A 57,671-nucleotide genomic window follows, 5' to 3' on the forward strand; every position below is an offset into this window, starting at 1 on the left:
AAAACAATAAGTTTTAAATGGAGAGTCTTCCTTAGGTAAATTATTCTTATCTACTCGAATAACTCTCAAATTCATGTTTGCTTTTTGAAATTCTTTTGTCTTATCTAAATCCCCTGTTAAGCCTAAAATTTTTCTAATCAGAGTACTATTCTTACCTTTTGCTTTGGAATTCACTTCAAATCTATCATATAACTCTTGTTCAGAAAAACCTTTGTAGGAAAGAATCTTCTCTGCAATAACCTCAGTAAATGATTTTTTCTCACCCCTAAAATTAGCCAGAACACTTTCTTGATCTGATTGATTAAAGATTTTATGATTTATCAGATAGGTCATATAACTTGATTTTAATTCCCAAGCTCTTTGTTTTGCTAATTCATGACTAAAAGGTTGTTGTCTTAAATCCTTTCCTTTACCTGCCCCTTTTGTACAAGTTGATAAATAGTTTCCATCTGATTCTGATAATTCATGTGCCTTTCCATTTTTGATTTTATCTGTAATCTTCTGATAGTCTTCAAGGATGACTGCCATATCTTCCTCAAACCATTCATATAAAAATATTTTTTCAATGACATAGTCCTTCATTGTTTGATTAGGAATTAAGCCATTGTAAAACAATAACAAAATCTTTGCACATTTTTTCCATAAATGAGTGGAGTAAAAATCCTCTAAATTTTCCTCCATATAGTTTAGTATTGTTAATACAAGTCGTTCTTTTGCACTAAGTGTCCCATTTTTGTTTATCTTAAAAGGAGTAACTTTTAATTCTACACCTATTTTTTCAAAGTCAGCTTCCGAGTCACTATTTAGCTGATAACCATAGAAATATTTTTCAATATAATTTCCATACTGCCCTTTTGACTTCATACTAATTACTTTATCTTGTACCTCAGAGACTACTCTATCATTATAATCGTCATATGATTTATAAAGCGAACGATTATACTCCTCCATAACATCGGAAAATTTTCTATTTAATAGTTTATGAGAATATTCAATAACACTATCGATATCTTCATCGTTATAGTTAAATAAGTTTTGATCCATTTTCTTCTCCTATCTTTTATATTATATCAAATTAAACTAAAGCAAACATTAATACTTGATCAATCATTGAAAATAGTATATAATGGATTAAACTGTAAAAAAATGAAGGAGAAAAGATGAAAGTTCTCGAACTATTTGCTGGAGTTGGCGGTTTTCGGATAGGATTAGAAAATGCCGATAAGCAACTCTTTAAAACAAAATGGGCAAACCAATGGGAACCATCTCGTAAATCTCAAGACGCATTTGAGGTCTATGATTATCACTTCCCCAATAGCAAAAACATCAATATTAGTATCTCTGATATAACAGACGAACAATTTTCCAAAATGGATGCCGATATGATTGTCGGTGGTTTTCCTTGCCAAGATTACTCTGTTGCTCGTAGTAAAAAAAATGAGAAAGGTATTGAAGGAAAAAAAGGAGTTTTATTTTGGGAAATCATTAGAGCAACGGAAATCATTAAACCCAAATACTTAATTCTAGAAAATGTAGATAGGCTTTTAAAAGCGCCCTCAAAACAAAGAGGACGTGATTTTGCAATCATGCTCACAGCTTTTAATAATCTCGGATATTCTGTTGAGTGGAGAGTTATTAATGCTGCTGAGTATGGAAGAAGCCAACGAAGACGTCGTGTATTCTTTTTCGTATATCGAAATGATACAGTCTTTGCCCAAAAAATTGACAATCTTTACGAAAAAAATGAAGAAATCTTTGAAGATAATAGGTATGATGACTATATTTTCAATCAAGGTCTATTTGCAAAACAATTTCCTATTAAACCTATAGCAGTTAAAAATCGTCATGTGTTTTATGAGTTACCAAATGATATAGTTGAAGTTTCAGATACTTTTACTGGTACTGTTTGGAATACAGGAATTATGAGACGTGGAAAGTACTATTCTATTGATACAGAACCTAATTACAATGGTAATCCCATCACTCTAGGAGAAATTCTTCAAGATGAGTCTGAAGTACCTGAAAAATATTTTTTAACTGATCAGTCAAAATTGGAAAAATTTCAATATCTTAGAGGACCTAAAAAAATTGAACGAACATCCTCTGACGGACATCAATACATCTATTCAGAAGGGGGAATGTCACCTTATGATGATTTAAACCTTCCTGGACGAACAATGCTTACATCCGAAGGAACGGTTAATCGTTCTACACATTTATTATTTGTAAATAATAAATATAGATTAATTACCCCCATTGAAGCTGAACGACTTCAGGATTTCCCAGATGATTGGACAGCTAAAAAGAAATTATCTGATGGTTCTATTGTAGAGGTATCTGATAAAATGAGAATGTTTTTTATGGGAAATGCTTTGGTTACTGAGATTGTAAAGGAAATTGCTAAGTTTATTAAAGAAATTGATTGATTTATCTGAAACTAAAAAAGAGGTGTAAGCCTCTTTTTTGTTTATCTATATACTTACCCGTCTTTCCTCAGACCTTTGGCCTGTGACAAACATAGTAAAGGTTGCCTTACAGACATTTCTGCCCTCTTGATTGGTGATATCCACATCCATCACACAGGTTGTACGACCTTGATGGACACATTCTCCTTTAATGGTCAATACATCGTCGAGTTTTCCTGCCTTAAGGTAGTTGATAGAGGATTGGAGTGTCACCCCATCAAGTCCCAGAGATATGACCACCAAACCACTGATCTGGTCGCAAAGGGTAAAGAGATAGCCACCATGAGCATTGCCATAGTAGTTGAGCGACGAGTCCACTACTTTGGTCGTCACCACAACGTGACCATCTCTCATTTGTTCAATTTCGTAATTTTCAAAGGCAGATATAGCGTCAAAATGAAAGTCTTTCATCGTTTCCTCCTGATATTTCAAACGACACTATGATACTACTTTTTATAGGACTGTGCAAGGAGAAAGCTCCTAGTCTGACAAAATTCCGACCTGCTCCACAAAGCGCATAAAGGCTGCCTGTCCTTGTTCTGTCTGCTTGTAGACTCCTGCGTCCTCAAGCACACGTGCAAAGATAGCACCAACAGAGTCCTTGACGATTTCAAGGGCTTTTTCTTTATCTGTTATGTCTGGATATTGGGCTCTAAGTTGGTCTGCCCATTCCTGATGATAATCGGCAACTGTAACAGTTTCTCCTACAAGATAGCTAGCGACTTGCTCCACTTCTTCTTTCAGACGTGGTGGCAAGATTGCCAAGCCCATGACCTCAATCAAGCCGATATTTTCCTTCTTGATATGTTGGACATCCTTGTGAGGATGATAGATGCCATCAGGATGTTCTGCAGAAGTCTGATTGTCCCGCAAGACCAAGTCCAACTCAAACTGTCCATCGCGTTTGCGGGCAATGGGTGTAATTGTATGGTGTGGTGTTCCATTACTTTCTGCCAAGACTTGCACCCTTGGATCTGAATACTGGCGCCATTCCTGCAAAATCTTGTCAGCTAAGTTGATCAAATCTTCTTTGGAAGCCGAAGTCAAACGCAACACTGACATTGGCCACTTGACAATCCCAGCCTTGACCTGCTCAAAACCAGTAAAAGAGAAAGTCTTTTGCAAGGGAGCCAATTCCATCGGAAATACGTGACGGCCTCCCTGATAATGATCATGAGTCAGAATAGAGCCACCCACAATCGGCAGGTCGGCATTAGAGCCTGCAAAATAACCTGGGAACTGCTCTACGATAGCTAGCAAACGTTCAAAACTCTGACGGCTAATCGCCATGGGACGATGCCGGCCATCTAAGAAAATACAGTGCTCATTAAAATAAGCATAGGGAGAATACTGGAAGCCCCACTCCTGACCAGCCATTTCAAAACGGATAATCCGGTGATTGCTGCGAGCTGGGTGGTTGATTCGACCATGGTAGCCCTCATTCTCTAGACAAAGCTGACACTGAGGATAATTACTAGCTTGCACCAACTTGGCTTCCGCAATCTCTTTGGGATCCTTTTCAGGCTTAGAGAGATTGATGGTAATTTCAAGTTCTCCGTAGTCAGATGGAACACGATAAGCAATATTTTTAGCAATGGCCTTGAGTTTGATGTAGTCATTTTTCTGACTGAGTTGGTAGAAGTCCGCTATCGCCTGCTCAGGAGATTGGGCGTAGGTTGCCCAAAAGTCACGATTGACCTGACTCGGACAAGGAGTTACCAAGTCCATCAATTCAGCACCGAGGATTTCACGCGCAGTCTGACTATCCTCAATCGTCTCTAATCGAACGGCTTCCTCAACCAGCTGGTCCTTGAGGTCAATCAATTTATCCAGATTGGTCTCAACTTCCAAAACACCGTCTCCCACTCGTGCCAAGACACGATTGGTCAGGTAGATTCGATCCACTTCCTCAAATGAACTTTCAGAAATGACATGTGTTACAAATTTATCTACTAAGGTCACTATAGAGTCTCCTTTTGACTAGTCAAGGACGCGAGTGCCACCTGCAACTTCAGCGATATAGAAGCTTGGAGCGTAGCCAACTACTTCCTCGTAGTGTTTGCCTACAGCTTCCTTAAAGTCATCAACAGCATCTTTTTGCACCAAGGCAATGGCACATCCGCCAAAACCTGCCCCTGTCATACGAGCACCGAGAACTCCTTCTTGATCCCAAGACGTATGAACTAGGGTATCTAATTCCAAGCCAGTTACTTCATAATCATGTTCCAGAGAAACGTGTGATGCATTCATCAAACGACCAAATGTTTCCAAATCACCTGCTTGAAGGGCTGCTTGCGCTTTAAGGGTACGTTGGTTTTCAAGCACAGCATGGCGAGCACGTTTCAAACGATTTTCATCTTTAATTAGATAGCTGTATTGGTCAAAGGCCCACTCATCCAATTCACCCAAGGTCTGAATATCTAAGGCAACTTGCAATTCTTCCACTGCTTTTTCACACTCAGCACGACGTTCATTGTATTTAGAGTCGGCCAATTCACGGCGTTTGTTAGTGTTCATGATAACAACGACATTGTCCTTCAAATCAAGTGGCACCAAGTCATACTCTAAAGTGTTAGTATCTAAGTAAATAGCACGTTGGTAAGCCCCCATACCAATAGCAAACTGGTCCATAATGCCAGAATTTACTCCGATAAAGTTATTTTCTGTTTGTTTGCCGATTTTAACCAAATCGAGACGCTCTAGTTTTAAATCAAAGAGATGCTCTGCCACGACTCCTGTCAAGAGTTCCAAGGATGCTGAAGAAGACAAGCCAGCACCATTTGGGATATTCCCATAAACATAAAAATCAAAACCTTTGTCAATCACATGTCCAGCTTCTTGCAAGAAATGAAGAACTCCTTTTGGATAATTGGTCCAGTTGTGCTCTTTTTCAAACTTGAGGTCAGCGAGAGGCACTTCGATAATGCCCTTGTCCTCAAAGTTAGCTGAGTAGAAACGCAAGACTTGATCATCACGCTTACGAGCTGCACCGTAAGTTCCCAAGGAAATAGCAGCTGGAAAAACGTGCCCACCGTTGTAGTCCGTATGTTCACCAATCAGATTGATACGGCCTGGTGAAAAGAATGTTTGATCTGCTTCTTGACCAAAAACAGCAAGAAAGTCTTTTCGAAGGGCTTCAGCAGTAAGATCTTGTGTCATATGAATTCTCCTTTGACTGTCCGTTAAGTCACCTTAACGTGTAATCGTTTTCTTCTATTGTATCCAAGGGATTTCCCAAGGTCAATCCTTTTTACTAAAATTTTACTAAAATATCAGTAAAAGGCAGAAAAATATGATATACTAACCTTAAAAAGGAGGATTTATGGCTACCTTAAAAGACATTGCACAGCTAGCCTCTGTCTCTATCGCGACCGTATCCCGCGTCCTCAATCGCGACCAGAGCCTATCTGTTACAGAAGAAACCAGACACCGTATTTTAACCGTTGCTGAAGAGCTGGGCTACACCAAGCACCTCAAGACAGGCGAGTCCCACAAACCCAAGCAAAAGATTGCCATTATCCAATGGGTCAGCGAACAAGGGGAGCTGGACGACCTCTACTACTACCAGATTCGCTTGGGTATTGAAAAAAGAGCCCAAGAGTTGGACTACGATATCTTGCGCTATTTTAATGACCATCCTTTTACCCTAAGCGAGGAAGTGATTGGGATTCTCTGCATCGGAAAGTTTAGCCGAACTCAGATTTCTGCCTTTGAAGAATACCAAAAGCCTCTTGTATTTCTAGACAGCGATACACTTTCCCTGGGACATACCTGCATTATCACGGACTTTTATACTGCCATGAAACAGGTTGTCGATTATTTCCTCAGTCAAGGGATGGACCGTATCGGGATTCTAACAGGCCTTGAAGAAACAACTGACCAAGAAGAAATCATTGAGGATAAGCGACTGGAAAATTTTAAGAACTACAGTCGAAAAAAGGGAATCTATCATGATGAACTGGTCTTTCAAGGAAGCTTTACTGCCCAGTCTGGCTATGACTTGATGAAGGAGGCCATTCAGAGCTTAGGAGACCAACTTCCGCCAGCATTTTTCGCAGCCAGCGATAGTTTAGCTATCGGTGCCCTCCGTGCCCTCCAAGAAGCTGGAATCAGCCTGCCAGACCGCGTCAGCCTCATTTCATTCAACGACACCAGTCTGACCAAGCAGGTCTATCCTCCCCTCTCTAGCATCACCGTCTATACCGAAGAAATGGGCCGAGCAGGTATGGATATTCTTAACAAGGAAGTACTCCACGGTCGCAAAATCCCCAGCCTGACCATGCTGGGAACTAGATTGACCTTGAGAGAAAGTACTCTGCCATAACTCAACTAATATAATAAAACCAAAAATCCTAATAGAGAGTCTCAAATCTCCATTAGGATTTTCTTTTTTATTCGATTACAATCATAGACTTAATGGTCTTGCGTTCATCCATATCTTTATAAGCTTGATCAATATCTTCCAATTTATAACTTGAAGTAAAGACGCGACCTGGATTGATGTCACCATCAAGGACGGCTTTTAGTAAAAATTGCTTATCGTATGTTGTAGCAGAAGCTGCCCCTCCTGCTACAGAGATATTTTGCATAAATGTCGAACCAAGAGCACGATTATTATAGTGTGGGACTCCTACAAATCCCATACGACCTCCATTATGGAGAACACCAAGAGCTTGATCAACCGCTACTTCTGTTCCAACACATTCCAGAGCTGCATCTGCACCACCACCTAGAATCTCACGCACCTTGGCAATTCCTTCTTGACCACGTTCAGCTACAACAGCTGTCGCACCTGACTCCAGAGCCATCTTTTGACGGTCTTCATGACGGCTCATAAGAATAATTTGTGAAGCACCACGCATCTTAGCCGCGATGACAGCACATTGACCAACAGCCCCATCACCAATGACCACAACCTTATCCCCTTTTTGAACATTAGCAACACGCGCCGCATGATAGCCTGTTGGCATGACATCTGCAAGAGTCAAGAGGGACTTGAGCATACCTTCTGTGTAGTCAGAAGGTTGTCCAGGGATTTTAACCAGCGCCCAGTTTGCATAGTGGAAACGGATATATTCCGCCTGAAAATCGCCCCCCAAGTTATTACCAATATGATTGTCGCAAGAACCGTCAAAGCCAGCAAGACAGGCATCACACTCACCACATCCATGGGTAAAAGGGACGATGACAAAGTCACCTGGTTTCACCGTCGTAATGGCTTCCCCAACTTCTTCAACAATCCCAATCGCTTCGTGTCCACTATTTTTGTGTCCAGCTTTCGTTTCTGGATTACGGTACCTCCACAGATCCGATCCGCAAACGCACGCGCGAACTACACGAATAATCACATCATCTGCTTCTATAATTTGCGGACGTTCAATTGTAGCAAGTCCAACCTGGCCTGCCTTCGTATATACTGCTGATTTCATTTAAAATTTTCCTTCCTTGTAAAGTTTAATTTTGAGATTTAAGCGATTTAAAGCCACCTGTAACTGAGACAAGCGTTCCTCTAATTTTTTCTGTTCCTCTTCTAAAATACCAAGCCTCTCTTCTCTCGTTTCATCCCCCTTTTGGTATAGCGACATATAGTCAACTAAACTGTCCACAGAGACACCTGCCGAACGAAAACACTTAATAAATTCCAGTGCTTCTATATCCTGATCTTGAAAGTCACGAATCCCTGTCGCGGTACGAGTAATCGGTGGCACAAGACCAACCCGTTCATAATACCGAATCGTATCCGCTGAAATTCCCAACAAGTCACTAGCAGATTTAATATTCATAGGCTAACCTCCTCTCATTTCATTCACTGAGTTGAAATTATTCTAACTCACTTATCTTATTATATAACTTTGAGTTGACTCCAAGTCAAGCATTTTGCATCTAATCGAAAAATTTTACCATCAGCATTCATACATCTGGAATTTATACAATGCTCTTTTCTTACCAATCTTTTAACATATTTAATACTCTTCGAAAATCAAATTCAAACCACGTCAGCTTCGCCTTGCCGTACTCAAGTACAGCCTGCGGCTAGCTTCCTAGTTTGCTCTTTGATTTTCATTGAGTATAAATAATAAAGAAATTACTCTATTCCAAATAAGATAGTATCCAAGTATTTTTCATTTTTTTCTAATGATGATGCTCATGATTCCGCTCCAAGTCACACACCTTTCGCTTATGGGCTCGGTGGGTTGCTAGGTCTTCATCAACCTCAATGGTGACGTTTTGAAAACCACAATCTTTGAGGAAAATTCGAATAGATTCTTTACAAGCTTCCATATTCCCCATTTCTTTCATACAAATATGGACAATGGCATTTTTTTCCAAACCATCCATAGCCCAGAGATTAAGCTGATTAAGGCTGGCCACATTGTCCAATCTCTCCAGGCCATTCTTTACTTGCTTGATATCAAGACCTTCTGGCACAGCATCCAAGAAAATCTTGAGCGTAGACCAAAAACGTGGAAGGGCTTTTGAAAGAATAAAGAAAGAAATGACAAGGGACAAAAGAGGATCTAGGATATACCAGTCCGTAAATCGAAGAACAATCGCCATCAGGATAACAGCTACCCACCCTAGCGTATCTTCCAGAAAATGAAGACTCAGAATAGACTCATTCTTTGTCTTTCCCTTACCAACCACCAGACTCGCTAACAGATTGATAGTAATCGCAATAATTCCTAACCAGAGAATCCCCTCATCATTGACTGGTTGCGGATGCAAAATCTTCGTGACATTTTCCAAAATGACTAGAACAGATCCTGTCATGAGTATTATCGCTGTTACCAAGGCTCCTAGCAGGCTAAACCGCTTATAGCCCAAGGTGTACTGATTGTCTTCTTCACGATTAGAGATTGTTTCTAGAAAAGCTGATATTCCAATTGCAATCGCATCTCCCAAGTCATGCACAGAGTCAGCAAGAACAGCGCTAGAACCAAATACTCCACCTGCAATAAACTCAACAATGGCATAAGTCAAATTTAAGAAAAAAGCCACCCAAACAGCATATTTTGCCTTCATATTTCTCATTCCTTTGTTATAATAGATTTATGAACACCTTGTTCATTATCATTATCCACTAAAACTCAAAGAAAGGATAGAAGCAAAACGTCAGCTTTATTCAGTTCTGAACAATTTGCCTCAAGTGTCCATATGACTAACATTGACCGCCGTATCAGCAAAACCAAAAAAGCCATCTATCAAGCTTTTATACAACTTTTGAATGCTAAGGGCTACGAGGCCACTACTGTTCAGGATATCATTGATCTCGCAGATGTGGGACGATCCACCTTTTACTGTCACTATGAGAGTAAGGAGCTTCTTCTGGACGAGCTTTGCCGCCACCTCTTCCATCACCTCTTTGAAAGAGAGCAATCCGTTTCTACCGTGGACTATCTCGCCCACCTCTTTCTGCATTTTCAGAAAAACCAAGACCATATCACCAGTCTGCTATTTTCCAAAAATGACTACTTCCTCCGTCAACTCCATAAAGAGCTAGAACACCATGTCTATTCCGTGATGGCTGATGATTTAAAAGAATCTCACCCGAGTCTGCCTACTTCTTACCTCCAACACTTAATCGTATCCAACTTTATCGAGACATTGACCTGGTGGCTCAAAAAAGGGCAAGATTTCACAGAACAGGAAGTTGTCCAATTTTATCTAGACCTTCTCATTCCTAAAAATTGAATACAGATTAAAGCTCGGTTGCCTTATTTCTAGGCTACTGAGTTTCTTATCTTTTCAATAATCAAAAAGCCCAGACGAAATTGTCTGAGCATTCTTTTATCTAGTCGTTTAAGGAAGTTTAGTTCAGTATGCTTAAAGTCTCTGCCCCATCATTTCTTCAACAAACCTTGTTCTTGTAGAAATTCCTTGGCTACTTGTTCTGCTGACTTGCCTTCAACACCGACTTGGTAGTTGAGCTGGCTCATCTGGCTTTCAGTAATTTTACCAGCCAATTTATTGAGAACCGTTTCCAACTCTGGATGTTTCTTGAGAAGAGCTTCTTTCATTAGTGGAGCCCCTTGATAAGGTGGGAAGAGTTGTTTGTCATCTTCCAATACCTGTAAATCATAACGTGCCAATTCCGCATCAGTCGAATAGGCATCCGTGATTTGAATATCACCTGACTGAATTGCCTGATAGCGAAGGGCTGGCTCCATGGTCGCTACATTAAGCTTGAGACCATACATTGATTGCAAGCCCTTATTTCCATCTTCACGGTCATTAAACTCAAGTGTAAAGCCTGCCTTCAACTGCCCTTCCACTTTTTTCAAGTCCGAAATGGTCTTCAAGCCATATTCTTGAGCAATCTTTTTCGGAACAGCTACAGCATAGGTATTTTGATAAGACATGGGTTTGAGATAGGCTAGATGATCCTGTTTGGCAATGCCATCACGCGCCACATTATAAACCTGCTCTGGCTCATGACTTACTTTCGGTGATGGTTGAAGTAAACTTTCAGTCACCGTACCAGTAAATTCAGGATAGATGTCAATATCACCTTTTTTCAGAGCTTCATAAAGGAAACTTGTCTTCCCAAAATTCGGTTTAACAGTCGCGGTCATACTGGTATTTTCTTCAATCAGCAACTTATACATATTGGCCAAAATTTCTGGTTCCGGTCCCAATTTCCCAGCAATGATCAAGTTCTCTTTCTCTTTTTGAACTAAGAGGGCTGGACTATAAGATAGACCGAGCAATATTGCCACCAAGGCAAAACCAGAAAAAATCATCCGCAATTTTGCTTTTTCCATCACTTTTAGTAGGAAGTTAAAGGCAATGGCCAGCACTGCAGAAGAAAGTGCCCCAATCAAAATTAGACTGGCATTATTACGGTCAATTCCCAAAAGGATAAAGGAACCCAGCCCCCCTGCACCAATCAAGGCCGCCAAGGTTGCTGTACCGATAACCAATACTGCTGCTGTCCGAATCCCAGACATGATAACAGGCATGGCAAGTGGAATTTCAAACTTCTTGAGACGTTCCCATCTAGTCATCCCAAAGGCAATCCCAGCCTCTTGCAGACTCGGATCAATTCCCTTGAGTCCAGTGATGGTATTTTGCAAAATCGGGAAAATCGCATAGATCACCAGAGCTGTCAAAGCCGGCAAGGTTCCAATTCCCATCAAGGGGATAAAGAGCCCCAACAAGGCCAGTGACGGGATAGTCTGGAAAATCCCTGCAAGCTGCAAGACCCAATCCGCCAATTTCTCATGATAACGAAGATAAACAGCCAAGGGAATCGCTATAAAGATAGCCAGCAACAAGGTCAAAAGTGACAACTGCAAATGTTGAGATAGAGCTGTCAACCAATCACTAAAACGATCCTGAAAAGTTGCAATTAAATTAGTCATGAACACTACCTCCAAACAAGTCTGCTACAAATTCTGTGGCAGGAGCTTTTAAAATCGTCTCGGGATTCGCCACCTGACGAATCTCTCCATCCTGCAAGACAGCAATACGGTCCGCCAATTTCAGAGCTTCATCCGTATCATGGGTTACAAAAATAGTTGTCATTCCAAACTCTTTATGCAATTCTTTTGTCAGAATCTGCAACTGTTTTCTCGAAATAGCATCCAAGGCTGAAAAAGGTTCATCCATGAGGAGAATCTTAGGCTGACCAATCATGGCACGAACAATACCGACCCGTTGCTGTTCTCCACCAGATAATTCACTAGGCAAACGATGCCCATACTCAGCTACTGGTAAACCAACCTTTGCCAAAAGCTCTTCTGTTTTCTGAGCAATTTCTTCCTTAGTCCAGCCCTTCATCTCAGGAATCAGGGCAATATTTTCCGCGACCGTTAGATTGGGAAAGAGAGCAATAGCCTGTAAAACATAACCAGTAGAAAGACGAAGTTCACGCTCATCATAGTCTTTGATGCGCTTGCCATCCATATAAATATTTCCATCAGTCGGTTCCAAGAGACGGTTAATCATCTTAATCATGGTCGTCTTACCTGAGCCAGATGGACCAACTAAAACCATAAATTCCCCATTCTCAATCCGTAAATTGACATCTCTCAAGACATCTTTTTCTGTGTAACGTAAAGCTACATTTTTGTATTCAATCATTCTTTGTCCTCATTTAAAACTTCCCTCGATTGGTCAAGTCTTCTACCTTAGGCATGACTTCCTTATTGTCCCAATGCTCCACAATTTTCCCGTTCTCTAAACGGAAGATATCGTACTGGGCATAGGCAACTCCGTCAATCTGAGTCTGACCATAGCTAACCACATAGTTTCCTTGTCCTAAGAGTTGGAAAATAAAGTCAAGAGTGGCCTTTACTTATAAACAGCTAATTTGATCTATTTTAATCCTCATTTGCCTTCTCTTTCAGATTCGCCAAAATCCTTTCTTGAAAGGCTTCAAACTGACGAATTTCTTCCTCTGAAAATCCTTTGTAAAAAATCGTATCCAATTTCTGACTGACACGATGCCCCACTTCTTTCTGGGACTTGCCCAACTCTGTTAAAACCAAATACTTCTTACGCTTATCTTTTCCACATGGACTAACAGTTACAAGATTTTGTTCCTCTAGCTTTTTTATCATAGTCGTCAGCGTATTATTCGCAAGCCCAGTCGCAAGCACAATATCTGTCGCAGTTGCGCAGCCAGTTTCACTATTCCATAAAACCGCTAAAATCTTCCCCTGCTCACTCCGATAAAGAGCTTCAGGGTCTTGGCTCAGTAACTTTTGAAAAATCCGCCCATTCAACAAACGAATATGATGGGCTAGCAAATAACTATCTTTCATAACACCTCCAATTTATTTCGATATCGAAACGAATGAAATAATTGTAACACTTGTCCTTTCAACTGTCAACTATTTCGATGTAGAAATAATTTTTGTTAATGATTCACACCACCATACTCCGGCTCAACTAACTTTTAACGAGAGTTTCTAAACTCCTTCGTCCTCCAGTCTACAAAAGCCTTCCATCCGTACTATCCTATATTTTATGAGGGGATACGTTTTTCCTATCAGACCATTTATTTTAAAGATAGAAGTAAATCTTAATTGCTTCCATCTGTTCTTTTATAGTATATTGAAGTTGGACTAGGGCACTGTATCTTCTAAAACATTGATAGAAAGCGATTTGAATTTCCCAATCAATTTGTTCGTATTTAATTTCACCTTACCCTATCTTTCCCATAGCACCCTTCAAACAGCCTATCCCCTACCGTTTGACGATTCCCCCCTTCTCTCCACTTCCATTACAGAAGTTTCATCACTACTATGGTCTCGGCTAACTTCTCATGATTCCTTGTTACTACTATTTGAACGCTCACGAGATAGGTCTTACAAAAAAATGCTTTGATCCACAATGGAATCAAAGCATTTTAAAAATATTCCCATACATAAGCGCAGAAGCTGCAGTTCCTCTGTACTTGGCCTCTTCTCTTTTGATAAAACGAGCCAAGTTGAGCAACTCAGGTGCCGGATGTCTGGGATTCTTGAGCAATTCACGATTGACGAGTCCTGAGAGACGGACGGCCAGCAATTGCTCATTTGTAGTAGGCAGTTTTTTAGCAGTCTCTAGGAGAGCATCAACTAAATCCTCACTCAAATCATGTCGGGCATGATTGTAAAGATCTTTTACAAGACTTTCTAGGTTTGGTTCTACCATCCCTACCACCTCCCTTATGGTTTAATAATTTTTAATCAAATCAACTGTTGAACGATCCAATTTCTTCACCAAGGCTTGCAAGAAAGCTTGAGCTTCTAGGAAGTCATCCATAGCGTAGAGGGTTTGATGAGAGTGGATATAACGAGCGCAAACACCGATTGTTGTAGATGGGACACCACCATTTTTCAGATGGGCTGCGCCAGCGTCCGTTCCGCCTTTACCACAGTAGTATTGGTACTTGATACCAGCTTCTTCAGCTGTTGTCAAAAGGAAGTCCTTCATTCCTGGGAGAAGCAAGTGACCTGGGTCGTAGAAACGAATCAAGGTTCCATCTCCAATCTTGCCTTGACCCCCATAAACATCACCAGCAGGTGAGCAGTCAACTGCTAGGAAAACTTCTGGGTCAAACTTAGTTGTGGAAGTATGAGCACCACGAAGACCAACTTCTTCTTGGACGTTAGAGCCAAGATAGAGTTCATTGCCAAGTTTTTGACCTGACAAGGCTTCAGCTAGCTCGCTCACCATGAGAACTCCATAGCGATTGTCCCAAGCTTTTGAGATGATATTTTTTTCATTGGCTGTTAAGATTGCAGAACTATCTGGTACGATGGTGTCGCCAGGACGGATGCCAAAGCTTTCTGCCTCAGCCTTATCCGCAAAACCACCATCAAAGACGATATCTGCAATAGCAGGCATGGTTGGTCCACCCTTTCCACGAGTCAAATGTGGAGGAACAGAGCCTGAAATCACAGGAATTTCACGACCATCACGAGTCAGAAGTTTGAAACGTTGGCTGCTGACTACCATAGGGTTCCAGCCACCGATTTCTACGACACGGAATGTACCGTCTGGCTTAATCTCGCTGACCATAAAACCAACTTCATCCATGTGAGAAGCGACCAAGACACGCGGTGCATCTGCAGCTTCTGAATGTTTGATACCAAAAATACCACCCAAGCCATCTGTCACCACTTCATCCACGTGCGGTGTTAACTTTTCACGAAGATAAGCACGGACAGGCGCCTCATGACCTGAGATCGCAGCTAGTTCTGTTACTTCTTTGATTTTTGAAAATAATGTTGTCATTTCAGTTCCTTCTTTCTTCCATCCATTTTACCACTTTTTATAGGAGAAGGATAGTGGGAAGGTGGATTTCTAAGTTAGTATCTTAGTCCTGCTCTATCTTAGAAAAAGATTGTATTTTCTTGCATGTGAGGTAAAATCTAAGAACTATTCCAAGATTAACCCAACTATTAATTCCCAAACAAAAAACAATTCAATACTATATTTGTTCAATTTTTTCATGAAATTTGCAGAAAATAGTTGACTTCGCCTTCTTCTTTCTTTAAAATAGTACAAAAATAGGTAAAGGAAAAAATCATGACCAAAACAATTCTTGTTACAGGTGGAGCTGGCTACATTGGCTCCCATACCGTTAAAGCTCTTTTAAATGCTGGCTACCAGGTGCATGTCCTCGATAATCTCTCTACAGGAAATCGTTCAGCTGTGGATAGTCGTGCTAGCTTTAAACAACTGGATGTTTATGATGCTAGCGCCTTAAAGGCTTACTTAGAAGAAAATCAGATTGATGCTGTTCTTCATTGTGCAGGTGAAATTGTTGTGAGCGAAAGTATTGAAAATCCAAGCAAATACTTCACTGCCAATGTTGCTGGTATGAACCAAGTTCTCAAAGTCTTATCTGAAGTTGGTATTCAAAAAATCATGTTCTCTTCGACTGCATCCCTCTATGGTAATAACTGTATTGACAAGCCAGCAACTGAAGATACCCTGCTCGACCCTGTCAATCCTTACGCAGAGACAAAATTGATGGGCGAACGAATGATTTACTGGATGGCCAATCGCTACGATTGGAAATATGTCATTTTCCGTTACTTTAATGTTGCTGGGGCTGAAATGGATGCTTCAAACGGTCTACGTGTGAAAAATCCAACTCACATCATTCCCAATATCAACAAAACCGCATTGGGACAAAATGATAGCCTGAAAATATTTGGAGATGACTATGATACACGTGATGGTTCATGTATTCGGGATTACATTCATGTCTTGGACCTTGCACAGGCTCATGTTAAAGGAATGAACTACCTATTTCAAGAAAACAGTTCTTCTCAAATCTTTAACTTGGGAACTGAAAAAGGCTATACCGTCAAAGAAATCTTTAAAACTGCTGAAGAACTACTGAATCAAAAAATACCACACGAAATTGTTGATCGCCGTGCTGGTGACCCAGCTAGCGTCCTAGCAGACGCATCAAAAGCTAAACAATATCTTGACTGGCAAGCTAGCTACTCCCTCGAAGATATTATTTTATCGGATTATCATTGGCGTGTTAAAGAAGACAAAAACATTTTGGAATAAATAGCAGAAACATCAATCATAAATAAAAACACAGATAGATGGCACTTGATAAATACCAAGTATCATCTATCTGTGTTTTATACATTAGAATCCAATTTATACTCTTCGAAAATCTCTTCAAACCACATCAACGCCGCCTTGCCGTATAGATGTTACTGACTTCGTCAGTTCTATCTGCAACCTCAAAATAGTATTTTGAGCTGACTTCGTCAGTTCTATCCACCACCTCAAAACACTGTTTTGAGCAGCCTGCGGCTAGTTTCCTAGTTTGCTCTTTGATTTTCATTGAGTATTATTTTGCATTTCTCTTTAAAGAAAAATGGTCTGGGACAGGGTCCTTACCTGGTTTCGACCAAGGATGGCAACGTAAAATCCGTGTCAAACCCATCAAGACACCCTTGAAGCCATGTTTCTCAATAGCCTCAATCATGTAGTTTGAACAAGTCGGCTCAAAGCGACAAGAGGGGGGAAAGGCTGGTGAGATAAACCGTTGGTAAAAGCGCACAGGCGCTATTAAAATTCGTTTCATTATTTCTTGGTTACAGCCATGGTGTGTAGTTGGCTGATTTCTTTTTTATTAAGACGACGGGATTCTCCTGGACGAAGACCTGTCAAGTCTAGATGTCCGAAACGAGTCCGTGATAACTTGTCCACTTGAAGACCGACAGCTTCAAACATTTTTTTAACCTGATGGTTGCGCCCTTCATGGATGGTCAACTGCACTACTGAGCGATTTTTGACTGGGTCCACTTTGAGAATCTCATAGACAGCAGGCTTGGTTTTCTTGCCATCAATCTCAAGACCACGCGTCAAAGGGCGGAGGTTTTCTTTGTTGGCCACACCTTTAACACGCGCGACATAAACCTTGTCAATCTCATTACGAGGGTGAATCATCTCATCCGTAAAATCCCCATCATTGGTCAAAATCAAGACTCCTGATGTATCCCAGTCCAAACGACCTACAGGGTAGATGCGCTCCTTCACGTTGGGCAAGAGGTCGACAACCGTCTTGCGGCCCTTGTCATCTGTCACACTGGAAATGACACCGCGTGGTTTATTAAGCAGATAATAGACCTTTTCTTCGTTGTAGATAGGTTGACCTTCAACTTCGACCTTGTCGCCTGACTTGATAGTGGTTGCGAGTTCACGCACTACTTGGCCGTTGACCGTCACCAAGCCTTGCTTGATCAACTCTTCTGCTTTTCTCCTACTGGCCACACCTGCGTGGGCAATATACTTATTGATTCTCATCTTCTTCTATCCTTTCACCAAATAATTGGCTTTCTTGGGCTTGAATCTCAAGCTCATCAATCACTGGTAATTCTTCTAAATGGTTTATCCCCATGTAATCTAGGAAATAATCCGTAGTCACATAGAGGTTGGGACGACCCAACACTTCTTTTTTCCCGTCTTCTCGTATCAAGTCAAAGGCCTGCAACTTTGCCAAAGCCCCACTCGAGTTGACCCCACGGATGGCATCAATCTCTATCCGTGTGATGGGCTGTTTGTAGGCAATAATGGACAAGGTCTCAAGGGCAGCCCGAGATAAACTCTGGTTGATAGGTGCCTTAGAGTATTCCTTCAAAATCTCTGCAAATTGAGGCTTGGTCACCAATCTATAAGCGCCCCCTGTCTCAATCAGAGCCAAACTGGAATCTGGGTCCTTTTCATACTTCTGGGCTAATTTTTCTAAACTCTGTTGGATGCCTGTCGGTGGCAGAGAGAGAAGTTCAGCTAACTGGCGGACTCTAATCCCATCTTCACCCGCTACAAACAAGAGCGCTTCTATTTTTGCTAAAGTACTCATCTTTCCTCTCTATCAAGTCTAGCTTTGGGCCACTTGACTTTCTTCCTTCTTTTCCATGAGATAAATATCTCCGAAACTTTCCTCTTGCACGAGGATCAGCTCCTGGGTTTTGATTAACTCTAGGGTTGCCAAAAAGAGGGTAATGACCTCTTGGAGATTCTGGGCTTCCTTAAACAAATCCTGCAAGCGCAACTGGTCTCGTCCAGTCAAGGACTCTTTCACGATAATCATCATGTCCTCAATCTTATACTCATCCCGCAAGATGGTCGTGTGGTTCTGAGTAAACTCCTCTTTTTTCTTGGCTAGGATATTTGAAAAAGCCAAAAAGAGGTCAATGGTCGTCTTGTCATGCACAAGCTCCGCATCTTCGTAAATCAACTCTGTCGGTGCTTTGGAATAGTACTGGGCCCGTTCTTGGTGCTTGGCTTCCAAGCGCTCCCCTAAGAGCTTGAATTTGCGGTATTCTTCGATTTGAGAGAGAAGATCCTGCTCTAGGTCATCCTCCAAGTCTGTCACTTCTGCTACCTTTGGAAGTAGTTTGCGACTCTTGATCAGCATGAGCTGACTGGCCATGACCATGTACTCCCCCGTCACTTCCAGACGCATGGCCTGCAGGGTTGAGACATAGGCTAGATACTGTTCGATGACTTCTGTGATAGGCACATCGTAGATATCCATCTGGTACTTAGAAACCAGGTGCAAGAGCAAGTCCAGAGGCCCTTCAAAATCTTTTAGTTTAATATCCATTATCTATATTTTTCTAAAGTCAGGACTGTTTTTAATCCTAATTTTTTTGCAATTTCGTACAAATCGACCTTGTTTTCTATTTGTCGTAGAATGAACTGTTCCCGCAAGGCTTGGGCTGATAAGGCCGGAAAACCTTTCTCCTTGACAAAGGATTCTAGCTGACGAAAGGCCCACTGACGAGAATAGGCTTTCCCTCCCCTTTCAAAGAGATAAGTCTGCCCCATCAAGGGTTCTAATTCTGAAAGCAAGGTCGTGGGAATGGTGACAATCCTCTGTTGGGAAGCCTTCTTGATTCGCAACACCTGAAAATCCAGATTGATATCTGCAACCTTGATGGCTAAAATCTCACTGGGCAAGAGCCCCATTTCCAAAATCAGGAGAGCCAGTAAGCGGCCCTCTGGATAGTCGCTTTCCTGCCAAAAAGAGTCTAAGTCTAACAGTTCTGGCTTTTCGGTCTTCTTTTCAGCTTGTTTAGCTAATTCCAAGCGGTAAAAGCTATCCACTTCTCCTTTTTGATAGAGAAAGTAGAGAAATTGGTTACAGGTCGAAGTCTTTCGCTTCTGAGCGCTGATTTTTAGATTGACTAGCTGGGCTTGGTAAATCTTGAGACTGGTCTCAGAAATCCGCTCGCCTACAATGTCTAAAAATTGCTCCAAATCATACCTATAGGACTGCTTGGAATTGGCAGACAGACCCTGCTTTTCCTCTAAAAAGTCTGAAATCCTGTCTTTTATTTGCATCGAATCTCATATTCCTTACTAAAGTCATGCAAGAGGGCATTGACTGCCTTGAGGATAGACTTGCGCGTGATAATTCCTTGGAAAATACCAGACGCATCCACAACCGGCAAGAAGGACTCATCTACCAGCTTGTGCAAGACCTCCGTAATGGTAAAATCAGGCGAGACGACCGCTACGTCCGTTCTCGTCATATGAACGATATCCGTATCTGCCATGATTTCTTGACTCAAATCATGCTCCATCTGATAAGCCATAATATCTCTGAGCCCAATCGTCCCAACAAACTGTTTTTCATCTGTCACAACGGGAACACGGGTATAGGTCATCTGACTGAGCAAGAGGGTTGCATGATCCGCATTGTGAGTATCAATCAACACGGCTAGATTTTCAGCAGGGGTCAAAAAAGTTTCCTCCTGCCCCAACAAGAAAGTCTCAAACTCCTTGGCAATCATCGGCTAAACTCCTTGGACAAGCCCGGATACACCTCATGGACTCGTGTCAAAAAGTCCACTTTAAAATAACTGTCATCAATCTCCACACGAGCATAGAGACACTCTCTGATGGTCCCACGTGGTTGACTGATGGAACCTGGATTTAGAAAGAGGGTCTTGCCTTCCATCCAAGCGCTTGGCACATGCAAGTGACCATAAAGGCAGATATCGGCCTCTTCTTCCTGAGCCCAGTAGTCCAACTTTTGAAAGTTGAAATTGATGTCAAACAAGTGACCATGGGTTTGGATAATCTTGGTCGAACCAAGCTCAGTCACCAAACGTTCTGGGTAGCCGGCGTAGAAGTCCATGTTCCCTTTAACAACGCGTATGCCTTCCCAAAGGGGAGAATCTGGACGCAGTTCAGAATCGCCGTTATGAAAAACGGCGTCAACTTTGCCCACATAACGATCACGGATTTCTTCCACAATCAAGCTATCGCCATGGGAATCGCTCATTACAATGATGGTTTGCTTTGCCATGATGGAAATACCTCCAAAAGTTTCTTAACGGCTAAGGCACGGTGAGATTGACTATTTTTTTCTTCAAGGGTTAATTCAGCTGAGGACTTGCCTGTCTCTCCTACAAGGAAGAGAGGGTCATAGCCGAAGCCATTTTCACCCTTAGGTTCAAAGTTAATGTAGCCTGGCCAGTCTGCTTCAACAACCAAACTTTCCTTGTTGGGACTGGCTACGACTAGGGTTGTATGGAATTGAGCCGAGCGGTCCTTGAGTTCAAAGACCATGGCCAATTCGTGCAAGAGTTTAGCATTGTTTTCACGGTCAGTAGCTCCCACTCCTGCGAAACGAGCTGACCAGACACCTGGCAAGCCACCAAGGACATCGACTTTGAGACCTGAGTCATCTGCCAGAACCATCTTGCCCGTTAATTGGGAAATGGTTTCTGCCTTGAGGCGGGCATTTTCTTCAAAGGTCATACCTGTTTCTGCTACTTCAGGCAAGTCTGGATAATCATTAAGATTTTCCACATCGTAGCCTAGCTTGTCAAAGATAGCTCGGAATTCCTTGGTCTTGCCCTCGTTACGAGTCGCAATCAATAAGGTTTCTCTGACCTTGTTTGTCTCAAAGAATGCTTCTACATCAACACCTTCTTTAGGCAATTCTACATGCAGGAGTTGCCCATTTTCAACTAAGAGAAAAACCCCCTGACGTTGAATGACTTCCACATTTCGTCCCATTTCTTGGTTGAGGATATCTACCACAAAAGACAATAAACGGTAGAGAGAACCATAGCGTAAAACAGTAACAGAAACAGGAAAACCTCGATCCTCATCTCGAAATCTTTGGGCAAACTCCAATAGAGGAAAATCCAAGTCATCATCCGTCAACGTCCGGACGCCACCAAAAATACCATAGGACCCGACATACCAGTCCTGTTCATCCTTATATTCATAAATTTTATTTGTCATAATTCTACATGCTCCACATGAATCTCTTTTTCCAGCCATTCTTCACCAATTTGTGCAAAACTTTGGCTACTGGCTGTTGTGTAAAAACGGTGATGGAGTGGTCCGGCATCGCGACCACGATTGATTTCAAAATAATTGAGTAGGACTGAGATGTCCCGTACACACTCTGCTCCACTATCGATGAGCTGAACCTTGGGCCCCATGACATTTTGAATAATAGGTCTGAGCAGTGGATAATGGGTACAACCCAAAATCAGGCTATCCACCTTGCCAACCAAGGGACGCAGGGTTTCATAGACCACTTTCTTGGTGACACTGGTTGACAGGGCACCAGACTCCACCAAGGGAGCAAACTTGGGACAGGCCAAGCTCTCCACCTGTAAGTCCGGATCCAGATCATGGATTTTCTGGCGATAAATGCCAGATTGGACCGTCATGGGTGTTCCAATCACTCCGATTTTCCCACCTTGGCTGGACTTGATGGCTGCTGAAGCTCCTGGCAAAATCACACCCAAGACAGGAATATCTAGTTGAGCCTTGATTTCTTCCCAGACGACCGCAGTCGCAGTGTTACAAGCAATGACAATCATCTTGACATCCTTGGTCAAGAGAAAGTTGACCAACTGCCAAGTATATTCACGAATTTGCTCAGCAGGACGGGGACCATAGGGCGCCCGTGCCGAATCTCCAATATAGACGATTTCTTCATGGGGAAGCTGGCGCATGAGCTCGCGCACAACGGTCAAGCCCCCGACACCCGAATCCAAAAAACCAATTGGTCGATTATCCATACAGTCTTCTTTCTAGTCTTTTTTCTGATTGATAGTTCATTATGATTATTTATCCTTATGAACTGAATGACAGTCTAATCAATAACTATCTCTCTTAATCATAATCAAATATCAATAGAATGCAAGGAAAAAGTCTCATCCCTAAACATAACCAACATAGTGAGAAGTCTGGAACTTTCATCCCAGACTTTTCCTTATTTATTTTTTCTTTTTATTGTTGGCAAGGGCTGCTTTTTGTTGGCGAATGATTTGGTGGTAAACTTGTTGTACCTTAGCTTCGCTTGGTTTTTGACCATTTGCACTCAAAAGAGTACGAACTGCTTCAGCATTCAAACGTGGGTTGTCAGCAAATTCTTTTTCTATTTGCTTACGAACCAAGTACATTCCTCCAAGAGCTCCTCCTAGAAAAGCTAGCACAATCAATACAATTGCTAAAAGTAAATCCATCATTTTTCTCCTGTTTCTTTTTGAGTCTCTTTCATTATACCACAAACTAGCCACCCTGACTAGTTTGTTTTACGCTTTCATAGATGGAATAGACAGCAAAAAAACCCTGCTTTTCTGCGAAAGAGGGTTCCTTGCTGAGTTTAATTTACATAGATAGCCAGCGTTTGATACGGTTTGAGTAGAATTTTTTCAGACACTTCTGCATCTTCATAGTTTGAAAGCAAAATCTGTCCATTTTGGTAGGCTACTGGTAAATCGATTTCCACTTCTGTGGCATAAAAATTATTGAGCCACATCTCAGCCTTTTTCTTTATCCCAAAACTAATTCATCACTGACCAGACTTTGGCCACTATTTTTCTGGAAAAGATGCATGAGATCTTCAACTGTCAGATGCTTTTTCTCTTCTCCTTTGACATCTACCACTATCTTGCCTTGATAGAGCATAATGAGACGATTACCATACTCAATCGCATGGTTCATATCGTGGGTAATCATCAAAGTCGTCAACTGATGGTGTTCCACAATCTTTTGCGTCAAATCCATCACCATTTGACTCGTTTTCGGGTCAAGTGCCGCAGTATGTTCATCCAAAAGCAAAAGTTTGGGTTTCACCAGAGCTGCCATGACTAGGGTCAAGGCCTGTCTTTGTCCTCCTGAGAGGTATTGAGTATCCACTTTCAAGCGGTTTTCAAGACCAATATTCAACTCCTTCAAGGCCTCTTGGAACTGGATTCTGTCCTTCTCCTTCACGCCCCAGCCAAGTCCTCTTTTTTGTCCACGTCTCAAGGCAATAGCCATATTCTCCTCAATCGTCAAACGAGAGGCTGTTCCCATCTTAGGATCTTGAAAAACACGGGCGATATCCTTGGCTCTCTTTCTTACACTCAGATTTTTAATGGATTTCCCTGCCAATAAAAGGTCCCCTTCGTCCACCGATAGATTGCCAGCCAAGATATTCATCAAAGTGGATTTTCCTGCTCCATTTCCACCAATCACAGAGATAAAATCTCCCTCTTCAACTTCTAAATCTAATCCTTTGAGGACATGGTTCTCATTGACCGTCCCTGCTTCAAAGGTTTTGTGAATATTTTCAAGTGTTAACAAACTTGCCATAACTTTCTCCTCCTATTCATTTCTCAATTTCAGACCACGAATCTTTAATCTCTTTTGTAATTCTGGTGCAAATAAAACCAAGGCTAACAAAATTGCATTAAAGAGACGTACCAAATTTTGATCTAGATTTGGAATTTCATAGATATTTAAAATAATCAAACGGTAAACAATAGCACCGATTCCGATGGATAACAAGCGGCCTCCAATGGTCAAATCGTGTATCAAAACTTCCGCAATAATAACTGCACTCAAACCAACAACGATGGTTCCTGTCCCAGAAGTCACATCTGAAAATCCATCATTTTGGGCAAACAAGGAACCACATAAGGCAATCAAGCCGTTTGAAATCATGTAACCAACAATCTTCATGGTGTCTACATTAACCCCATTTGCCTCACTCATCGGAATATTGTCCCCAGTCGAACGCAAGACTAATCCAATCTCCGTTTTCATCAAAAGAGTCAAGACCAAACAAACAAGTAAGAGACAAACCAAGCTGAGCGTGAAAACAGCTTCTTCAGTTGTCAGTCCTAAGCTCGCCAACTGTTTAAAGACAGTTGAAGAATCTCCCAAGGAAAGATTGGGTACACTGCCCATAATTTTAATATTGATCGAATAAAGCCCTGTCAAGGTCACAATCCCTGTCAAGAGTGCTGGGATTTTCATCTTGGTATGGAGCATTCCTGATACTAGACCTGCTACCATACCTGCAAACAAAGCAAGTACGGTCGCAATCCAAGGATTTGTCCCTGCCTGTATCTGAGATACGACGACAGCCGCCCCCAGTGGAAAGGCTCCCTCAGCAGTCATATCCGCAATATCCAAAATACGGAAAGTCAAGTAGACCCCAATCGCCATAATCGACCACAACAAACCTTCTGATAAACTAGATAATACAAAATTCATCTCAAACCTCCTTATTCCTTGCCTTCTAACTTACTAATATCAATTCCCAATGCATCTGCCATTTCTTGATTGGTATGCAATTCCAGCTTTTCAGGCAACTCAACTGCTATATTTTCTGGCTTCTCACCTTTTAAGACACGAACCAGCATTCTTGCTGTCTGTCTTCCCAATTCTTCATAATTGGTTCCGTAGTTATACAAGCCACCCACAGCAATCATTTCTGTTGAACCACCAAATACTGGAACCTTGTGTTTAATAGAAACCTGCTTAACTGTTTCCATGGTTGATGAAATGATATTGTCCGTTGGTACAAAAACCATATCCACCTCTGTCATCAAGCTCTCTGCCGCAGCCTTGACGTTATTACTGTCCAAGATTGTTTTTTCAACAACGGTAAATCCTTTTTCTTCCAGAAGACGCTTAGCTTCATCCTTTTGGACAACTGAGTTTGGCTCGCTCTGAGTATAGAGGATTCCAATTGTTTTAGCTTTTGGCAACACTTTCCTTATCAAATTGATTTGGGTTGAAATGGCATCTGATGACTGATCGCTTGTCCCAGTTACATTGCTCCCAGGATGCTCTCTTGACTTAACCAACTTGGCACTGACAGGATCTGTTACCGCTGAAAAGATAACAGGTGTCGCTTGTGTTGTATTGGCCAAGCTCTGAGCAGAAGGCGTTGCGATAGCTAGAACGACATCACTAGATTCTGCTAGTTGCTGGGAAATCGTTTTTAGATTTCGTTGTTCTCCCTGTGCATTTTGCAAATCAATCTCAATATTTTCCCCCTTAACATAGCCTTGTTTAGCCAGTTCATCTACAAAGCCTTCTCTAGTAGCATCTAGAGACTGGTGGGTAATAAATTGCGAAATACCGATACGAAACACATCTTTTTTCTTATCTGCCTTCAACTGATGCAAACTGATCAGAGAAGTCAAGAGAATTCCCACTACCAAGAGGGGTGCTAGTAATTTTCGAACAACTTTCATAATGAAACTCCTTCTCAGAAAAGATAAAACAAAAAACCGCCTAGATACTATCTAAACGGATGCTTGAAATAATCTAACAAGTTACAACTTAGCTAGTCCATTTAGATATTCATCTATATGGACCACAATCAAAAATCTTAGCCACATAGATACAAACAAATTGCTTGAACTGTTTGCATCCATGGTGACATGTCTACAAACACTATCTAAAGTAGCTAAAGTAAATGTTTTGATTCATCGTTACAGCTTGTCTTTTATTCATTTCTTTTTCTGCTTTCTTTTTTGATGTTTCCTATCTTACCACCTTTTTCATTAGCTGTCAAGAATATTTCAGAATTTTTTAAAATTTTTTGAAAATTCTTTCAAGGAGCTTTCAATTCTTTTAGGATAATTTCAAAGATTTGCCCATTAGACAAAATAGAAAGATTTGAAGACTTTTATGGTATTTAGTTGTACTAGAGCCTTTTAAAAGTGTTTTGATGGCTTGTATTTCTTCTTTGGTTGATTTCATATCACTATTATATAATGCGTTTTGATTTTAGTATAGTATTAAACTGACTCTTAGCAGTCGAACAAAAAATCGACAGTTATTTTATACTGTTTAAAACCAATAGTCAATACGACAATCTCTTTACTTTTCGGTTATCAACTCTGTAGATTGCTAACATATCCAAAATAAGCCAAGTATCCCGAGGATAGGCAACATATCTAGGTGTCCAAATAGGATTAAACTTTTGTTTATACTGTCTAAGACCACTAAATGAATAGAATCGATTAGTGAAGGCATAGATGAGATAGGCTACTTTTTCTTGTAGAAAGCTATGTTTCTCAGTTCCTACATTTGACAACGGCGCCATACCTAATTCAAATAAACTAACTCCTTCTTCTTTAAAATGAAGTAATAATTTCACAAAGAGATAATCCATAATACCATTGGGTACTGTCCTTAAGTGGTAGCGCATCAAATCGATGCTAGCTTCTTCAGGACCATTACAAGCTAAAAAGGTAACAAAAGCCTGAACCTTATCTTCCTTATCCCTTACAAGGGCTATTGGTGCTAATTGAATGTACTTCTCATCAAAAAATCCAAGTGAAAACCCTTTTTCTTGACGACCATCTAGCCAATTATACGATATTTCTTTAAGGGTGTTAAGCAACTTCTTATCAAAAGGTGGTTGTAATACTTGGAATTGATACCCCTTGCTTTCTAATCGATTAACAACTGTTCTAAATTTCTTTCCTTGTTTTCCTTCGGTTGTAAATCTATCGAGTAATACCTGAGCAGTCTCCCCAAATTTCATAAAGTCGTACCCATATTCATGAAGTAATAGGGTGGTTTCTTGATTAATTTCGTAGAAAATAACAGAGACATTTGTGTCCTCCGCATCCTCTAAAAACTTCGATAAGCCTTTTTCTAAGTATCCTGACTGTGCCAGTGGATCCGACATAACGACACATTTATTATTTTCAATTGCAAATTGGAAAACAACCTTGTCTTGACCATCCTCTTGGTACCAATAAAGGTATTTGTCATCTAAATAAGCCAGGGCAGCATCTAAATTTATATTTGGTATTGTTGCAATAAAGTCTTGATAACGTTGCTTATCGAAAACTTCTCCAAAATTCTCTTTGGTTTGATTACTCTCACGGAGTACCAAAACATACGAAATCACCAATATCAGAGACGAGCCAAAAAGATGAATCCAGTGTGTAATCAAATGAGGAAGATGTTTAACTTCAAATACATGATGAGGGTTCAAATGTCCTAACAAAACAAGGGTCAAGAAGAAACTTCCACCAATATACGATATATCCTTACAACAATCTTCCCAAGCATAAATATAATGACTGCGAACAAATGTATTTCTAATCCACCATATGATAGACAAAATAATGATTAGAAAAAAACTACTTGCTAATGAAAAACTACCAATATTCAAATAAACAAGGCTTACTAGACCTAGTACAGTAGCTAATGGTAATGTAAATTTTAAACGTCGTTTAACTAGTCTTGCAAGAAGGAAGAAGTGAACGCCGAGAATGATACTAGGAAGTTGAAAAACAAACTGTCCAGTGCTAGGTGAAAGTTCTTTAAACAAAGGAAGATGTCCTAATTCTTGAGGAACTATAGCTGACACCACGAGGAAGAAAGCAAAAAGTCGCAACCCCCAAACCAATACTATAGTGGATAGTGATTCAATAACCTTTTGGGGAATTCCCAAATATTTCTCATTAAGTCGGCCACCCATATTTTTAAAGAATAAAACAACTCCTAAACAGAAAGGAAGAATATAATAGAATAAACGAAATACTAGTAACCAACTTAGCGCCTGATCTTTATCAATACCAAGGGCAACTAAACCAGATACCATAATTAAATCGAAACTACCTAGGCTACCAGGAATCATCGATATAATGCCAATTGTAATAGCAATCATAAAGAGGGGGATTACATCATAAATTGGTAAATTGTAGCCTAAAACATACCCAACCAAAAGGAAAAAACTTAATACACTAGCCCAATCAAGGGCAGAAGTTAGCACTAAAGATAAAATTGTCCTTCCACTCAATTGACCAAAATAGACCCATTTTTTTCTATTTGAAACAAATAAAATAATTGGAAGATAGAGACAAGCTCCCAAAAGAGCTGGCCAATATTGTTTAATCCCCATTGAAATAGGAAATATAATTGTGAAAATTAAACTTATCAGTGCAAACAGTGAGAAACCACTCATAAAATAAGGGATGACACGAGAAATTCCTTGCATACTTTTTTCAGAGCGTTCTTCATCTCCATAGAAAGAATAGCGTAAACCAACATCCACCAAACCGGCAAAGCCAATCATATTATTCAAGCTATTTATAGTCCAACTTGTTTCTAGTAAGTAAGATAATTTTTGTTTCTGATTAAGTTCTTTATTTAGGATTCTATCATAGAGCATCATTGGCGCAACAGCCATAGAACCAAAGAAAACTAAACAAATCAGTTTTATTGGAGAGAGTTCCCCCAAGATTGCTCCAACCTTATCAAACGAAATTGTCTTAAAAAGTCTGATTATCTCTACAATAACGAGACTAACAATAGATAAAAATAAGGTAATCTTGATGAGTGTCTGCCATTTTTTCATGCAATTCAAAATTGTTCTCACAAGCTCATCCTCTTATCCTAATAAAGTTTGTAATATTGGAATAACAACGATAAATAGAACCGTACTTAGAGTCACCACATTCGTAGAGAATTCCACGTCTCCTTTTCCCTGATTAGCAAGGATTGGGAGAACAGCTAGAGCTGGTGTAGCGGACTGAATCATAAAGGTCTTAAATTCTACTGTCGCCATATTTGGTGCAGAGAACTTCAATACAAGAAGCATAATCAGAGGAGCTAGGATAAAGCGTCCAACTAAAGTGACAATTGTATCCTTATCAAAAGTAATAGTATTCAAGCCTGCCTTTGCAAGAACGATACCAATATAAATCAGAGATAAGGGAGTGACGATATTTCCTACATAAGTTAAGGTATTCGTTGCGAAATCTGGAATGGAGATTCGGAGAATCAAAAATAGTAGAGCGACAAGAAAACCTACAAGCGGAGCTGGAAGCAATTTCTTCCAGTCAAATTTAGTTTTCTTCTTGCTTTGACCCGATTTACTATCGCTCGTCATCACATACACGCCTAATGTCCAGGTAGAAATCGTGTTGGTGATATAGTAAATTAAGAAATATGGAAGAGCCTGATTACCAAAAAGAGCAACGTTTAATGGTAGACCGATAAAAATAGTATTGGCATTCACAAAGGTATTAATCATGGTCCCTCGCCGTCCTGGACGAACCTTGAAAAGCCTAACTGCAATATAAGCTACGATATAGCCCAATTTAAATGCTACAAAAGTATAAAAGAGTCCTCCAGAAAGACTGATTAGTTTATCTAGCGTTAGGTATTTCATCACCGACACAAAGATTGACGCTGGCAAGGCTACATTCATGATTAAACGAGACAGGTTAGGTCCAAAGGCATCCCCAAACCATCCCCTCACCTGAAGAATATACCCCAAAACAATAATAGCAATAATCGGAATGATACTCGTAATCGAAGTTAAAAAGAGTGACATAGGTGTCCTTTCTAAATTACTTAAGTCCACAGCCCATACAAATCTGCCACTATAGAAGGATAGCAGCAGAAATGAATTATTTATACTCTGGATACCACTTCAAATCACGAACTGCTTTGGCCATATCTGTTTCCTTAGCGCGTGCAAGATCTTGCTCTTGTGCTTTTTCAGCGACTGCTTCTGCTACTTTAATAGAAACATCTGCTACATACTTGAATGGCGGCAAGACAGGAGTTCCTGGCTGGCCTGGATTGACAATACCACTTAATGAATGCGCCGCTGCTCCAATCATTTCATCAGTCAAAAGACTTGCTTCAGAAGCCAGCATACCTAGACCAAGACCTGGGTAAATCAGGGCATTGTTTGCTTGACCAATCACATAGTCTACACCTTTATAAGAAACCGTATCAGCAGGAATTCCTGTTGCGACAAAAGCTTTGCCATCTGACCATTCAATCAAATCTTTGGCACTAGCTTCTGCCAATTTAGTTGGATTTGACAAAGGGAAAATCATTGGACGTTCTGTGTTTTCACACATAGCTTCTACTATTTCTTTAGTGAAGGTATTAGGCTGAGTTGAAGTTCCTACAAGAATAGTTGGCTTCACAGTCTTCACTACTTCAAGCAGGTCAGTCAACTTATCTGCGTTACTAAAATCAGCACGTTTCTTAGCAAATGGTTTTTGCTCTGGTGTCAAGTCATCCATGTCATCAAAGAGAAGACCTTGTTTATCAACCATAAAGAAACGTTTATAGGCTTCTTCTTCAGAAAGACCTTCACTTACCATTTCACGAAGAACACGAGAGGCAATTCCTGCACCCGCAGTACCACCACCATAGCAGAGATAAACTTGATCTGTTAATTTTTCACCACTAATATCCAGCGAACCAAAGATACCACCCAAGGTAACGATTCCCGTACCTTGAATATCATCATTAAAGGTCGGAATTTGTTTCCGGTATTTTTCAAGAATATTGGCAGCATTCAAGCGACCAAAATCTTCCCAGTGAAGGTAAAGTTTAGGAAAGAGACGTTCTGCTGTTTGAACAAATTGGTCAATGAAGTCGTAGTAACGATCTCCGCGGACCCGTTCGTGACGATTTCCTAAGTAATTAGGATTGTTACGAAGTTCTTCACGGTTAGTCCCTGCATCAATGACTAAAGGAAGGACCATTGAAGGATCGATTCCAGCAGCAGCCGTATAGACCATCAATTTCCCAACAGAAATATCGACACCATTTGTTCCCCAGTCGCCAATTCCAAGGATTCCTTCTGCATCTGTTACAACAATGAGACGAATCTCGCGACCCCCGGCAGCGTTTTTCAAAGTGGCTTCAATATTTTCAGGATGATTGATATCAAGATATCCCGCATATTGGGGATCTACAAAAAGATCACTATAGCCTTCAATGGTATCTGCAATGGTTGGATCATATACAATTGGATTGAATTCTTCCAAATGTTGAGAAAAGAGGTAATAAAAAAGAGTCCTGTTGGTATTAAAAATTTCCATTAGGAAAAGACGTTTTTCCAGATCATTGGCTTTTGTTTGCATTTGTGCATAAGTTTGCGCCGCTTGTTCTTCAATCGTTTGAACATACGGTGGCAGTAAACCAATAAGGCCTAGTTCCTTTCGCTCCTCTAAGGTAAAGGCAGTACCTTTATTGAGGAAAGGATTGTTTAAAATATCATGTGCAGTCATAGTGCAACCTCCTTTTTACTTATATTATACCACATGAAACGAATTGTTCATGAAACGTTGTTGTTTAAATAATACAATTGTATACGCATATGTTATAATGAGTCTACGAGAACAATTTCTAATAGGCTCTTTTATACTTAAAACACTATTATTGATAATACTTTAAGTTGTTATATTTTATAAATTTCTGAACTCATCAAACTCTCGATGATCACTCTTTACTAAAAGTTTCGAGTAAAATAAACCAATCATACAAATTGACAATCCTAATTAAAATAAATATCATATAAGTTCGCTATGTAGTACTTTGTATTTTTTAAGGTGTTTTTTTGTCATATAAAACTTGTATTCTATTTATATGACAACTAAAAACTATTTACAACAATATATTTCCCAAAAAGTGAAATATTTTCGAACACAGAATAAAATGAGCCAGGAAGAACTTTCGGAACAAGCAGGACTCGGGCTTAAATATATCAATCAACTTGAAAACCAAAATGTGAATCTGACCATTCACAGTCTTGAAAAAGTGATTGACGCCCTAGAAATGACCCCAGAGGAATTTTTCAATTTTGATAGCCTTGAATCAACCTCTGATAAGAGTGGCAATCTTTCACTCAAAAGAATCAACATGAAGATTAAACAGCTCCCTATTGATAAACGAGAAAAGATGTTGGTCATTTTTGAGAGTATCTTAGATAATCTTTGAGATTCCTGACTCACTTACATTTTAACTGGTGAATACTCGTATAGTCAAATTGTAGGATACGGATAAAAATTATTTATCTGCTGTTTTCCACTTATTTTCCTTCTCCAACTAATGAAAGTGAGCCCATATGAATTTAAAAGATCTACAATATTTTTATGACCTCTGCCAGCTTCAATCCTATACGGAAGTAGCAAAACAACATAAAGTCAGCCAACCATCTATTTCTTATGCTATCAAGCGCTTAGAGGAATCCTTTAACTGCAAATTGATTCACCATGACCCCTCGCATCGTTCCTTCAAGCTAACTCCTCAAGGACAAATCCTTCTAAAGCATACAGAACTGATTTTACCTGAGGTCATTTCTACTCGCAAAGAAATTAATCGCTCCTTGGCACAATACTCTACTGTAGGATTCCCTCCTATTATCATTCAGTATCTCTTTGCTGCTGAAGAATTAGCAGATCAATCCTTTATACTCTTAGATGAACACTTTGTTCACCTGAAAGCTTTTGAAATGCTTAATCAAAAGTATCAAAACAAGGCAGAAATATTCTTTAAGACTGATGACATTGCCATCCTTAAAGAACTTTTAAAGAAAGGGATCGGCCTTAGTTTACTGGCTGATATCGCACTTTCTGATGAAGATGATGATTTAATAAAAATTCCTCTTATACCGAAGGATAAGATAACTTTTACAGTTTATTACGCTTACCTTAAATCAGCTACACCGTCATCAGAAGTAGAAGCCTTATTTAATCTCCTTAAATCATATGAATAGAAAAAACTCTAACTATCAATGAACTGATAGCTAGAGTTTTTTACATTGTAGATATTAGACTCAATGAAAATCAAAAAGCAAACTAGGAAGCTAACCTCAGGTTGCTCAAAACACTGTTTTGAGGTGGCAGATAGAGCTGACGTGGTTTGAAGAGATTTTCGAAGAGTATTAGACTATAGTAGATTGAAACTAGAGTAATACGCCGCGACTTCTAAAACTTTTCTAGAAATGAATTTGACTTTCCTAATAAAGTTGTTCAGATTTTATTTCATCTCACTATAATTCAATGATTTTCTAAGAATTCTATTTCTTTCGAAAATTCTTTCAAAACGCTTCCAAAGTTTTTCAAATCAGTCCAACAAAAAAGGTTTATAATTTCCATAAAAGTTGGCATGGAAATTATAAAACCAATATTAGTTTAACCCTTGTTGGTAACGCGCCAATTCGGCTTGGTTAGCCCAAACATAGTGACCTGGACGGATTTCTACCATAGATGGCTTATCAGTCTCATAGTCGTGTTGACTTGGGTCGTAAACCTTCAAGACCTTCTTACGTTCCAAGATTGGATCTGGGATTGGTACCGCTGAAAGCAAGGCTTGAGTATATGGATGAATTGGATTGTTAAACAATTCTTCTGTCTCTGCAACCTCTACAATAACACCCTTGTAAATAACTGCGATACGATCTGAAATAAAGCGCACAACCGACAAGTCATGGGCGATAAAGAGATAGGTCAAACCAAGTTCTTTTTGGAATTTTTTGAGCAAGTTCAAGACTTGGGCACGAACAGAAACGTCCAAGGCTGAAATTGGCTCATCCGCAATAACAAAGTCTGGTTGCATGACCAAGGCACGGGCAATACCGATACGTTGACGTTGACCACCTGAGAACTCATGAGGGTAACGAGTCAAGTGCTCAGCAAGAAGCCCCACTTCACGGATAATATTTTTAACTTTCTCTTTACGTTCTTCGTCATCTTTGAACAGATGATGATTGTAAAGACCTTCAGAAATAATATAATCAACAGTCGCACGTTCATTCAAACTTGCGGCAGGGTCTTGGAAAATCATCTGGATACGACGAATCAATTCTGCAGCTTGTTCACGCGATTTCTTACCATTAATCTTTTGACCCTCAAAAATAATATCACCATTACTTGTATCATTGAGACCGATTATCGCACGACCAATAGTTGTTTTCCCACTACCTGACTCACCAACAAGCGAGAACGTTTCTCCCTTGTTGATAAAGAAGTTAGCATTTTTAACCGCGACAAACTTCTTACTTCCTTCACCGAAGGAAATTTCTAAATCTTTGATTTCTACTAATTTTTCAAACATTTCCTTCCTCCTAGTCTTCCAGATGGGCAAATCCCATTTTTTCACGGATTTTATCGTGGAGATTTGCAATCACAGCTGGTTTTTCTACTTTTGAAGCATCCTCATGAAGAAGCCAAGTTTTAGCCCAATGTGTCTCTGATACTGAGAATTGAGGAGCTTTTTGTTCGAAGTCAATCTGCATTGCATAGTCAGAACGCAAGGCAAAGGCATCCCCTTTCAGATCAGTATAAAGTGACGGAGGTGTTCCTGGGATTGAGTAAAGATCTCCTTTATCATCAGCAAGCTGAGGCAAGCTAGACAAGAGACTCCATGTATATGGATGGCGAGGGTCATAGAAGACTTCCTCAACAGTTCCATACTCAACAATTTCTCCTGCATACATAACCGCTACCTTATCCGCAATACTTGCTACCACACCAAGGTCGTGAGTTATAAAGATTGTTGTGAAATGGTACTCGTTTTGTAAAGATTTTAGCAAATCAATAATCTGTGCTTGGATAGTCACATCCAAGGCAGTCGTTGGCTCATCACAAATCAAGACATCAGGTCGGCAGGCAAGGGCAATCGCAATAACGATACGTTGACGCATTCCTCCAGAATATTGGAATGGGTATTCATCAAAACGTCTATCTGCATCTGGAATCCCAACCTTATTCATGTAGTCAATCGCTAATTCTTTCGCTTCTTTAGCTGTTTTTCCTTGGTGTTTTACAATAACTTCTGTAATCTGACTACCAATTGTTTTAATTGGGTCCAAACTAGTCATTGGATCTTGGAAGATAGTCGCAATCTTAGCACCACGAATTTGTTCCCAATCCTTGTGAGAAGACAAGGCTGTCAAATCCTGACCACGGTAGTCAATGCTTCCTTGAGCAATGCGACCATTTTCTTCAAGCATACCTGTGAAGGTCTTTGTCAAAACAGATTTCCCTGATCCTGACTCACCTACCAAGGCCAACACTTCTCCTTCAACTAGTTCAAGGGAAACGCCGCGAATGGCTGTCAATACTTTGTCACGAACGTCAAATTCCACGACAATATCGCGAGCAGTCAAAATTACATTTTTTTCTTTTGTCATTTCTACTCCTATCTATGTGTACGTGGATCACTAGCATCCGCTAAGTTTTGACCAACTACGAAAAGGGACAAGGATACCAAGACAAGAGTTGTCAATGGAATCCAGAACAAGTAAGCATTGGTTGTTACGTTTTGTGAATAATCCGAAATCAAACGACCCAAACTTGGCACTGTAATCGGTAATCCAAGACCGAAGAAAGACAAGAAGGCTTCGTATGAGATAAAGCTTGGAAGCATTTGAGTCATGGTTGTCACAATAACAGATACCAATTGTGGCATAATGTTTTTGGCAACAATCTTCAAGGTTGGTGTTCCCAAAGTACGTGACGCCAAGTTGTATTCCAAGTCACGATAACGCAAGATTTGCACACGAATCATGAAGGCAATTCCAATCCATGTTGTTACACTCATGGCAAAAATCAAATTCCAGAATCCAGCTCCGATTGAGTAAGTCAAGACAATGACAATCAAAAGAGATGGGATGTTTGAGATGACATTATAAACTTCCATCATCACGCGGTCAACTGATTTTGAAATTCCCCAAATACCACCGACAAAAACACCGATAACCAAGTTAATCACTGTCGCAATCACAGAAATGAGGATAGAGTTACGCGCTCCGAACCAGACACCGTCAAAGAGCGATTTACCGTTACTGTCTGTACCGAACCAATGCTCCGCATTTGGCTTGATATAACGAGCACTAAAGTCGTTTACCTTGCTGACATCATTGAAATCAAACTTAGAAAACATTGGGTAGATGAAACTCATCAAAATGATGGCTACCAAGATTCCCAACATGACTACAGTTGATTTTTTCTTCATAAATTGTCTAAACACTGATTTCCAGTAAGAATATGCTGGCGCATCAATGGTTTCAGAGGCAAAATCGTCACGTTTTACAAACTGAAATTTTTCTTTATCGATTGTAGACATTATTTGCCTCCTTTCTCAGTCAATTTAATACGTGGGTCAATAATGGTCATCCAAATATCTCCTAAAAGAAGGGAGAAGATAGAAATACATGTAAAAATGAAGACAAGACCAACGACCATAGAGTTATTGGATGCTTTTACAGAGTCAATCAACATTTTACCCATACCTGGGAAGGCGAAGACTGTTTCAGTAAGGGTTGCACCACCGATAACCCCAATAACGGCACCAGGAATTCCTGAAACCAGCGGAACCATGGCATTTTTAAAGATGTGTTTGTTTGAAATTTCTTTTTCAGACAAACCTTTTGCACGAGCGAAACGAACAAAGTCTTGTGATTGCAAGTCAATCATGTAACGACGAATCCAAATAGCTGTACCAGGAGCACCCAACAAACCAAGGATTACTGCTGGTAAAACGTACGAACGCCAATCTCCAGCCCCTAAGATAGGGAATGAATCTGGTAAACCAATTGAGGAACCAAGCAATCGAACAATATAAACAAGGGCGATTGTTGGAAGTGCCATCAAGAAGGTCAAAGCCCCTGTTGAGAAGCTATCAATCCAAGTGTTCTTGAAACGAGCCATGGCTGAACCAAGTGGCACGGCAATCGCATAAGAAATCACCAAACCAATCAAACCAGCAATAGCAGAGCTGACAATCATAGATGGATATTGATAATTACTTTCAGTCGCTGTATAAGGATCATCTTTCCCATAGCTAGCTACTTCACGAGAGTCAGCCTGACTAGGTGACTTGTAGGTTCTTGAGTAAATATTTACAGAAGACGTTTTCTTACCTGTTGGGAACTGAACTTGAGCAGTTTTGGTTTGTCCTTGACCTTGAGTAATAACCTGAAGAACTGGTGTATTAGCATAGGTTGGATAAGAGTCACCTAAATTGATATTCACAAAATTTTGATGCACAAATGGGAACTGACTGTTGAAGTACAAGAGATATTTATGTTTAGTACCCGAACCGACCAATGACCATCCGATAGCTGGATCATTTTCGAAACGAAGGTAACGTTTCAAGTCTGGATTTTCAGGGTCTTGAATTTTATTTGTATGGTCAATGTCAATCAAGTTAGCATAGAAGTGAAAAACACGTTCAAAAATGGGGATTTCACGAGTAGCATAAAATTGACCACTTTCAGTAAATTCTCCCAAAGTCCAACCATGACCTAATTGATTGATGTACTTTTCATAAATAGCTTTATTAGTCGCATTTGCCTCTACTGTTACAGAAGAATCCATGCTACTTGCCTTTTCTTGCAACTCCTTAGTATCGTAATACTCAATGTAGCCCATACGCTCAAACACAGTATTTTCATAGTTATCACGTTTATCAGCCGTTGTTGCGATTTTATTATAGTTAGGGTCCTGCTTGAAAATCAATTTTCGAGGAACCAAGGTATAGATAATCGTGTAGGTCAAAGTCGTTACTAAGAAAATCGAAACCAATGACCGCAAAACACGCATAAAAATATATTTTTTCATATTATTTCCTTTAAAAATCCCAAAAGAACCTTCTCCTCATGGAGAGAAAGTTCTATTAGAAATTATTTACTTCACATGACTTGCCAATTCTTTTTGTGCTTTCTCGTTTGACTCAGCCTTTTCTTTCAACCATTTTTCACGAGCTTTTTCATACTCTTCTTTGGTGATTGCTTTTTCACCAACTTCAGTATACTTCAAGTATCCTGCATTTTCACCTTTAAGGCCGGCTACAGAATATGAAGAGCTAAATGGTAGAACCTTTGAAACAAATGAAACGGCTGTTTCTTTAGGAGAAGCCATTACTGGAATTGTCAAAGCATTATCAGTCAACCAAGCTTGTGCTACTGCGTATTTTTCATAACGTTTTTGAACATCTTGATTTTCGCTGTTTGCGTCATCAAGTAATTTTCCATAGTCAGCCAAACCAAGTTTACTTACTACTGATGCATCCGTGTTTTGGTCAATACCAAGGTAAAGGCGAGTGTTTCCTCCCTTGATGACAAACTGATCCAAGAAAGTAGACGGATCTTGATAGTCAGGGTTCCATCCTGACAATGTATGGATATCCCAGTCTTGCTCTTTAGCTGTTGGAGCACTAAATGAAATTGGTAAAGCTTCTGCTTGAGTCATTTGTTGCAAATCTACAACAACATTATCTGAACCCAATACTTTTTCAATTGATTGCTTCAATGATTGCACACGGTTTACAACCGCTGTTGATTCTTGGATAACCAAGGCATCCAAGTGGATTGGGAATTCAACACCTTCAGCTTGTAGGCTTGATTTTGCTTTAGCAAAGACTTCTTTAGCCTTTTCTTCATTGTAAAGTCCATTTTGAGAATCTGCTAGAGACACGTTTGACCAAATAGAAGAATTTGTCTTAGCTAAGCTATCTTGTACCAATTCACCAAATGTTTTCTTACCAACTTGAAGATTATAAGGTGCAAACGTATTACGGATGGCTACTGCAGCTCCATCAGTACCATTTGTTTGAGCTGAGTAAGAATTGCGATCTACCGCAAAGTTCAAGGCTTGACGGAATTCCTTGTTTAACAAGGCTTTCTTAGTAGATGTCTTTTGGGCATCACTTGTCTTAGCAGTGTGGTTATAAGTTGTACGGCCATAGTTCAAGCTGACAGTTGCAACTCCCGCTCCTGGTTCATTAAAGTAAATGTTATCTTTGAAGTCAGCTGCATATTTTTCATATGTAGAACTTGTAGGGAAGATACGCGCCTTGCTATATTGACCATCAGCAAAACCTTTAGCAATCACATCTTGGTCCTTACCATCCCAGAAAGTGAACTTAACGTTCTCAATTTTTACATTTTCTTTGTCCCAGTAAGCATCATTTTTAGCCATCTCGATAGATGATTTTGGAGTTACAGATTTTAAGACAAATGGACCGTTATAAAGAATAGAGTTAGCATCGGTTGGAGCACCAAAACCTTCCCCTTTTGAAGTTAAGAATTCTTCATTAACCGGCATCAAAACACCACTAGTTGTCTTGTCATTCCAGAAAGTTTCTGGCTGGTTCAAGGTATATTCTAGTGTTTGATCATCAAGCGCTTTTACTCCAACGGTTGAAAAGTCGCTTGTTTCACCCTTGATATAGGCTTCTAATCCTTTAATAGAAGAGCTAACGATTGAAAGTCCTTTTGATTTTCCATCTACCGCATGTTTCAAACCAGTAACGAAGTCTTTAGCAGTGACAGGAGCGTACTCTTCTCCCTCTGCTGTCACCCATTTAGCATCCTTACGGATTTTATAGGTATAAGTCAAACCATCTTTTGAAACTGTCCATGATTCAGCAATAGAAGGAACTAGGTTACCATATTTATCATTAGCCAACAAACCATCTACAGCATTTGTTGTGACGAAAGATGTTGAATCAATATTGCTAACGATATAATCCAAGGTTTCTGGATCTGTTTGATAAACATATTGGTAATCTTTTGCTAGTTTAGCATTATTTGAACTAGTGTTTGAACACGCAGCTAGAACTCCTGACGCTAATAAGGTAGCCCCCGCTACAGCAAGCACTTGACTTTTTTTCATTTCTTCACTCCTCGTAATAAAGTATAGGTTATTATCAATTATACCATAGATTTTAAGATGTTTCAAGAAAAATAAACGAATTTTCAGAATATTTAGGCTTATTAACACAAATTTTTCATTTTTTCTGAATATATGATTCAAATTGTCGTTCGAAGTATCAAAGGCTACAGCGAAAATAGGAAATTTGACGCAGAAACTTTGAAGCTTAGGAAGACCTATAGTAAAATGAAATACAGACTGAACAATGTGATTTTGGAATTCAAATTAAATTATAATAATATTGTAGAAGTATCATTCTAGTATTCAAGATTCCGTTTACTATATCTTTTTCACACCAACCTTATTCCGAATTCAATTACTTTCGTGATTTACACATATAGATTAAGACTATCTTTTATACTTTAAAATTTCTCGCTACCTTATCCACTATATACGCCTTGCTATCACGTTCCTGTTAGTAGTGCCACGATTTCGCTATCCCTTCCTCTGACAATTCTTATTTCCTGCGTCAGACTTAAAACGATCTATCCCCAGACCATTTTAATCCACTACCTCACGATAGTCAGGCTTGGGGAGAGCTATTGTATTCACCGGTAGTGGATCCCTACAGAAGACTTACACCTCAGATACACGACATGCCCAGTGTATATAAAAAATCTCCCACCCAAGGTAGAAGATTTTAATCTTATATACTTAATCCGTCATGTCCGATACCAAGGTTCGATGTTCCAATGGAATACTGCACATAACTAGCAAGAAAATAAAGCCTGACTGAATCCAGAAGAGAGCCAGGTCAAAGATTCCGTGTACAGCAACCACTGTAAGGAAAGACAGATAAAGGCCGATAATCGGACGTTTCCCTGACTCCTGACTCATATCCATCATCAAGCGAACAGGAGCAACAGAAGACAAAACTAATAAAATGGTCCCCACAATTCCGTAACTCAGAATCGTATCAATATAAAGACTGTGAGCATGTTCATGATAAGGAGCATGTATCCGAGGATAAGAGTGCATATAGGTCAATGGCCCTTCACCCCAAAAAGGATTTTGCTTAAACAAGGCCATCCCAGCATCCCAGATAGAAATGCGTTCTTCCATAGAAGAGTCTAAAGTACCCATTCGAACTCCCAAATCACTAGAAAAAAGGAAACTCAAGCCGATTGCAAAGACCCCAATACTAAGCCAAAAGGCCTTCCAGTTTTTAATGGTCGTAAAGAGATAGATAATGGCTCCAGCAATAATAGCAGGAAAGGCCGTTCGATTTTGAGTAAAGTTCAATCCAAAGAGATTCACAAAGCCTGCAATCACACAGAATACTTTCAACCAATTCAACTTGGTCGTTGTAAACAGATAGAAGGCAATCATGATACAGAAACAACAAATAATTCCATAATAATTAGGATTAAAGAAGGTTACTTCTGCACGATTCTGATGCCATACCTGCATATTGGGTGAAAGAAAAGCATAGTTGAATTTCTTCACAATTTGGAAATGTTCTAAACTTGCAAAAGCAGCTGACAAGACGCTACCAAACAAGACGAGCTGCAAAATCAATCGAAAGAATTTATGTGATAAAATCGACTGATAGTGCAAAAAGAAAACAGTAAATAGAAACATTCCTACTGAAGCCACAAGACCCATCCAATTTTGTGCAAGAATGGATATAACAGTACTATAGCCAAGAAAAAGAAGCAGCATCGGATGCTCCCCCATTTTCTGAAGAATACTTTTTATGTCTCCTGTAAAAATCAAACTAATAATATATAAACAGAATACAACTACAAAAAGATAAAAGGGTAAAAAGATACTCAAGATAATTCCCAATAAAATCAGCTCTTTACTAGACAACCCTTTTAGCTTTTCAATAAAGCCTATTGATTTCAAAATGAATCCTTTCTCTCCAAATCAGCTGATTCAGATAATAGTAAGCTATCCTATATTGTACCACTTTTTTAACAATTTGAAAACAAAGGAAACGTTTACTAAAATAAAAAACTATTTTATCAACCATATCAAGGCTTCAAAATGTTACTTCAACTCCATTCTCAATTACCCGATAAGTCTGATTTTGCAAATCAATTTCTGCTACTGCTGTTACGGACTTATCTTTATTTTGACGTTTGATTACAATGCTGTGAGCTGTTGGTGTTTCAACGTCAATAGTTCCTTCTAGTTCAAAGGCTTCTGAACGGTTACGGAAAGAAAATAGATTGAGAAGGGCCTTCACTACAGGACGTTGGACTTCTTCTGCTATTTCCTCATTGCTATAGTAATGACGATTAATATTTCGACCTTCTTTAGTTTCTTCTAACAATTTCAAGTCATTCTTGCCTGCTAATAGACCAACATAGTAAACTTTAGGAATACCTGGGGCAAAAGCTTGAATTAGACGAGCGAGAAAATACTTGACATCATCATCTCCAAGCGCAGAATAGTAAGTTGAATTGATTTGGTAGATATCTAAATTGTTATACTCTGCACTAGAGTACTTACGTTTGACATTAGCTCCAACCTTATAGAGCTCATTTGAAGCATAGTCGATTTCCTCGTCAGTCAGGATATCCTTGACATCCACCACTCCAATCCCATCATGGGTGTCTAGCGTCGTAAATTGCTTCATTGGGCTCATCTTTAACCACTTAGCCAAACGCTCTGTTCTGGAACTGTAAAGAGTATAAAGTGTCACCATTGGAAGAGCAAAATCATAAACATAGTAATCGTGATCCGCTATTTTAAACTGAATCGAATAATGTTCATGAATCTCAGGTAAGAGCTCTGTCCCATACTCAGCAGCGATGTCTCGAACTTTGTCCAATAAATCCCAAATATCTGGTTCTACAAAGAAATCATTAGTATCCAATTTCTTCACTGCATAAGCAAAGGCATCTAAGCGAATCAAATCACACCCATTACTTGCCAAGTGCTGAATCGTCTTACGGATAAATTCCATCGTTACTTCTTTGGTCACATCAAGATCAATCTGCTCCTCACCAAAGGTATTCCACAAATATTCTACTGAACCGTCTGCAAAAACAATCTCTTGCTTTGGTGCACGATCCTTACGCTTGTAAATTAAATCTACATCAGACTGTGTTGGACGGTTTTCTGGCCAAAACTTATCCCAGTTTAAAAAGAGATCTTTAAATTCACTGGCTTCATGTTTTTCTTGATAGTCCTTATAATACTTAGATTGACGAGAAATATGGTTAATCATAAAGTCAAACATAAGATAATATTTCTCACCTAAACGCTTAACATCCTCCCAATCACCAAAAGCTGAGTCCACTTCGTCGTAGTCAACTGGCGCAAATCCACGATCACCTGTTGATGGGAAAAATGGTAGAAGGTGAACTCCCCCAATAGCATCTCCAAAATGCTCTTCCAAATTCTCATATAAGTCTTTAAGATTATTTCCAAGACTATCTGAATAGGTAATCAACATGGTTTTATTCTGAATCGGCATCATTACTCTCCTTTTTCTAATTGAAGCCAAGTCTCGTATGACTTGGCTTCGTAAATCAAATTCATGTTATACTCTTCGAAAATCTCTTCAAACCACATCAGCTCTATCTGCAACCTCAAAACAGTGGTTTGAGCAACCTGTGACTAGCTTCCTAGTTTGCTCTTTGATTTTCATTGAGTATTAAATCTCTGTTTATCATCAAACTCGTACTAATATAGACTGTGATAAACTAAGTACTACTTTCTTGTTTTCTACATAGAATTATCAACAAGCTGAACCCTTCCTCTGTGTCAGAAATTATAGCTTCTCTAGTCTCTTCTTACTTCACTGCTCCGTTGCTCATTCCTGCGATGATATGGCGTTGGAAGAAGAGATAGACAATGGTGATACTGATAATGCCGACAACGTATGAGGCAAAGCTTGGTCCGTAGTCGTTGAAATATTGGCCTGCGTAGTTGTATTGGAATAAAGGCAGAGTCCACATTTTGGAATCCCGATTCAAGACAAGGAGTGGCAACATGAAGTCATTCCAGAACCAAAGGGCATTGATGATCATGGTTGTCGCATGCATCGGTTTCATCATTGGGAAGATGATGCGGAAATAAGTTGTAAATTGATTAGCCCCATCGATCTCTGCTGCTTCATCCAGACTTTCTGGGATCGAGATTTTGATATAGCCAACATAGAGAAAGAGGGTCTGTGGAATCGCATAGGTCAAGTAGAGCAAGATCAAACCAAAGGTATTAGCCAAACCGAGTTTACTCATCATAACCGTAATCGGAATCATGATGACTTGGAAAGGTACGAAGATTCCGAGGATTAAGAGGATATACATGATGGTAAAGGCTTTTCTTTTACTCATATTGCGAGCGATGGAGTAGGCTGCCATCGGAATAAAGATCATTACTGCAAGTAAAGACAAGACAGTGATGACGACAGAGTTCCAATAATAGCCTCCGATCCCATCAGCTAAGAGACGGCTAAAGTTGTCCCATGTGAAGTTGGTTGGAAAGCCAAAGAAATTGTATACAATATCCTTAGTGGGTTTGAAGGAACTAAAGAGGGTAGCAAGGAGCGGCACTAAAATCAGAACCGATCCTAGAATCAATAGAATGTATTTGCCAATCAGGTCTTTTCTTTCATCTTGTTTCATCATGCTTCTCCTCTTAAATTTCAAATTTCTTAGATACTCTCAATTGGATGATCGAAATCACTACAATTAAGAAGAACAAGATTACGGCAATGGCATTGGCATAACCGAATTGGTTGTTTTTAAAGGCGTAGTTATAAACCAAAAGCCCAAGTGAGGTTGTGGCATTGTTTGGACCACCACCGGTCATGGCAAAGACTTGGTCAAAGGCAGTCAGCCCACCTTTTAGGGCTAGGATAAAGACCATAGAGACACTTGGTAGCAAGTAAGGCAATTCAATGTTCCAGAAAACTTGCTTGCTAGTCGCGCCATCAATCCTTGCTGCCTCTGTAATCTCAGTTGGAATAGATTGCAAACCAGCTAGAAAGATGATGATGGGCATAGCCACCCCTTGCCAAAGAAGGACAAAGACAGCCGCAAAGATCGCTCCCCACTTAGTCCCTAAAAGACTGGTTTGGAGAAATTCAATATGAAGGGCATGCCCAATCGCTGGAAGACCATAGTTGAAGACTTGCTTGAAGATCAAAGCCACTGTCAAACCAGACAAAACAGCTGGGAAGAAGAACCAAGCACGGAAGAAGGTTTGGCCTTTAATTTTAGAGTTCAAGACACGCGCAATGAAGATCCTGAGTGCAATCTCACCAACCACCATGGCAATCGTAATGATTGCGGTAAAGCCAATCGCATTCATGAATTTTGGATCCATGAAGAGGAGCTTAAAGTTGTTTAAGCCGACAAATTTGTAGTTATAAGTCAATCCTGTCCAGTTGGTAAAACTGTAAAAGGCTCCTTGAAACATCGGCACATAGAAGAAAATTGCTTGTAACAAGAGAGGGATGACCACAAAAGCCCATGCCCAATATTTTTGTAATACTTTTTTCATAGTCTCTCTACTCCTAATCCACATCCGCTTTCATCGGGTTAAAGAAGGCATTCAAATCATTGACCATGCCTTGTTTATCACCGGTCAAGACATAGTTCATGGTCAAGGTATGGAAGTCTGCTTCACTGGTCCAGTATTGTTGCAACCAGACCAAGTGACGATCCGTAAAGGCATATTCGGTCATACCAGCAAGCGGTGAATCTTCTCCTGCTTGTTTGACCCCTTCAATCGCTGTTGGAGATCCGTCCACATCGTAGTATTTTTGCATGACTTCTGGACGGGTCATATATTCCACAAAGGCATTGGCTTCTTTTGGATGTTTGGTGGTGGCTGAGATAGACCATGCCAAGTCTCCCGCACCAACGGTTAAGCTTTGTCCTTTTTCTTTTCCTGGAATCATGAAGGTCCCAATCTTAAAGTTCGGTTTTTGTTCATTAATCGCTGTGATCGCCCAAGACCCATTTGGTGTCATGAGGACATCCCCACGTGCGAAGGCTCCGATAACATCGGTATAGCCAGCACCTTCCCAGTTCTTTTGCTTAGAGCCATTGATGCGAAGGATGTCCATGACCTTGATGTCATCTTTCATAATCGAATCCGACAATTTAGTGGCATTTGGTTGAGAATAACGAAGGTATTGATTGGCTTCTTTTCCTCCACCTGTGGCTGTCGCAAAGGCTAATTGATTGTAACCATTGAGTGTCCAAGCATCTGCACCTGCAATTCCAAATGGTGTTTGTCCTTTAGTAACGATGTCTTTGACTAACTGTTCAAATTCATCCCAGGTTTCAGGAACCTTCAAGCCCAGCTCTTCGAATTTATCTTTGTTGTAGTAAATTCCATAAGCATTAGCTGTAAAAGTAACGTTGTAAACTTTTTCTTTTACAGCATATTTTTCAGCGTAGCCATTTTTCACGCGTTTCAGGTAGTCTTTGTGGCTCAAATCTTCAAAGACACCTGCTTTTGCCCATTCTTGCAGTTCGATGGACTGTGGGTAAATATTGACCACATCAGGCACATCTCCTGCGAGAACACGTGTCTTCAATACTTCACCAGCATTTGGTACATTGACGACTTTGACCTTGATCTTAGGGTTTTCCTTCTCAAAATCACGAGCGATTTCTTCCAAGGTTTTGGTCATTTCTTTTTTCTGGTTGAAATACTCGATGGTCACTGTGCCATCCGCAGATTTACCATAGTTGGAGCAAGCGCCGAGCCCAAACAAAGCTAAACCTGTAATTGCAAGAAGTCCGATTTTTTTATACCATTTCATTGGAAAGCCTCCTTTATAAATTTATACACCTTTATTATAGTCTTCTAAAAATATACTGTCTACTCAAAAAATCTCCTTGGGATAAGATAACAGTTAAGCCTGCATACATGAGTTCTGCACCTGAGTAAACTACTCCATTTTCCTGCAATTCATACAGTCCCTCTTCATCCAAATCTTTTAACTTTAAAGTTGTTTCCATGGTCTCTACAACTGATAAAACGCGAACGTAGGTTACAATCGTTTGATTTTTGTAATTAAATTGTAGAGCTGCTTCATTGGATGCAGTATCAGGATTAATTAGTCTATACTGTTGTCCTAACTGAACTACTGGTCGTAATTCTTTATACAAGTTCACCTGATTAACAATCTCATCTTTCTCTTCATCTGATAAACTTGTCAAATCAAGCTCATATCCCAAATTTCCCATCATTGCTACATGTCCACGTGTTTCTAATGGTGTCATTCGTCCCATCTGATGATTCGGTACTGCTGAAACATGAGCCCCCATAGAAATGGTTGGATAGAGATAGGATGAACCGTATTGAATTGGTAAACGTGCAATCGCATCAGTATTATCACTAGCCCAGACTTGTGGAAAATAGCGCATCATACCCAGATCATTTCGTCCACCACCACCAGAGCAGGACTCAAAGAGAATATGGCTGTGCTTCTCTGTCAGATAAGCGACAAGTTCATAAAGCCCCAGCATGTACTGATGAGATTGCATCTTTGTCTCTAAATAAGTTAATCCATTCCCTAGCTTAGTAATATTACGGTTCATATCCCATTTAATGTAATCAATCTCATGATAAGATAGAAGTTGATCTAAGACATTTTTCAAGTATTCTACTACCTGAGGATTGGCAAGATTAAGTACTAATTGATTCCGAGAATAAGTATGCTCATAGCCAGGAATCTGAATAGCCCAGTCAGGATGTTGACGATACAAATCGCTATCTACAGAAATCATCTCAGGTTCTAACCAAAGCCCAAACTGCAAACCTCTTTCATGGATAGCTGAAATCAGACTTTCAAGACTTCCACCCAGTTTTTCCTCATTAACACTCCAGTCACCTAAAGCCCGATTATCATCAAAGCGATTACCAAACCAACCATCATCTAATACAAAAAGTTCAATGCCAACTTTCTTAGCTTCATCTGCTAACTCTAACAGTTTTTCTCTCTGAAAGTCAAAGTAAGTAGCTTCCCAGTTATTGATTAGAATTGGACGTTCTTTTTTAGAAAATTTACTTGGCATAATGTGCTTCAGTACAAAATTCTGACTTTCATGACTAACATCAGTTAATCCCTTATCTGAATAGGTCACTAAAGCTACCGGTGTTTCAAAATATTCCTCAGGGTCTAACTTCCAAGAAAAGTTTTCTGGATTTATGCCAATAGCCAGCCGAACTTCATTCAATTGATTTTTTTGAACAAAAGCTTCAAAGTTGCCACTATACATTAGTTGAATAGCAAACACATTTCCAGCATCCTCTGTGACTCCTTGATCACATAAGAGAAGAGCTGGTGTTTGAGCATGCCCAGAAGCTCCACGGTTCGAACTAATCGAAAAGATTCCTTGTTCTACCTGTTGACGTCTAACAGTCTTTTCACGAGCATAAGCACCCTGCAGAGTTACGATTTCGTAATCTGCAACTGGAATATCAGCCATAAAAGAAAAATCTTTATGGATAACAACTTCCTGGTTACTATTATTCTCCAATTTACTGTAGCTAGCAATTGTCGCATCATTATCAAAAGCAGTATAATATAAAGTCAGACTAAGTTGAGCCTTAGAATCTTCTAAAATCAAGGCAAGAGTCTCTGTACCATCCATGCTATGTGGGGAAGGTAAACCCTGTGGACCATTTTGATCTTTTAAAATCTTTGCTTCTATAAAACGAAAATCTGTTACCTCAGTTGCATCGTGCTGAACCTGTATAGTTGGTTTCCTAAAATCTCCTAAGCCATGTTGTCCAAAAATTTGACGCTGAGTATCTAAACTAAAGGTTCGATTATGAGCCGTTGGATTTCCTGAAAAGGCATGGTCTCGTTCATAAACACTATTGGAACCTTTATAGTTCTTAATAGTCTTTCCTAAATGTTTCAATAGTAAGTACCCACCACGATTTTCAATAATCAAACTTAAATTTTTACTCTCAACATAAAATAGATTATTCTCTATCCTAACTCCCATTTACTTCACCTCATCACTTTAATGATTCTATTTTATCATCTGAAATCGCTTTCCAAAATAGAAAAATGTCTCAAGAATATGGTAAAATGTTAGGTAGGAGGTAGCACATGTTAGTTTTTTCAGAATACCAGACTGGAACAATCGACCTTTCCCTAAGCTTTTATGGATATGAGGAATGCACACCTAATTACTCTTTTGGTCCAGCCATTCGTGATACATACGTTCTACATTACATTAGTAAAGGACAAGGAAAATTTCATTACAATGGTAAAATTGTTGATTTAAAAGAAGGAGATTTCTTTCTATTAAAACCAGATGAACTAACCTTTTATCAAGCAGATAGTAAAGAACCTTGGGCCTACTACTGGTTAGGAATCACTGGAGGGAAAGCTCCTGATTATTTTGCTCTTTCTCAAATTTCTGATCAATCCTATCTCATCCAATCTGAAACTTGTCATACCCAGACCACTGCAAAACTCATCTCAGACATTGTCCGCTTCGCTCAGATTACCAAATCAAATGAATTAGCTCAACTCCATATCATGGGACAACTCCATGAACTGATGTTTCATCTGGGAAATATTGCTCCCAATCAGAAGAAAAAGAATATTTCATCGACCCACCAACTCTATCTTGAATGCAAACGATTAATTGATAGCCACTATCCTCAATCACTTACAATTCAAGATTTAGCAAAAGAACTATCCGTTCACAGAAGCTACTTATCAAGCGTATTCAAAGAATTTAACACCTTATCTCCAAAAGAATACCTACTATACGTTCGAATGTATCGAGCTAAACAACTCCTCGAAAATACCCAAGAGTCAATCAAGGTAATTGCATACTCGGTAGGCTTTTCAGATCCACTCCATTTTTCTAAAGCTTATAAACAATACTTTAATCAGACTCCAAGTCAAACAAGAAAAGAATATTCTCAACACCAACTAGTGAGAAAGGAAACACTATGAAATCCTACCAAGCCGTCTACCAAATTCTAGCAAAAGAAACCGATTATATCAGCGGAGAAAAAATCGCAGAAGAACTATCCCTCAGCCGAACATCAATTTGGAAAGCCATCAGGCGGCTAGAACAAGAAGGCATTGAAATTGATAGTATCAAAAACAAAGGATATAAACTGATGAATGGTGACCTTATTCTTCCAGAGATTCTAGAAGAAAATCTTCCAATTAAAGTCAGCTTTAAACCCGAAACAAAATCAACACAACTAGATGCAAAAGAAGCAATTGATTTAGGCCATGAAGCAAATACCCTCTATCTAGCTTCCTATCAAACAGCAGGCCGAGGCCGTTTTCAACGTTCCTTCTACTCACCACAAGGTGGTATTTATATGACACTCCATCTTAAACCAAATCTCCCCTATGACAAATTACCATCCTACACACTACTTGTAGCTGGAGCTGTCTACAAAGCCATTAAGAACCTAACTTTAATAGATGTCGACATAAAATGGGTCAATGATATCTATCTAAACAATCATAAAATTGGAGGAATTCTCACTGAAGCAATGACATCTGTAGAAACAGGCTTAGTCACAGATATTATTATTGGAGTAGGAATCAATTTCACTATCAATGATTTTCCACAAGAATTAAAAGAAAAAGCTGCTAGTTTATTCAAAGCTCCAGCACCTATAACAAGAAATGAATTAATTATCGAAATATGGCGTGCTTTCTTCGAAACACCAGCAGAGGAGTTATTATACCTATATAAAAAACAGTCATTCGTTCTAGGAAAAGAAGTCACTTTCACACTAGAGCAAAAAGACTACAAGGGACTTGCTAAAGACATCTCTGAAAGTGGTAAACTTTTAGTTCAATGTGATAATGGAAAAGAAATCTGGCTAAATAGCGGAGAAATTTCACTCAAGGGTTGGAAGTAAAATAACACAATTATAATATAAACGATATAAAAATGACTTCAGATTAGTAATTCAATTAAGTTTTACAGATCTGAAGTTTTATGGCTCTATAATATTTGTAGTGGGTAAATCCCCTATAGATATTATGGAGCCTATTTTGTTGTAGAAAAAAAGTCCCATATGACCTATAATGAAAAGCGACAAAACAACTCATTAGAAAGAATCATATGGAACAATTACATTTTATCACAAAATTACTAGACATTAAAGACCCTAATATCCAAATTATGGATGTTGTTAATATGGATACCCACAAAGAAATCATTGCTAAACTAGATTGTGAGGCCCCATCTTGCCCTGAGTGCGGAAGTCAAATGAAGAAATATGATTTTCAAAAACCTTCTAAAATTCCTTATCTTGAAACGACTGGTATGCCTACTAGAATTCTCCTTAGAAAGCGTCGATTCAAGTGCTATCACTGTTCAAAAATGATGGTCGCCGAAACCTCTCTCGTCAAGAAAAATCACCAAATCCCTCGTATTATCAACCAAAAAATTGCGCAAAAATTGATTGAAAAGTCTTCTATGACCGATATTGCTCATCAGCTGGCTATTTCAACTTCAACTGTCATTCGTAAGCTCAATGATTTCCGTTTTAAGTCTGATTTTTCTTACCTCCCTGAGATTATGTCCTGGGACGAGTACGCCTTTACAAAGGGAAAGATGAGCTTTATTGCGCAAGATTTTGACAAGCTCAATATCATCACTGTTCTTGAGGGGAGAACACAAGCTATCATCCGAAATCACTTTCTGCGCTACGATAGAGCCGTTCGTTGTCAGGTGAAAATCATTACTATGGATATGTTTAACCCTACTATGACTTGGCTAAACAGCTTTTTCCAAACGCTAAAATCGTGTTGGATCGTTTCCATATTGTCCAACACATGAGCCGTGCTATGAGTCGTATGCGTGTCCAAATCATGAATCAGTTTCATCGAAAATCCCATGAATACAAGGCTATCAAACGCTACTGGAAACTCATCCAACAAGATAGTCGGAAACTCAGCTATAAACGTTTTTATCGCCCTACTTTTCGCATGCACTTGACGAATAAAGAAATTCTAGACAAGCTTTTGAGCTATTCAGAAGACTTGAAACATCACTACCATCTCTATCAACTCTTGCTTTTTCACTTTCAGAATAAGGAACCGGATAAATTTTTCGGGCTCATTGAGGACAATCTAAAGCAGGTTCATCCTCTTTTTCAGACTGTCTTTAAAACCTTCCTCAAGGATAAAGAGAAAATTGCCAACGCCCTTCAACTACCCTATTCCAACGCCAAACTGGAAGCCACCAATAATCTCATCAAACTTATCAAGCGCAATGCCTTTGGATTTCGGAACTTTGAAAACTTCAAAAAACGGATTTTTATCGCTCTGAATATCAAAAAAGAAAGGACGAAATTTGTCCTTTCTCGAGCTTAGCTTTTCTTCAACCCACTACAGTTGACAAAGAGCCAGTTTTATTGTCTCTAAAAATAAAAAAGAGAGTTATAAACTCTCATTAAAACGGAGAATAAGGGATTCGAACCCTTGCGCCAGTTACCCGACCTAACGATTTAGCAAACCGTCCTCTTCAGCCTCTTGAGTAATTCTCCAATTAATGGGCACGAGTGGACTCGAACCACCGACCTCACGCTTATCAGGCGTGCGCTCTAACCACCTGAGCTACGCGCCCAAGTTAAAAAACTTGGTAATTTGAACAAAGTTCAAAGCGGGTGACGAGAATCGAACTCGCGACAACAGCTTGGAAGGCTGTAGTTTTACCACTAAACTACACCCGCATAAATACTATCAATAAAATGGCGCGAGACGGAATCGAACCGCCGACACATGGAGCTTCAATCCATTGCTCTACCAACTGAGCTACCGAGCCTTATTGCGGGAGCAGGATTTGAACCTACGACCTTCGGGTTATGAGCCCGACGAGCTACCGAGCTGCTCCATCCCGCGTTAATATAAAAGGAGGATGTGGGATTCGAACCCACGCACGCTTTTACACGCCTGACGGTTTTCAAGACCGTTCCCTTCAGCCGGACTTGGGTAATCCTCCAATATTCAAATGGACCTTGTAGGACTTGAACCTACGACCACTCGGTTATGAGCCGAGAGCTCTAACCAGCTGAGCTAAAGGTCCGACAAGATCATTATAGCGGCGAAGGGGATCGAACCCCCGACCTCCCGGGTATGAACCGGACGCTCTAGCCAGCTGAGCTACACCGCCATGTATCGGGAAGACAGGATTCGAACCTGCGACACCTTGGTCCCAAACCAAGTACTCTACCAAGCTGAGCTACTTCCCGAGTTAAAAAGAAAAATGCACCCTAGAGGAGTCGAACCTCTAACCGCCTGATTCGTAGTCAGGTACTCTATCCAGTTGAGCTAAGGGTGCTCATTAGTTTATGCCGAGGACCGGAATCGAACCGGTACGATCGTTACCAATCGCAGGATTTTAAGTCCTGTGCGTCTGCCAGTTCCGCCACCCCGGCCTCTCTAAGCGAACGACGGGATTCGAACCCGCGACCCCCACCTTGGCAAGGTGGTGTTCTACCACTGAACTACGTTCGCACTGTTTTCTTCTATCTAAAAATGCCGGCTACATGACTTGAACACGCGACCCTCTGATTACAAATCAGATGCTCTACCAACTGAGCTAAGCCGGCTCATTTGTTATATCCTAATGCGGGTTAAGGGACTTGAACCCCCACGCCGTTAAGCGCCAGATCCTAAATCTGGTGCGTCTGCCAATTCCGCCAAACCCGCATATATGACCCGTACTGGGCTCGAACCAGTGACCCATTGATTAAAAGTCAATTGCTCTACCAACTGAGCTAACGAGTCTAAAATAACTTCCGTTATTCTAACGGTCCCGACGGGAATCGAACCCGCGATCTTCGCCGTGACAGGGCGACGTGATAACCGCTACACTACGGGACCTTTGGGAGTTAACGGGATCGAACCGCTGACCCTCTGCTTGTAAGGCAGATGCTCTCCCAGCTGAGCTAAACTCCCTAGAGCTAAGCGACTTCCATATCTCACAGGGGGCAACCCCCAACTACTTCCGGCGTTCTAGGGCTTAACTTCTGTGTTCGGCATGGGTACAGGTGTATCTCCTAGGCTATCGTCACTTAACTCTGAGTAATACCTACTCAAAATTGAATATCTATTCAAATCAAGAAAACCTCTCGCTTTCGTATTCTCAGTTACTTTGGATAAGTCCTCGAGCTATTAGTATTAGTCCGCTACATGTGTCGCCACACTTCCACTTCTAACCTATCTACCTGATCATCTCTCAGGGCTCTTACTGATATAAAATCATGGGAAATCTCATCTTGAGGTGGGTTTCACACTTAGATGCTTTCAGCGTTTATCCCTTCCCTACATAGCTACCCAGCGATGCCTTTGGCAAGACAACTGGTACACCAGCGGTAAGTCCACTCTGGTCCTCTCGTACTAGGAGCAGATCCTCTCAAATTTCCTACGCCCGCGACGGATAGGGACCGAACTGTCTCACGACGTTCTGAACCCAGCTCGCGTGCCGCTTTAATGGGCGAACAGCCCAACCCTTGGGACCGACTACAGCCCCAGGATGCGACGAGCCGACATCGAGGTGCCAAACCTCCCCGTCGATGTGAACTCTTGGGGGAGATAAGCCTGTTATCCCCAGGGTAGCTTTTATCCGTTGAGCGATGGCCCTTCCATACGGAACCACCGGATCACTAAGCCCGACTTTCGTCCCTGCTCGAGTTGTAGCTCTCGCAGTCAAGCTCCCTTATACCTTTACACTCTGCGAATGATTTCCAACCATTCTGAGGGAACCTTTGGGCGCCTCCGTTACCTTTTAGGAGGCGACCGCCCCAGTCAAACTGCCCGTCAGACACTGTCTCCGATAGGGATCACCTATCCGGGTTAGAGTGGCCATAACACAAGGGTAGTATCCCAACAACGTCTCCTTCGAAACTGGCGTCCCGATCTCATAGACTCCTACCTATCCTGTACATGTGGTACAGACACTCAATATCAAACTGCAGTAAAGCTCCATGGGGTCTTTCCGTCCTGTCGCGGGTAACCTGCATCTTCACAGGTACTAAAATTTCACCGAGTCTCTCGTTGAGACAGTGCCCAAATCATTACGCCTTTCGTGCGGGTCGGAACTTACCCGACAAGGAATTTCGCTACCTTAGGACCGTTATAGTTACGGCCGCCGTTTACTGGGGCTTCAATTCATACCTTCGCTTACGCTAAGCACTCCTCTTAACCTTCCAGCACCGGGCAGGCGTCACCCCCTATACATCATCTTACGATTTAGCAGAGAGCTGTGTTTTTGATAAACAGTTGCTTGGGCCTATTCACTGCGGCTGACTTAAAGTCAGCACCCCTTCTCCCGAAGTTACGGGGTCATTTTGCCGAGTTCCTTAACGAGAGTTCTCTCGCTCACCTGAGGCTACTCGCCTCGACTACCTGTGTCGGTTTGCGGTACGGGTAGAGTATGTTTAAACGCTAGAAGCTTTTCTTGGCAGTGTGACGTCACTAACTTCGCTACTAAACTTCGCTCCCCATCACAGCTCAATGTTATAGAACTAAGCATTTAACTCAATTCACACCTCACTGCTTAGACAGACATTTCCAATCGTCTGCTTTAGTTAGCCTACTGCGTCCCTCCATCACTACATACTCTAGTACAGGAATATCAACCTGTTGTCCATCGGATACACCTTTCGGTCTCTCCTTAGGTCCCGACTAACCCAGGGCGGACGAGCCTTCCCCTGGAAACCTTAGTCTTACGGTGGACAGGATTCTCACCTGTCTTTCGCTACTCATACCGGCATTCTCACTTCTATGCGTTCCAGCACTCCTCACGGTATACCTTCTTCACACATAGAACGCTCTCCTACCATACCTATAAAGGTATCCACAGCTTCGGTAAATTGTTTTAGCCCCGGTACATTTTCGGCGCAGGGTCACTCGACTAGTGAGCTATTACGCACTCTTTGAATGAATAGCTGCTTCTAAGCTAACATCCTAGTTGTCTGTGCAACCCCACATCCTTTTCCACTTAACAATTATTTTGGGACCTTAGCTGGTGGTCTGGGCTGTTTCCCTTTCGACTACGGATCTTAGCACTCGCAGTCTGACTGCCGACCATAATTCATTGGCATTCGGAGTTTATCTGAGATTGGTAATCCGGGATGGACCCCTCACCCAAACAGTGCTCTACCTCCAAGAATTTCTAATGTCGACGCTAGCCCTAAAGCTATTTCGGAGAGAACCAGCTATCTCCAAGTTCGTTTGGAATTTCTCCGCTACCCACAAGTCATCCAAGCACTTTTCAACGTGCCCTGGTTCGGTCCTCCAGTGCGTCTTACCGCACCTTCAACCTGCTCATGGGTAGGTCACATGGTTTCGGGTCTACGTCATGATACTAAGGCGCCCTATTCAGACTCGGTTTCCCTACGGCTCCGTCTCTTCAACTTAACCTCGCATCATAACGTAACTCGCCGGTTCATTCTACAAAAGGCACGCTCTCACCCATTAACGGGCTCGAACTTGTTGTAGGCACACGGTTTCAGGTTCTATTTCACTCCCCTCCCGGGGTGCTTTTCACCTTTCCCTCACGGTACTGGTTCACTATCGGTCACTAGGGAGTATTTAGGGTTGGGAGATGGTCCTCCCAGATTCCGACGGGATTTCACGTGTCCCGCCGTACTCAGGATACTGCTAGGTACAAAGACTATTTTAAATACGAGGCTATTACTCTCTTTGGCTGATCTTCCCAAATCATTCTTCTATAATCTTTGAGTCCACATTGCAGTCCTACAACCCCGAAGAGTAAACTCTTCGGTTTGCCCTCCTGCCGTTTCGCTCGCCGCTACTAAGGCAATCGCTTTTGCTTTCTCTTCCTGCAGCTACTTAGATGTTTCAGTTCACTGCGTCTTCCTCCTCACATCCTTAACAGATGCGGGTAACAGGTAGTACCTGTTGGGTTCCCCCATTCGGAAATCCCTGGATCATCGCTTACTTACAGCTACCCAAGGCATATCGTCGTTTGTCACGTCCTTCTTCGGCTCCTAGTGCCAAGGCATCCACCGTGCGCCCTTATTAACTTAACCTTATTTTCTGACCTTTCAGTCATAAACTCTTATTAATACTACAGCGTTTTCGGTTTATTTTCTTGTTACTATTTGATATAGATATTCAATTTTCAATGTGCATTACTTGGTGATCTCTCACCAATGGAGCCTAGCGGGATCGAACCGCTGACCTCCTGCGTGCAAAGCAGGCGCTCTCCCAGCTGAGCTAAGGCCCCACAAGACCTCTCAAGACTAAACAAGACCAATGCGCAGTTCCTTATCCTTAGAAAGGAGGTGATCCAGCCGCACCTTCCGATACGGCTACCTTGTTACGACTTCACCCCAATCATCTATCCCACCTTAGGCGGCTGGCTCCTTACGGTTACCTCACCGACTTCGGGTGTTACAAACTCTCGTGGTGTGACGGGCGGTGTGTACAAGGCCCGGGAACGTATTCACCGCGGCGTGCTGATCCGCGATTACTAGCGATTCCGACTTCATGTAGGCGAGTTGCAGCCTACAATCCGAACTGAGACTGGCTTTAAGAGAT

Annotated in this window: 49 protein-coding genes, 18 tRNA genes, 3 rRNA genes and 3 pseudogenes (2 of these 73 cut by a window edge); 9 read left to right on the top strand and 64 right to left on the bottom strand. The window is 40.6% G+C overall.

The window, feature by feature from the left end; translation table 11 throughout:
• Positions 1-1,044, bottom strand: partial view of a Sau3AI family type II restriction endonuclease gene (locus tag OC530_RS07150; protein WP_262080871.1) — the 5' portion only. It extends 447 nt beyond the left edge of the window; only the first 1,044 of its 1,491 coding nucleotides appear in the window; it begins with the start codon at positions 1,042-1,044; the stop codon falls past the left edge of the window.
• A gap of 116 nt (positions 1,045-1,160) precedes the next feature.
• On the opposite strand from OC530_RS07150, the gene dcm reads away from it, so the two are divergent.
• Positions 1,161-2,426 carry a DNA (cytosine-5-)-methyltransferase gene (gene dcm, locus OC530_RS07155; RefSeq protein ID WP_023940819.1) on the top strand — a complete coding sequence of 422 codons (1,266 nt, stop codon included), beginning with the start codon at positions 1,161-1,163 and terminating at the stop codon, positions 2,424-2,426.
• Positions 2,427-2,471: 45 nt separating this feature from the next.
• On the opposite strand, the gene OC530_RS07160 is transcribed toward dcm, so the two are convergent.
• The 3 genes from OC530_RS07160 to OC530_RS07170 all read right to left on the bottom strand — a co-directional run bounded on the left by OC530_RS07160 (position 2,472) and on the right by OC530_RS07170 (position 5,624).
• A complete protein-coding gene (locus OC530_RS07160) occupies positions 2,472-2,876 on the bottom strand; it encodes a PaaI family thioesterase (RefSeq protein ID WP_262080874.1) in 405 nt (134 codons plus the stop codon).
• 69 nt (positions 2,877-2,945) lie between these two features.
• Positions 2,946-4,427 (bottom strand): UDP-glucose--hexose-1-phosphate uridylyltransferase, encoded by a 1,482-nt coding sequence (locus tag OC530_RS07165; RefSeq protein ID WP_262080875.1) that lies wholly within the window; start codon positions 4,425-4,427, stop codon positions 2,946-2,948.
• Between the two features lie 18 nt (positions 4,428-4,445).
• On the bottom strand, positions 4,446-5,624 hold the full coding sequence (locus OC530_RS07170; protein ID WP_262080877.1) for a galactokinase: 1,179 nt from the start codon (positions 5,622-5,624) through the stop codon (positions 4,446-4,448).
• Between the two features lie 163 nt (positions 5,625-5,787).
• Between OC530_RS07170 and galR the strand changes: the two genes are divergently transcribed.
• Entirely contained in the window at positions 5,788-6,789 is a 1,002-nt protein-coding gene (galR, locus tag OC530_RS07175; protein WP_262080879.1) for a DNA-binding transcriptional regulator GalR, read from the top strand.
• A gap of 67 nt (positions 6,790-6,856) precedes the next feature.
• Here the strand turns inward: galR and OC530_RS07180 are convergent, their stop codons facing one another.
• The 3 genes from OC530_RS07180 to OC530_RS07190 all read right to left on the bottom strand — a co-directional run bounded on the left by OC530_RS07180 (position 6,857) and on the right by OC530_RS07190 (position 9,488).
• Complete coding sequence (locus OC530_RS07180) at positions 6,857-7,894, bottom strand: zinc-binding dehydrogenase (protein WP_218764312.1); 1,038 nt, start codon at positions 7,892-7,894, stop codon at positions 6,857-6,859.
• Complete coding sequence (gene nmlR, locus OC530_RS07185; RefSeq protein WP_218764311.1) at positions 7,895-8,248, bottom strand: stress response transcriptional regulator NmlR; 354 nt, start codon at positions 8,246-8,248, stop codon at positions 7,895-7,897.
• Between the two features lie 349 nt (positions 8,249-8,597).
• A complete protein-coding gene (locus OC530_RS07190) occupies positions 8,598-9,488 on the bottom strand; it encodes a cation diffusion facilitator family transporter (RefSeq protein ID WP_262080883.1) in 891 nt (296 codons plus the stop codon).
• A 132-nt stretch (positions 9,489-9,620) separates the two neighbouring features.
• On the opposite strand from OC530_RS07190, the gene OC530_RS07195 reads away from it, so the two are divergent.
• A complete protein-coding gene (locus OC530_RS07195) occupies positions 9,621-10,157 on the top strand; it encodes a TetR/AcrR family transcriptional regulator (RefSeq protein WP_218764309.1) in 537 nt (178 codons plus the stop codon).
• Positions 10,158-10,306: 149 nt separating this feature from the next.
• On the opposite strand, the gene OC530_RS07200 is transcribed toward OC530_RS07195, so the two are convergent.
• The 6 genes and pseudogenes from OC530_RS07200 to pepA form a co-directional block, all read right to left on the bottom strand.
• The gene (locus OC530_RS07200) at positions 10,307-11,827 is read right to left on the bottom strand and encodes an ABC transporter permease/substrate-binding protein (RefSeq protein WP_112443808.1); all 1,521 of its coding nucleotides are present in this window, start codon (positions 11,825-11,827) and stop codon (positions 10,307-10,309) included.
• Positions 11,820-12,548 (bottom strand): ABC transporter ATP-binding protein, encoded by a 729-nt coding sequence (locus tag OC530_RS07205; RefSeq protein WP_112443807.1) that lies wholly within the window; start codon positions 12,546-12,548, stop codon positions 11,820-11,822. Before OC530_RS07205 ends, OC530_RS07200 begins: the two co-directional genes overlap by 8 nt.
• Before the next feature lie 13 nt (positions 12,549-12,561).
• Positions 12,562-12,753: pseudogene (locus tag OC530_RS07210) on the bottom strand (polyketide cyclase); the annotation flags it as partial.
• A 34-nt stretch (positions 12,754-12,787) separates the two neighbouring features.
• On the bottom strand, positions 12,788-13,231 hold the full coding sequence (locus OC530_RS07215) for a MarR family transcriptional regulator (RefSeq protein ID WP_262080886.1): 444 nt from the start codon (positions 13,229-13,231) through the stop codon (positions 12,788-12,790).
• 577 nt (positions 13,232-13,808) lie between these two features.
• Positions 13,809-14,105 carry a bacteriocin immunity protein gene (locus tag OC530_RS07220; protein ID WP_262080887.1) on the bottom strand — a complete coding sequence of 99 codons (297 nt, stop codon included), beginning with the start codon at positions 14,103-14,105 and terminating at the stop codon, positions 13,809-13,811.
• A gap of 21 nt (positions 14,106-14,126) precedes the next feature.
• Positions 14,127-15,191: a glutamyl aminopeptidase gene (pepA, locus tag OC530_RS07225; RefSeq protein ID WP_000209170.1), complete on the bottom strand. Its 1,065-nt coding sequence runs from the start codon at positions 15,189-15,191 to the stop codon at positions 14,127-14,129.
• A 294-nt stretch (positions 15,192-15,485) separates the two neighbouring features.
• Between pepA and galE the strand changes: the two genes are divergently transcribed.
• Complete coding sequence (galE, locus tag OC530_RS07230; RefSeq protein WP_262080890.1) at positions 15,486-16,484, top strand: UDP-glucose 4-epimerase GalE; 999 nt, start codon at positions 15,486-15,488, stop codon at positions 16,482-16,484.
• A 127-nt stretch (positions 16,485-16,611) separates the two neighbouring features.
• On the opposite strand, the gene OC530_RS07235 is transcribed toward galE, so the two are convergent.
• From OC530_RS07235 to OC530_RS07325, 19 genes and pseudogenes are all read right to left on the bottom strand, one after another.
• Positions 16,612-16,770, bottom strand: a complete 159-nt coding sequence (locus tag OC530_RS07235; RefSeq protein WP_240148979.1) for a chlorohydrolase — start codon at positions 16,768-16,770, stop codon at positions 16,612-16,614.
• Between the two features lie 6 nt (positions 16,771-16,776).
• Positions 16,777-17,013 (bottom strand): membrane protein insertion efficiency factor YidD, encoded by a 237-nt coding sequence (yidD, locus tag OC530_RS07240; protein ID WP_049512981.1) that lies wholly within the window; start codon positions 17,011-17,013, stop codon positions 16,777-16,779.
• Entirely contained in the window at positions 17,013-17,735 is a 723-nt protein-coding gene (locus OC530_RS07245; RefSeq protein ID WP_001222230.1) for a pseudouridine synthase, read from the bottom strand. Before OC530_RS07245 ends, yidD begins: the two co-directional genes overlap by 1 nt.
• Positions 17,722-18,291, bottom strand: a complete 570-nt coding sequence (gene scpB / locus OC530_RS07250; RefSeq protein WP_000105303.1) for an SMC-Scp complex subunit ScpB — start codon at positions 18,289-18,291, stop codon at positions 17,722-17,724. The genes OC530_RS07245 and scpB overlap by 14 nt, the downstream gene beginning before the upstream one ends.
• Before the next feature lie 18 nt (positions 18,292-18,309).
• Positions 18,310-19,038: a segregation/condensation protein A gene (locus OC530_RS07255; RefSeq protein WP_173219670.1), complete on the bottom strand. Its 729-nt coding sequence runs from the start codon at positions 19,036-19,038 to the stop codon at positions 18,310-18,312.
• Entirely contained in the window at positions 19,038-19,772 is a 735-nt protein-coding gene (gene xerD, locus OC530_RS07260) for a site-specific tyrosine recombinase XerD (RefSeq protein ID WP_316043873.1), read from the bottom strand. The genes OC530_RS07255 and xerD overlap by 1 nt, the downstream gene beginning before the upstream one ends.
• Positions 19,769-20,230 carry a cyclic-di-AMP-binding protein CbpB gene (cbpB, locus tag OC530_RS07265; protein WP_004260968.1) on the bottom strand — a complete coding sequence of 154 codons (462 nt, stop codon included), beginning with the start codon at positions 20,228-20,230 and terminating at the stop codon, positions 19,769-19,771. Before cbpB ends, xerD begins: the two co-directional genes overlap by 4 nt.
• Positions 20,227-20,748, bottom strand: coding sequence for a metallophosphoesterase (locus OC530_RS07270; RefSeq protein WP_164226033.1), 522 nt, complete (start codon positions 20,746-20,748; stop codon positions 20,227-20,229). Before OC530_RS07270 ends, cbpB begins: the two co-directional genes overlap by 4 nt.
• Positions 20,724-21,734, bottom strand: coding sequence for a nucleoside-triphosphate diphosphatase (locus tag OC530_RS07275; RefSeq protein ID WP_398599822.1), 1,011 nt, complete (start codon positions 21,732-21,734; stop codon positions 20,724-20,726). The genes OC530_RS07270 and OC530_RS07275 overlap by 25 nt, the downstream gene beginning before the upstream one ends.
• Positions 21,692-22,486 carry a glutamate racemase gene (gene racE, locus OC530_RS07280; RefSeq protein ID WP_173274771.1) on the bottom strand — a complete coding sequence of 265 codons (795 nt, stop codon included), beginning with the start codon at positions 22,484-22,486 and terminating at the stop codon, positions 21,692-21,694. Before racE ends, OC530_RS07275 begins: the two co-directional genes overlap by 43 nt.
• Positions 22,487-22,684: 198 nt before the next feature.
• Positions 22,685-22,933: a YneF family protein gene (locus tag OC530_RS07285; protein WP_000364990.1), complete on the bottom strand. Its 249-nt coding sequence runs from the start codon at positions 22,931-22,933 to the stop codon at positions 22,685-22,687.
• A 140-nt stretch (positions 22,934-23,073) separates the two neighbouring features.
• A pseudogene (locus OC530_RS07290) lies at positions 23,074-23,223 on the bottom strand (alpha,alpha-phosphotrehalase); the annotation flags it as partial.
• Between the two features lie 20 nt (positions 23,224-23,243).
• Positions 23,244-24,047, bottom strand: a complete 804-nt coding sequence (locus tag OC530_RS07295) for an ABC transporter ATP-binding protein (protein WP_000157661.1) — start codon at positions 24,045-24,047, stop codon at positions 23,244-23,246.
• A gap of 12 nt (positions 24,048-24,059) precedes the next feature.
• Positions 24,060-24,953, bottom strand: coding sequence for an ABC transporter permease subunit (locus OC530_RS07300; RefSeq protein ID WP_173219679.1), 894 nt, complete (start codon positions 24,951-24,953; stop codon positions 24,060-24,062).
• A gap of 11 nt (positions 24,954-24,964) precedes the next feature.
• On the bottom strand, positions 24,965-25,942 hold the full coding sequence (locus OC530_RS07305; protein ID WP_173219682.1) for an ABC transporter substrate-binding protein: 978 nt from the start codon (positions 25,940-25,942) through the stop codon (positions 24,965-24,967).
• A 391-nt stretch (positions 25,943-26,333) separates the two neighbouring features.
• Positions 26,334-26,453, bottom strand: a pseudogene (locus OC530_RS07310) (IS630 family transposase); the annotation flags it as partial.
• Between the two features lie 103 nt (positions 26,454-26,556).
• A complete protein-coding gene (gene mprF, locus OC530_RS07315) occupies positions 26,557-29,091 on the bottom strand; it encodes a bifunctional lysylphosphatidylglycerol flippase/synthetase MprF (protein WP_173233262.1) in 2,535 nt (844 codons plus the stop codon).
• 12 nt (positions 29,092-29,103) lie between these two features.
• Positions 29,104-30,051: an AEC family transporter gene (locus tag OC530_RS07320; RefSeq protein WP_173219685.1), complete on the bottom strand. Its 948-nt coding sequence runs from the start codon at positions 30,049-30,051 to the stop codon at positions 29,104-29,106.
• Between the two features lie 76 nt (positions 30,052-30,127).
• Complete coding sequence (locus tag OC530_RS07325; RefSeq protein WP_173219688.1) at positions 30,128-31,753, bottom strand: malolactic enzyme; 1,626 nt, start codon at positions 31,751-31,753, stop codon at positions 30,128-30,130.
• A 358-nt stretch (positions 31,754-32,111) separates the two neighbouring features.
• On the opposite strand from OC530_RS07325, the gene OC530_RS07330 reads away from it, so the two are divergent.
• Together OC530_RS07330 and OC530_RS07335 are read left to right on the top strand one after the other, a co-directional pair.
• Positions 32,112-32,462, top strand: coding sequence for a helix-turn-helix domain-containing protein (locus OC530_RS07330; protein WP_164226984.1), 351 nt, complete (start codon positions 32,112-32,114; stop codon positions 32,460-32,462).
• A 127-nt stretch (positions 32,463-32,589) separates the two neighbouring features.
• On the top strand, positions 32,590-33,240 hold the full coding sequence (locus OC530_RS07335) for a LysR family transcriptional regulator (RefSeq protein WP_262080915.1): 651 nt from the start codon (positions 32,590-32,592) through the stop codon (positions 33,238-33,240).
• A gap of 413 nt (positions 33,241-33,653) precedes the next feature.
• Here OC530_RS07335 and OC530_RS07340 read toward each other — a convergent pair whose 3' ends face one another.
• From OC530_RS07340 to OC530_RS07390, 11 genes are all read right to left on the bottom strand, one after another.
• Entirely contained in the window at positions 33,654-34,580 is a 927-nt protein-coding gene (locus OC530_RS07340) for an ATP-binding cassette domain-containing protein (RefSeq protein ID WP_173233264.1), read from the bottom strand.
• Between the two features lie 10 nt (positions 34,581-34,590).
• Entirely contained in the window at positions 34,591-35,658 is a 1,068-nt protein-coding gene (locus OC530_RS07345; protein WP_262080917.1) for an ABC transporter ATP-binding protein, read from the bottom strand.
• Positions 35,659-35,666: 8 nt separating this feature from the next.
• A complete protein-coding gene (oppC, locus tag OC530_RS07350; RefSeq protein WP_000103703.1) occupies positions 35,667-36,593 on the bottom strand; it encodes an oligopeptide ABC transporter permease OppC in 927 nt (308 codons plus the stop codon).
• Positions 36,593-38,089 (bottom strand): ABC transporter permease, encoded by a 1,497-nt coding sequence (locus OC530_RS07355; protein WP_112443790.1) that lies wholly within the window; start codon positions 38,087-38,089, stop codon positions 36,593-36,595. Before OC530_RS07355 ends, oppC begins: the two co-directional genes overlap by 1 nt.
• Before the next feature lie 66 nt (positions 38,090-38,155).
• Positions 38,156-40,144, bottom strand: coding sequence for a peptide ABC transporter substrate-binding protein (locus tag OC530_RS07360; RefSeq protein ID WP_262080921.1), 1,989 nt, complete (start codon positions 40,142-40,144; stop codon positions 38,156-38,158).
• 693 nt (positions 40,145-40,837) lie between these two features.
• A complete protein-coding gene (locus tag OC530_RS07365) occupies positions 40,838-42,031 on the bottom strand; it encodes an O-antigen ligase (RefSeq protein ID WP_262080923.1) in 1,194 nt (397 codons plus the stop codon).
• Between the two features lie 136 nt (positions 42,032-42,167).
• Positions 42,168-43,610 (bottom strand): sucrose phosphorylase, encoded by a 1,443-nt coding sequence (gtfA, locus tag OC530_RS07370; RefSeq protein ID WP_262080925.1) that lies wholly within the window; start codon positions 43,608-43,610, stop codon positions 42,168-42,170.
• A gap of 319 nt (positions 43,611-43,929) precedes the next feature.
• Positions 43,930-44,763, bottom strand: a complete 834-nt coding sequence (locus tag OC530_RS07375) for a carbohydrate ABC transporter permease (protein WP_262080927.1) — start codon at positions 44,761-44,763, stop codon at positions 43,930-43,932.
• A gap of 13 nt (positions 44,764-44,776) precedes the next feature.
• Positions 44,777-45,643: a carbohydrate ABC transporter permease gene (locus tag OC530_RS07380; RefSeq protein WP_262080929.1), complete on the bottom strand. Its 867-nt coding sequence runs from the start codon at positions 45,641-45,643 to the stop codon at positions 44,777-44,779.
• A 13-nt stretch (positions 45,644-45,656) separates the two neighbouring features.
• A complete protein-coding gene (locus OC530_RS07385; RefSeq protein ID WP_262080932.1) occupies positions 45,657-46,916 on the bottom strand; it encodes an extracellular solute-binding protein in 1,260 nt (419 codons plus the stop codon).
• Between the two features lie 34 nt (positions 46,917-46,950).
• Complete coding sequence (locus OC530_RS07390) at positions 46,951-49,113, bottom strand: alpha-galactosidase (protein WP_262080934.1); 2,163 nt, start codon at positions 49,111-49,113, stop codon at positions 46,951-46,953.
• A 107-nt stretch (positions 49,114-49,220) separates the two neighbouring features.
• Here OC530_RS07390 and OC530_RS07395 point away from each other — a divergent pair, with 107 nt between their 5' ends.
• From OC530_RS07395 to OC530_RS07405, 3 genes are all read left to right on the top strand, one after another.
• Positions 49,221-50,081: an AraC family transcriptional regulator gene (locus OC530_RS07395; protein ID WP_262080936.1), complete on the top strand. Its 861-nt coding sequence runs from the start codon at positions 49,221-49,223 to the stop codon at positions 50,079-50,081.
• Positions 50,078-51,013, top strand: coding sequence for a bifunctional biotin--[acetyl-CoA-carboxylase] ligase/biotin operon repressor BirA (gene birA / locus OC530_RS07400; protein WP_262080938.1), 936 nt, complete (start codon positions 50,078-50,080; stop codon positions 51,011-51,013). Before OC530_RS07395 ends, birA begins: the two co-directional genes overlap by 4 nt.
• A 206-nt stretch (positions 51,014-51,219) precedes the next feature.
• Positions 51,220-52,475 (top strand): ISL3 family transposase gene (locus OC530_RS07405; protein ID WP_262080941.1). Its coding sequence is split into 2 segments (ribosomal slippage): positions 51,220-51,859 and positions 51,859-52,475, totalling 1,257 coding nucleotides; the frame shifts between segments, so codons are not numbered across the junction.
• 85 nt (positions 52,476-52,560) lie between these two features.
• On the opposite strand, the gene OC530_RS07410 is transcribed toward OC530_RS07405, so the two are convergent.
• From OC530_RS07410 to OC530_RS07510, 21 genes are all read right to left on the bottom strand, one after another.
• Positions 52,561-52,648 (bottom strand) — tRNA-Ser (locus OC530_RS07410).
• Between the two features lie 6 nt (positions 52,649-52,654).
• Positions 52,655-52,728 (bottom strand) — tRNA-Ile (locus OC530_RS07415).
• A 35-nt stretch (positions 52,729-52,763) separates the two neighbouring features.
• A tRNA-Gly gene (locus tag OC530_RS07420) sits at positions 52,764-52,834 on the bottom strand.
• A gap of 19 nt (positions 52,835-52,853) precedes the next feature.
• Positions 52,854-52,926 (bottom strand) — tRNA-Phe (locus OC530_RS07425).
• A gap of 3 nt (positions 52,927-52,929) precedes the next feature.
• Positions 52,930-53,003, bottom strand: a tRNA-Met gene (locus OC530_RS07430).
• A 10-nt stretch (positions 53,004-53,013) separates the two neighbouring features.
• Positions 53,014-53,103 (bottom strand) — tRNA-Ser (locus OC530_RS07435).
• 10 nt (positions 53,104-53,113) lie between these two features.
• Positions 53,114-53,187: transfer RNA gene (locus tag OC530_RS07440), tRNA-Ile, on the bottom strand.
• Between the two features lie 13 nt (positions 53,188-53,200).
• Positions 53,201-53,274, bottom strand: a tRNA-Met gene (locus OC530_RS07445).
• A gap of 5 nt (positions 53,275-53,279) precedes the next feature.
• Positions 53,280-53,353, bottom strand: a tRNA-Pro gene (locus OC530_RS07450).
• Positions 53,354-53,368: 15 nt separating this feature from the next.
• Positions 53,369-53,442 (bottom strand) — tRNA-Arg (locus tag OC530_RS07455).
• An 11-nt stretch (positions 53,443-53,453) separates the two neighbouring features.
• Positions 53,454-53,539, bottom strand: a tRNA-Leu gene (locus tag OC530_RS07460).
• A gap of 7 nt (positions 53,540-53,546) precedes the next feature.
• A tRNA-Gly gene (locus OC530_RS07465) sits at positions 53,547-53,618 on the bottom strand.
• 22 nt (positions 53,619-53,640) lie between these two features.
• Positions 53,641-53,713: transfer RNA gene (locus tag OC530_RS07470), tRNA-Thr, on the bottom strand.
• 18 nt (positions 53,714-53,731) lie between these two features.
• Positions 53,732-53,813, bottom strand: a tRNA-Leu gene (locus OC530_RS07475).
• Between the two features lie 5 nt (positions 53,814-53,818).
• Positions 53,819-53,891 (bottom strand) — tRNA-Lys (locus tag OC530_RS07480).
• Positions 53,892-53,914: 23 nt separating this feature from the next.
• Positions 53,915-53,987, bottom strand: a tRNA-Asp gene (locus tag OC530_RS07485).
• Positions 53,988-53,989: 2 nt separating this feature from the next.
• Positions 53,990-54,062: transfer RNA gene (locus tag OC530_RS07490), tRNA-Val, on the bottom strand.
• Between the two features lie 4 nt (positions 54,063-54,066).
• Positions 54,067-54,182, bottom strand: a 5S ribosomal RNA gene (gene rrf / locus OC530_RS07495).
• Between the two features lie 76 nt (positions 54,183-54,258).
• Positions 54,259-57,160 (bottom strand): 23S ribosomal RNA (locus tag OC530_RS07500).
• Between the two features lie 124 nt (positions 57,161-57,284).
• Positions 57,285-57,357: transfer RNA gene (locus OC530_RS07505), tRNA-Ala, on the bottom strand.
• Between the two features lie 51 nt (positions 57,358-57,408).
• Positions 57,409-57,671: ribosomal RNA gene (locus tag OC530_RS07510) — 16S ribosomal RNA — on the bottom strand; it runs 1,283 nt beyond the window's last position.
• Together the 16S, 23S and 5S rRNA genes with 18 tRNA genes alongside form the textbook arrangement of a ribosomal RNA operon.

The organism is Streptococcus sp. Marseille-Q5619, from assembly GCF_946901205.1.
Classification (GTDB): domain Bacteria; phylum Bacillota; class Bacilli; order Lactobacillales; family Streptococcaceae; genus Streptococcus.

Excerpts from the sequence above, each read along its gene's own strand:
- dcm (WP_023940819.1), top strand. The coding sequence starts at position 1,161 with ATGAAAGTTCTCGAACTATTTGCTGGAGTTGGCGGTTTTCGGATAGGA.
- OC530_RS07160 (WP_262080874.1), bottom strand. The coding sequence starts at position 2,876 with ATGAAAGACTTTCATTTTGACGCTATATCTGCCTTTGAAAATTACGAA.
- OC530_RS07170 (WP_262080877.1), bottom strand. The coding sequence starts at position 5,624 with ATGACACAAGATCTTACTGCTGAAGCCCTTCGAAAAGACTTTCTTGCT.
- galR (WP_262080879.1), top strand. The coding sequence starts at position 5,788 with ATGGCTACCTTAAAAGACATTGCACAGCTAGCCTCTGTCTCTATCGCG.
- OC530_RS07180 (WP_218764312.1), bottom strand. The coding sequence starts at position 7,894 with ATGAAATCAGCAGTATATACGAAGGCAGGCCAGGTTGGACTTGCTACA.
- nmlR (WP_218764311.1), bottom strand. The coding sequence starts at position 8,248 with ATGAATATTAAATCTGCTAGTGACTTGTTGGGAATTTCAGCGGATACG.
- OC530_RS07190 (WP_262080883.1), bottom strand. The coding sequence starts at position 9,488 with ATGAAGGCAAAATATGCTGTTTGGGTGGCTTTTTTCTTAAATTTGACT.
- OC530_RS07195 (WP_218764309.1), top strand. The coding sequence starts at position 9,621 with ATGACTAACATTGACCGCCGTATCAGCAAAACCAAAAAAGCCATCTAT.
- OC530_RS07200 (WP_112443808.1), bottom strand. The coding sequence starts at position 11,827 with ATGACTAATTTAATTGCAACTTTTCAGGATCGTTTTAGTGATTGGTTG.
- OC530_RS07205 (WP_112443807.1), bottom strand. The coding sequence starts at position 12,548 with ATGATTGAATACAAAAATGTAGCTTTACGTTACACAGAAAAAGATGTC.
- OC530_RS07215 (WP_262080886.1), bottom strand. The coding sequence starts at position 13,231 with ATGAAAGATAGTTATTTGCTAGCCCATCATATTCGTTTGTTGAATGGG.
- OC530_RS07220 (WP_262080887.1), bottom strand. The coding sequence starts at position 14,105 with ATGGTAGAACCAAACCTAGAAAGTCTTGTAAAAGATCTTTACAATCAT.
- pepA (WP_000209170.1), bottom strand. The coding sequence starts at position 15,191 with ATGACAACATTATTTTCAAAAATCAAAGAAGTAACAGAACTAGCTGCG.
- galE (WP_262080890.1), top strand. The coding sequence starts at position 15,486 with ATGACCAAAACAATTCTTGTTACAGGTGGAGCTGGCTACATTGGCTCC.
- OC530_RS07235 (WP_240148979.1), bottom strand. The coding sequence starts at position 16,770 with ATGAAAATCAAAGAGCAAACTAGGAAACTAGCCGCAGGCTGCTCAAAA.
- yidD (WP_049512981.1), bottom strand. The coding sequence starts at position 17,013 with ATGAAACGAATTTTAATAGCGCCTGTGCGCTTTTACCAACGGTTTATC.
- OC530_RS07245 (WP_001222230.1), bottom strand. The coding sequence starts at position 17,735 with ATGAGAATCAATAAGTATATTGCCCACGCAGGTGTGGCCAGTAGGAGA.
- scpB (WP_000105303.1), bottom strand. The coding sequence starts at position 18,291 with ATGAGTACTTTAGCAAAAATAGAAGCGCTCTTGTTTGTAGCGGGTGAA.
- OC530_RS07255 (WP_173219670.1), bottom strand. The coding sequence starts at position 19,038 with ATGGATATTAAACTAAAAGATTTTGAAGGGCCTCTGGACTTGCTCTTG.
- cbpB (WP_004260968.1), bottom strand. The coding sequence starts at position 20,230 with ATGATTGCCAAGGAGTTTGAGACTTTCTTGTTGGGGCAGGAGGAAACT.
- OC530_RS07270 (WP_164226033.1), bottom strand. The coding sequence starts at position 20,748 with ATGGCAAAGCAAACCATCATTGTAATGAGCGATTCCCATGGCGATAGC.
- OC530_RS07275 (WP_398599822.1), bottom strand. The coding sequence starts at position 21,734 with ATGGCTGGAAAAAGAGATTCATGTGGAGCATGTAGAATTATGACAAAT.
- racE (WP_173274771.1), bottom strand. The coding sequence starts at position 22,486 with ATGGATAATCGACCAATTGGTTTTTTGGATTCGGGTGTCGGGGGCTTG.
- OC530_RS07285 (WP_000364990.1), bottom strand. The coding sequence starts at position 22,933 with ATGGATTTACTTTTAGCAATTGTATTGATTGTGCTAGCTTTTCTAGGA.
- OC530_RS07295 (WP_000157661.1), bottom strand. The coding sequence starts at position 24,047 with ATGGCAAGTTTGTTAACACTTGAAAATATTCACAAAACCTTTGAAGCA.
- OC530_RS07300 (WP_173219679.1), bottom strand. The coding sequence starts at position 24,953 with ATGAATTTTGTATTATCTAGTTTATCAGAAGGTTTGTTGTGGTCGATT.
- OC530_RS07305 (WP_173219682.1), bottom strand. The coding sequence starts at position 25,942 with ATGAAAGTTGTTCGAAAATTACTAGCACCCCTCTTGGTAGTGGGAATT.
- OC530_RS07320 (WP_173219685.1), bottom strand. The coding sequence starts at position 30,051 with ATGTCACTCTTTTTAACTTCGATTACGAGTATCATTCCGATTATTGCT.
- OC530_RS07325 (WP_173219688.1), bottom strand. The coding sequence starts at position 31,753 with ATGACTGCACATGATATTTTAAACAATCCTTTCCTCAATAAAGGTACT.
- OC530_RS07330 (WP_164226984.1), top strand. The coding sequence starts at position 32,112 with ATGACAACTAAAAACTATTTACAACAATATATTTCCCAAAAAGTGAAA.
- OC530_RS07335 (WP_262080915.1), top strand. The coding sequence starts at position 32,590 with ATGAATTTAAAAGATCTACAATATTTTTATGACCTCTGCCAGCTTCAA.
- OC530_RS07340 (WP_173233264.1), bottom strand. The coding sequence starts at position 34,580 with ATGTTTGAAAAATTAGTAGAAATCAAAGATTTAGAAATTTCCTTCGGT.
- OC530_RS07345 (WP_262080917.1), bottom strand. The coding sequence starts at position 35,658 with ATGACAAAAGAAAAAAATGTAATTTTGACTGCTCGCGATATTGTCGTG.
- oppC (WP_000103703.1), bottom strand. The coding sequence starts at position 36,593 with ATGTCTACAATCGATAAAGAAAAATTTCAGTTTGTAAAACGTGACGAT.
- OC530_RS07355 (WP_112443790.1), bottom strand. The coding sequence starts at position 38,089 with ATGAAAAAATATATTTTTATGCGTGTTTTGCGGTCATTGGTTTCGATT.
- OC530_RS07360 (WP_262080921.1), bottom strand. The coding sequence starts at position 40,144 with ATGAAAAAAAGTCAAGTGCTTGCTGTAGCGGGGGCTACCTTATTAGCG.
- gtfA (WP_262080925.1), bottom strand. The coding sequence starts at position 43,610 with ATGCCGATTCAGAATAAAACCATGTTGATTACCTATTCAGATAGTCTT.
- OC530_RS07375 (WP_262080927.1), bottom strand. The coding sequence starts at position 44,763 with ATGAAACAAGATGAAAGAAAAGACCTGATTGGCAAATACATTCTATTG.
- OC530_RS07380 (WP_262080929.1), bottom strand. The coding sequence starts at position 45,643 with ATGAAAAAAGTATTACAAAAATATTGGGCATGGGCTTTTGTGGTCATC.
- OC530_RS07385 (WP_262080932.1), bottom strand. The coding sequence starts at position 46,916 with ATGAAATGGTATAAAAAAATCGGACTTCTTGCAATTACAGGTTTAGCT.
- OC530_RS07390 (WP_262080934.1), bottom strand. The coding sequence starts at position 49,113 with ATGGGAGTTAGGATAGAGAATAATCTATTTTATGTTGAGAGTAAAAAT.
- OC530_RS07395 (WP_262080936.1), top strand. The coding sequence starts at position 49,221 with ATGTTAGTTTTTTCAGAATACCAGACTGGAACAATCGACCTTTCCCTA.
- birA (WP_262080938.1), top strand. The coding sequence starts at position 50,078 with ATGAAATCCTACCAAGCCGTCTACCAAATTCTAGCAAAAGAAACCGAT.